Source organism: Pseudoalteromonas sp. 2CM37A, assembly GCF_023161885.1.
Classification (GTDB): domain Bacteria; phylum Pseudomonadota; class Gammaproteobacteria; order Enterobacterales; family Alteromonadaceae; genus Pseudoalteromonas; species Pseudoalteromonas atlantica.
The window spans coordinates 1-42,615 of the sequence record NZ_JALNTJ010000004.1 but is presented as its reverse complement, the minus strand read 5'-3'; the positions used below and the strand labels follow the sequence as shown (position 1 = coordinate 42,615).

Genomic DNA, 42,615 nt, shown 5'->3' with positions numbered 1-42,615 from the left:
GGAGTGGTAGTTCAGTTGGTTAGAATACCGGCCTGTCACGCCGGGGGTCGCGGGTTCGAGTCCCGTCCACTCCGCCACTTGTTATTTCCTCAATAGCAAGCAATAAATAATTTCCTTATTAACTAATCCAAATATAATTTTTTATCTGCTATCAGCCATAATTTACACGTAAACCGTAGTAGATTTGAATTAAAAACACATAGCTTAATTTTTAGTTTAGTTCATAGCTTTACGTGTTATCAAAATTCAAATTGTCCTTTAAAGTAGTTTATATGGCTTGAGGCTAAGTCATAGCTCCGCAGATGTAAAAAGCTTATCTTTATAGTGAAGTGTTAGAGAGGAACGCTGTTGATGTCACAAGCTATTTCAGAGCTTCTGATACTGTTTCACTTTGCTAAAGATTTATCGCTATTAGAAAGCGAAGTTACTTTCCCGTTAGTGTTGTTTTAAAGCTGTGGTGATGGGTTTTGTTTCTCATAAAAGTTTATTTATAATATCACGCTTACTTATAGGGATATTTTATGATTGAAGTGACTGGCTTAAATAAGCAGTTTGTTACCAACGTGGTTTATCGTGATTACAATAAAGTGTTTAGCAGCCAAAAGTGTGCATCGAAGCACCTAATGGCCAAGGGAAAACAACTCTATTGATGATGTTAGCGGGGCTTGAAACTTACGAAAGTGGTGAGCTTTTGTTTTCTGGAAACGCATTAACCGAACCACATAAGCAAGTTGCTATAGCCTCTGACAGTATTGCTTTACCCGACTTTTTAACAGCAAAGCAAATAATTAACTTATCCTCAAATACATTTGGCTGTTGTTGGCCAACAGCTATAGTCGATGGGTTTAATTTTAATGAATTTCTAAATACGCGCTTTGACGCTCTATCATCAGGAAACCAAAAGAAGTGTCAGTTAATTTTAGCGCTTATGCGCGATGCACCGTATTTACTGTTAGATGAACCCAGTGCAGCACTTGATCAAGCGAGTATTGAGTATTTACTAATTTTACTTGATGAATATTTAGTAAATAAGCCACAAGGTCAAATAATTATTACCTGTCACGAGCCCGAGCCTTTTTTACTGCATGGCTTTGAGTGTATTCCTTTATGATTGCAAATTTAAAACAATCAATTGGCCAATACCGCTTTTTTATGGATTATCGTTTTCAGGCATACAAGACTGAACTTACACAATTATTATTACAACTGAAAAGCTTTGGGGTGTTATTTTTAGTGGTGTTAGGCTCGTCAGTGTTGGGTTTGATATTGCTACTTTTTTTAGGGCTTGGAAAAATTATTGATAGTAGTGATGCACCTCAATATGGTGCGAAAATGGCTTGGCTGTATTTGCTGCTACAAAGTGTAATGTTGAGCGCAATGAAGTCTGCAATAAAAAACTCAGCCCAACGAGCGTTTCAACAGACATTGGTAAAGCGGTATTGGCTTGGTTTGGTGGATATAAAGCTTTTGCTGTTAAGTAATGGCTGGTTGATTGCAAGTCTTGTTATCGCGATTGACCTGAGCATAAACCAGTGGCTTAAGGTGCCGCATTTTTTGGTGTTTTTACTATTACAATTTACGCTCGGCATTTTATGCTTATACAAGCCAATAGCGCTTGTTTATGGATTTTTGTTATCTGCAATGTGGCTAATGTTACCGTTTGATGTAAGTCCACTGACTTATCAGTGTGTCTTTGTGCTGTTATTTGCCTTAAGCACCTTAATGGTACCTTTTAATTTTGCAGCTAAGTTAGAGCTAAGCTCACTTACAGGCTTTTGGCTAATGTTTTTTATACACAACAGCTGGGCTTTGATTTGGCGAGGTGCTTTATTGTTGTGCGTATTTATGGCATTTGAGGTACTACTACAAGAGCGCGCTAATTTAGCTGATATATTCAGTATTTTGTCACTTGCTTTTGTGGTGTTGTTTAGTAGTTCATTACAATTTGATTGTAGTCATCTACATCAACAATATAGTGTGTTTTTTAAAATGCAGAATAAGCAAACAGCATTTTTTACTGGCCAATTTGCTCCTAGTTTAATTGTGGTCTTACTTTCGCTTATTGGTTTTTTTGCTTTATTCAACCAAGCAAGTGGCTTGTTGCTATTAACTGGCATTATTTGGTGCGCACTCCAACAAGCTATCGTGCAAAAAAAACCAGCGCATTACGCGCTGGTTTGGATGATCACAACAGGCGGACTGTTGGCTGCGTTAACCTAACGGGTTAAGCTGCATCTGCTTTGCTGTCTTCACTTTTACGTGCGGCTTTGCCTGCTAATAAATCAGCTGGGTCAAAGTCATCAACGTTAATCACATCTAAGCGGGCTTTTTCAACAGCGGCTAATTTATCAGCTTCTGCTTGGCTTAATATGCCAGCTTCAAGGCCCATTTGCGCTACTTTATCAAGTTGGAAGAATGGCAGTTTAAGGCCTTTTTCTTTACATACTCGTTCAAATAACGGCTCTACAGCCAGTACGTCTTTAAGTGTTTGCTCTTGACGGCCAACTAGGTTTAGTGGCTCATCTTTTAAGTAAACATAGCTTGCTAAACGGTTACGCGTTTCGCTAGGTACTTGAAGTAGTTGTGCTAGTTTATGCTCAAGTTTGTCGGTAGGTTTACGAACCGGGCGACCAAACGGGAACAACAATACTTTTAATACACCACGTAATGGGGCAGACGGCATGTTATTGATTAAATCAGCAAGGGCACGTTGGCAGTGGTAAAGATGATCCTGACAGCTCCATTTTACTAGGGCTAAATCTTCTTGTTTACGGCCTTCGTCGTTATAGCGTTTAAGCGTTGCAGACACTAAATATAAGTAACTTAGTAAGTCACCTAAACGTGCTGAAATACGTTCTTTACGTTTAAGCGAGCCACCAAATACCGCCATGCTAATGTCAGACATAAGCGCGAGCGATGCACTAAAGCGTGATGCTATACGGTAAAACTCTGCGGTGTCGTCTTTGTACGGTACGCTAGTAAAACGTGCACCACTAAGCGCAAGCCACTTAGTACGTACAAGGTTCGACATTGTAAAGCCAATGTGGCCCATTAGCGCTTTATCAAATACGTTAAGCGCTTCTTCGCGGTCTTCAATTTCACAAGCACCAAGCTCGGTTAGTACAAATGGATGACAGCGAATTGCACCTTGACCATAAATAATCATATTACGGGTCAAGATGTTGGCACCTTCTACTGTTATAGCAATAGGGGCACCTTGATAGCCACGACCTAAATAGTTATTTGGCCCAAGCATAATCCCTTTACCGCCAAGTACGTCCATTGCATGAATGGTCGACTCGCGCATTTGCTCGGTAAGGTGATATTTAATAATAGCTGAAACAACCGAAGGCTTTTCACCTAAATCTACCGCACCCGTTGACATACTAACCGCTGCATCTGAGCTGTAAGCGTAACCTGCAAGTTTAGCCAGTGACTCTTCAACACCTTCCATTTTACCAATAGGTAAACGGAACTGACGACGAATACGGCTGTATGCACCTGTGGCTACGGCAATTGTTTTAATGCCACCGGCAGAGTTTGACGGCAATGTAATTGCACGGCCAACCGATAAACATTCAACCAGCATACGCCAGCCTTGGCCAGCCATTTCTGGGCCACCAATAATGTAATCAAGGGGTACAAAAATATCTTTACCGCGAGTCGGGCCATTTTGAAATGGTACGTTAAGTGGGAAGTGACGACGACCAATTTCAACACCTGGCGTGTTAGTTGGAATAAGTGCACAGGTAATGCCTGGCTCTTTGTTGTCGCTTAGTAAACCATCTGGATCTTGTAGTTTAAAGGCAAGACCAAGTACTGTAGCCACTGGTGCAAGAGTAATGTAACGCTTGTTCCAGGTAAGGCTGATACCTACTACTTCTTCACCGTTCCATTGCCCTTTACACACAACACCATAGTCTGGAATTGAGCTCGCGTCAGAGCCTGCTTCTGGCGAAGTTAATGCAAAACATGGAATTTCTTGGCCTTGGGCTAAGCGCGGTAAATAATGATTTTTTTGATCTTCTGTACCGTAGTGCTGTAGTAATTCACCTGGGCCTAACGAGTTAGGTACACCTACAATTGACGATAGTAAGGTCGATTTACTGGTTAACTTTTGCAGAACACATGATTGTGCAAACGCAGAAAACTCTAAACCGCCGTATTCTTTTTTGATGATCATGGCAAAGAATTTATTATCTTTTAGATATTGCCATACATCTTGCGGTAAATCGGTAAGCTCGTGTGTTGCTTCCCAATCATCTAGCATGCTACATACTACTTCTACAGGGCCATCAATAAAGGCTTGCTCTTCAATAGTCAGCTTTGGTACTGGGTATTGGTGTAGCTTTTTCCAATCTGGGTTACCACAAAATAAATCAGCTTCCCACCACGTAGTACCGGCATCGATTGCTGACTTTTCAGTGTCAGACATGCTTGGCGTTACTTTTTTAAAGGTAGTAAAAATCGGCTTGATTATGTATTGCTGACGAATGCCAGTAACAGAAAGAGGAACTGCGATGATCAAAAAGATCAACCAGCTAATTAAACCAAAAGCACCTGCAAAGGTACCAATTAATAATGTTGCGGCAGAAACACCAAGTGCTGTGTTCCAACTCGCTCTGTGGTAAACCGCGATGCTGAGCAGTGCGATTAAACCGAGTGTAAATATGAGTGTCATTGCTTATTCCTTAATAGAGGTCAGACCACCTCAGTTAGAGTAGCGCTAGTGAGCGTAAGTTTCAAGTACATTACAGCGTTAAATTAACGACAAACTAGCCATTATGCTTATCCTTATTCCCTTTATAAGGAACAAGCATGCACCACTGCTGTGTTTAATTCAATCACAGCGATTATTTAAGCGCTAAAAATCAGTAAATCAGCTAGCCAAAAAAGTTTTTTTAAGTAAGTATGTCTGTTGTAGCGCACAGTAAAGTACAGCGCTATTTATACGTATTTTTTAAGGGTTAGTTTATTAATGTGTGAATTACTTGGCATGTCAGCCAACGTACCTACGGATATTTGTTTTAGTTTTTCAGGTTTATTAGAGCGCGGTGGTAATACTGGCCCGCATAAAGATGGCTGGGGTATTACGTTTTACGAGGGTAAAGGGTGTAGAACCTTTAAAGATCCTGAGCCAAGCTATCAATCAGAAATCGCCAAGCTAGTAAAAGCCTACCCTATTAAAAGTGTGTCGGTAATTAGCCATATTCGCCAAGGCAACCGTGGCCGAGTGTGCCTTGAAAATACCCATCCGTTTACCCGTGAGCTTTGGGGACGCGAAATTACCTATGCACATAATGGCCAGTTATCTAACTATCACGATTTGAAACCACAATATTATCGCCCTGTGGGTAACACCGACAGTGAGCTGGCGTTTTGTTGGTTGCTAGATAAAATTCGTGAAAAATACCCAAAACGCCCCTCTAATATGGCCTCTGTATTTAGATATGCGGCTAAGCTTTCACATACGTTACGTGAAAAGGGCGTATTTAATATGTTATTGACCGATGGCGTATTTGTATTGGCGTATTGCACTAATAACTTACACTACATAACGCGCCGTGCGCCATTTGGTAAAGCAACGTTAATTGATGCCGATATGGTGGTTGATTTTAACGAAGAAACCACCCCAAACGATGTAGTAACAGTAATAGCTACACGGCCATTAACCAACGACGAACGCTGGCAAAAAATGCAGCCAGGGGAGTTTGCGTTATTTAAAATGGGCGAATTAATTTAGTTAAATAGCCTAAAAGCAAACACAAAAAAACGCGATATAAAATCGCGTTTTTTTGTGTTTGCTATCACCGTGTTTACGGCGCTTCTGATCTTACTTCGCTGCTCTCGCTTACTGGAGTAGGAACAGGCTGGGTAACGGTAAATGAATTCATTTGTACTTCAAACTGCTCCATGCCTTTTTCTCCTTTCCACATACGTACTAGCATGTAGTCCATTTCGGGTACAAACCAGGCAAGGGCTTGGCGTTTATCGTTATCGTATAAACGTTTTACTTTTATAGCTTCTACGTTACCAATTGGCAGCGAAATCATTTCTTTGCCAACCACTTCAAAGTTGTAGTCGCGGCGATTGCCTTTTTTATCAATAAGCGGAAACGAAAAATAAGTTTCGCCTTTTTTTAAGCCTTCGCGTACTTGTACTTGATACGAAATAGCATCTTGAAATTCGTCAGTCCATTCGCACTTTAGCGGGTATTCGCTAGTGCTGCTGGTGACCACTTTATTTTGTGTATCAAAGTCTATTTTATAATCTTTATCTGGACCGGTGCCGGTACGCACCATATTGTAATGATGAGGAGTGACTTTGTTATCTAAAAAAGTAAATACTGAGGTTTCTTCTCGCTTGTCAGAGAAAATCATCCACTCAATATTGCTGTGATAAGTAAGTTGATATGTTTGCTCGCCAACTTTTTTAAGTTCGCGTACTGCCTCGCCATGATTTTTACCTTTGCGTAAAATATCGTAGCTGGCTTGATACTCTGTTAGTTCGCCTGCAATTAGGCTAGTAGGAAGTAAAGCGCCCACACATAACAGCAGGGCACTTATTTTTTTATTGTGGGTAGTGCGCGCCGTGTGCAGGAAGTTGTTTTTCGTCAAGAACTGCATAATCTGCTTCCATAGTAAGTCTGTGTTCACTGAACCACTTGACCACCAAAGGATAAATTATATGCTCTTGTTCGTGCACGCGTTTAGCTAATGTTTCTGCTGTATCATCCTTGAGTACAGGTATTTGCGCCTGAAGAATAACGGGACCGCCGTCTAACTCTTCAGTTACAAAATGAACACTTACGCCATGAACATCGTCTTTTGCATCAATTGCTCTTTGGTGGGTATTCAGCCCCTGATACTTAGGCAACAAAGATGGATGAATGTTCAACATTTTTCCAACATATTTTTGCACTAAGCTAGGAGTAAGAATACGCATAAACCCAGCTAATACAACTAGATTTGGCATAAAAGAGTCAATAACGTTCATTAATTGCGCATCATAGGCCTCGCGCGAGTCAAAATCTTTGTGACTGAGCACTTTTGTAGCAATACCTGCTTGTTTTGCACGCTCAAGGCCGTAAGCGTCTGCTTTGTTACTTATAACAGCCGCTATGTGTCCGTTTATTTCGCCGCGCTCGCAGGCATCAATAATGGCTTGTAAATTAGAACCACTACCCGATATTAATACCACTAAGCGAATGGGTGCCATTACTTAGCACCACCTACAATTTCTACTTGCTCTTCGCCGGCAACAGCATCTTGAATTTCACCAAGGTGCCATGCGTTTTCGCCAAGCTCTTTTAAAATGCTTAAGCTTTGCTCTAGCGCATCGCCTGGTACTACTAATACCATGCCTACACCACAGTTAAATGTACGGTACATTTCGTGCGTAGTAATATTGCCGTTTTCTTGTAACCAGTTAAAAACGGTTGGCCACTCCCAGCTATCGCCTTTAACTACTGCTTTTGCAGAATCAGGTAATACACGCGGAATGTTTTCCCAAAAGCCGCCGCCAGTAATATGCGATAGGGCATGCACGTCTACTTGCTTAAATAACTCAAGTAAAGGCTTAACGTAAATACGGGTTGGCTCTAGTAAGTGCTCGCCTAGTGTTTTGCCGTCAATAACTTGGTTCGTATCGGCGTTTGATACTTCAAGCACTTTACGAATTAAAGAAAAGCCGTTTGAGTGCGGACCGCTAGAGGCAAGGGCAATAAGTTGATCGCCGGCTGCTACTTTTGTGCCATCAATAATTTTAGATTTTTCTACTACGCCGGTACAAAAACCGGCCATGTCGTAGTCTTCACCATCGTACATACCTGGCATTTCAGCTGTTTCGCCGCCAATCAGGGCACAGCCAGAAATCTCACAGCCTTTACCAATACCGGTTACTACATCGGCCGCTGTGTCTACATCTAGTTTACCTGTTGCATAGTAATCTAGAAAAAACAGGGGTTCAGCGCCTTGTACTATTAAATCGTTTACACACATTGCAACTAAATCAATACCTACAGTGTCGTGTTTTTTTAAGTCGATAGCTAAACGTAGTTTAGTACCTACACCGTCAGTACCTGCCACTAGTACTGGCTGTTTGTAACCTTCTGGAATTTCGCAAAGAGCGCCAAAACCACCAATTCCGCCCATTACTTCTGGACGACGCGTTTTTTTAACTACGCCTTTAATACGCTCAACAAGTGCATTACCAGCGTCGATATCTACGCCCGCGTCTTTATAGCTTAATGACTGTTTTTGTTCGCTCACAGGTTTTCCTCAAATAATTGCTTGGGGTTGCTTTTCGATAGCTTAGAAACGCGCGTATTTTACAACAATTGCAACTGCGCGGCTAGCTCAAATATAGTTTTGAAATAATTAACAAGGACACTTGTCCGCTATTAGTTTGTTAATTGCACAAAAAAAGCACCCTAGGGCGTGTTGACCTTTGCGGATTGGAATTTGTTCAATCTAGGGGCGTTCAAATCGCGGCGCGAGGTTTGTAACCTAGTGGGCTCGATAACTGCTCCTGCGTTATTCTAATGACTTACATCCCTGTAAGAATAAGTAAAAACCGAGCAAAGCTTCCGCGTCCTGCTCACGCCCCTTACCTACATCCATGTAGGCAACAAAGAGTTTATCGTCCCTAGAAAGAACCCGAAGGGCAGCGCATGTTTGGCATTTATGCTGCGTTATCGCCTATTTATGTGGAATAACCACACTTCATAGGCTCTGTCTTGCCTAAAAACCATACACACTGCTGCAAATTCAACCATCAAAGAACAACACGCCCTCGGTGCTTTTTAGTTATTTATGCTTTGGCAGTTAGTATTGCTCTAAGTGGAGCAGGGTAACCTTCAATGGTTTTACTGGTATCGTTTGGGTCTAAAAAATCAACTAACGATTCGTTTTCCATCCAGTCGGTCCTGCGTTGCTCATCAAGCGTGGTAATTGCGCAATCTTTTATTTGCACATCTTTAAAGCCAACGCGTTCCATCCACAGTTTTAGTGCAGCAGTACTTGGAATAAACCAAACGTTGCGCATTTTTGCGTAGCGGTCGGTAGGTACCAGTACGGTGTTTTCATCGCCTTCAATTACTAACGTTTCTAGTACGAGTTCGCCACCTGGGCGAAGCTGCGCTTTTAACTGCGCTAAAAAATCGATAGGCGAGCGGCGGTGATACAGCACCCCCATAGAAAACACCGTATCAAACGCTTTAAGCTCGGGGAGTGCTTCTACACCTAATGGTAATAAATGCACGTTTTCGTCTGGGTTGTAATGTTTAATGGCCTGAAATTGACACAAAAATAAATCAGAAGGGTCAATACCCACTACAAATTCAGCGCCTTCACCACGCATACGCCATAAGTGGTAGCCAGAGCCACAGCCTATATCTAATACTGTACGGCCTTTTAATGGCTCAATATGGGGAAGCAGGCGGTCCCACTTCCAATCGCTGCGCCACTCAGTGTTTATTTCAATACCGTGTACAGTAAAGGGGCCTTTGCGCCATGGCATCATGCGTTTTAATAAATGCGTGGCTTGTTTTTGCTCGCCATCACTCATCTCCCCCGGTGCGCCAATTTCTACTTTAGTGGCGATATCAACGTGGGTTGTTTTTACTTCTGGCAGATTTTTAAGTACTTTTTGCCATTTTGGTAAATCGCCATGGCTTGCCTCGTTTTGCCAATGCTTTAATTGAGCGGGCAGGGTTTCTAGCCAGTGGCTAAGCGGGCTTTGTGCAATTGCTGCGTAAAATTGGTTAAACCATTGAGACATAAGTCACTCTCTTTATTTAATTGCTACCATTGAGCAAAAATTAAAACATTGATACCACACCTGCGTTTGGCTAAAACCAATGTCGCTTAAACGATTAAAGTGAGTGCTTAGCGTATCGGGGCGCATCACGTTTTCAATGGCAGTACGTTTTTGGCTTATTTCAAGCTCTGAGTAGCCATTGTGGCGTTTAAAGTCGTGGTGCAAATCAATTAATAAATTATCGCACTGCTCGTTTTCGGCTTTAATTTTTTCGCTAAGTAGCAGTACGCCACCGGGTTTTAAGTTAGCGTAAATTTTTTCAAGCACGGCTTGTCGCTGTAATGGCGGAATAAATTGCAAGGTAAAATTCATGGCCACTACCGACGCATTTTGAATCTCAAGCTCGTTAATATCGCCTAAAGTTACTGTAACAGGCACGTCTGACTTAAAGCCTTGTAAATGAACCTTACAACGCTCAACCATAGCTTGTGAGTTATCTACAGCAATAATGTGGCAGTTATCGGTGCGAATATTACGGCGCATACTTAGGGTAACCGCACCAAGCGAGCAGCCTAAATCGTAAAGGTTTGAATTACTTTGCGCATATTCACCGGCCAATTTACCCATAGTGCTTACAATGGTGGCGTACCCAGGCACAGAGCGCTGGATCATATCCGGAAAAACCTCAACCACATTTTGGTCAAAGCTAAAATCTTTTACTTGTTGCTCAGAGGCGTAAATACTGTCTTTTATACTCACTAAGGCAGTCTCTTTAAAAATAATGGCACTATTTTAACATTTTATACTGGATAGTCAGTGATAAATTCAGTAGCTTGGCTAGAATTATGAATAATAAGTATAAAAGAGAACGTTAAATGAGCAAAAGTAAGGTAATTAGCACAGACGATATATTAGCAACCCTATGTCATTCAGTGACGGGTGTTCTGTCATCAGCCAGTGGTAACGAAATTAGCTACTCGGCTATGGTGCAAAAAATAACGCGCACCTGTATGCGTCCAGACATTGGCTGTTTTGTATTATTTGATGGTGGCTTTACAGGGCTTGTAGTCACTAATTTTACAGCGCAAGCGGCAATGGAAATTTACGGCGATTACATGCGCAATATGGGCATGCCTGAAGAAGAAATTGCCCACAGTCATTTATCAGATGACGTTTCAAATGTAATGGGCGAGCTGATGAACCAAATTGTTGGTGACTTCACTTCTAAAGTGCGTGAGCAGTTACATACCTCTATTACGCAAAACCAGCCAAAAATGATGGCGATTAATAAACAAGTGCAAATATCGGTTGATACCACTATGGATCGCCCACAAGCACGCCGCGTAACCTTTACTACGCGCAACCAAAATATCTTTTACCTAGAGCTGGCAATGGATAAAACAGAGTTTATTAAACTACATGACTTTGACATTGTAGAAGCGATAGACCCTGATGACATTATCGAAAACGAAGCTAAGCAAAAGGCCGAAAAAGCAAAAGCTAAGTCAAAAGAAGCAGAACAAGATGATGCCGATGATGACTTTATGGCTGAGCTAGGGCTGTAATGTAGGTTGGGTTGAGCGAAGCGAAACCCAACGTGCTTTTGAGCTGTCAGTTTTAAGCTATCAGCGGTCAGTAGAAAAGTTACCAAAGAGAACGCGATTTTAAATCGCGTTTTTTATTGAGAACTTTGATTACGAGTTAGGTTGTATTTATTTTTCGCTGACCGCTGACCGCTGACCGCTGACCGCTGACCGCTGACCGTTCATGAATAAGGATTCTCTCCCATCGCAACCACCACACAAAAAATTCGTAAATCTAACTCTAACTGATGGTATTGCGGCTCCATGTGGCAGCACAGTTTATAAAAGCTTTTGTTGTGATCTTTTTCTTTAAAGTGGGCGAGTTCGTGTACGACTAGCGCTTTTAACAGTGGCTCGGGTGCGCGCAGTAAGTCACTGTTTATGGCTAAATCGTGCTTACGGGTTTTACCCTGCATGCGGTAGGTGTGAGTACCGAGTGCGTTGGTAACCATATCACCTTGTTTTTTAAATGCAGCGCGGCCAAACGGTGGGGCGTTTTTTAAATACTGTTTTTTTAAATCAGTGGCGTAGCTATAAAGTAGTTTATCGGTGGTTATAGTATGCGGTTGCGGGTACTTTTTAAGTAAGTAGTTACATACCTTATTGTTATTTATAAGGCTCAATACTTGCTCAACAATGTTAGCTGGGTAGCCGCTAAAGTAACGTGCGTATTCACTCATTTTTATTCTCTATTTAAAAAAGCGTTGGCTGGTGGGCTTCTTTTTCGCCGTTGAATGGATTTAATACTGGGTGATTATACCCTAGGTCTTCACAAAACTGCCTAGCGAGTAGTGGAGATTCACGGTTATCAGCAGTATGAAAAAACACATACGGGGATTTACCTTCATCAAGCCATTGTTTTACTTTATTGAGCCACGGTTTATAAAAGGGTTTATAGTCGTTTTGTAAATCGGCTATTACAAAGCGTGCCATCGGCTGCGAGCCAGTAGCTATTGCATGTACCGGTAAGTGGGGCTTTTTTTGTTGTGCATCTATTAAAGCCTCGGTGGTGGGCTTTACTGCAAAAAGCGCACGGGTATCCATAGAAATACGGTTTATATTATTTGCCATTAATAGCTGATTAAGGGCAATTTCGGCCTCACCTTTTTTAAAAAAACCACTATGGCGTACTTCTACGCCGTAATTTAGCTCTTTGGGGAGCAAGCTAATAAATTGCGTTAATTTAGGTAAATCGCTTGGACCAAACGCTTTGGGTAATTGCAGCATTATTTGCCCTGTTTTTTCAAGTATTGGGGCAAATAACGTAAGCCAGTCATTAAGTTCTGTTTGAACATTACTAAGCGCAAGCTCGTGGCTAAAGCGACGATGAAACTTAAACGTAAATTTAAAGTCCTCGGGTACGCTTTGAGCCCAGCGTAAAACAGTGCTTGGCGCTGGGTCTGCGTAAAAGCTGGTATTGCCTTCAACTGAATTAAAATGCTGGGCATATTGGCTTAGCATATCGGCATTTTTACATTGGCGGGTAAATAAGTTGCCTTTCCAGGCGCTGCTCGACCACTGAGGGCATCCAATATATAACATAAAAAGGGTGGCTAAATGACTTCGTGGCGTAAGTGTACCAAATACATACGGTGCTTGCTGCAAATTAACATTACAAAGCTAAACACACGGCCTAGGGCGTGTTGATCTTTGTAGATTGAAATTTGTTCAATCTAGGGGCGATTAAATCGCGGCGCGAGGTTTGTAACCTAGTGGGCTCGATAACTGCTCCTGCGTTATTCTAATGACTTACATCCCTGTAAGAATAAGTAAAAATCGAGCAAAGCTTCCGCGTCCTGCTCACGCCCCTTACCTACATCCATGTAGGCAACAAAGAGTTAATCGTCCCTAGAAAGAACCCAAAGGGCAGCGCATGTTTGGCATTTATGCTGCGTTATCGCCTTTTTATGGGGAATAACCACACTACATAGACTCTGTCTTGCCTAAAAGCCAAACATACTGCTGCAAATTCAACCACCAACGTTCAACACGCCCTAGCATCTTGATACTACTTGGGTATAATGCAGGGCTTAATTTGATTATTTTTAGATTGCTAGCGGCTTTATTTGTATTGTGGTGACCAGTTTTTTAAATCACACGCCTTAAAACAAATAAATATAACCGTTTAAGCCTTTTATCTGACAGGAAAACTATGCGCTCTATATATTGCGGACAGCTAAATAAAACTCACGTAGATCAAGAAGTTGAACTATGTGGCTGGATCAACAAACGACGTGACCTTGGTGGACTTATCTTTGTCGATTTACGCGATAGAGAAGGGTTAGTACAAGTTGTATTCGATCCAGAGGTTGAAGGACTAATGGATAACGCTAACAAACTTCGCCAAGAGTTTTGTGTGCAGTTAAAAGGGGTTGTTCGTGCGCGCCCAGAAAGCCAAGTAAATAAAGACATGGCAACAGGCGAAGTAGAAATTTTAGGTACTGAGCTAACTATTATTAACCGCTCTGAGCCGCTTCCGCTTGATTTTAATCAAACCAACTCTGAAGAGCGCCGTTTAAAGTACCGCTACTTAGATTTACGTCGCCTTGAAATGAGCGACCGTATTAAACTGCGCGCTAAAGCAAGCAGCTTTGTTCGTCGCTTTTTAGATGACAATGGCTTTTTAGACATTGAAACACCTGTACTTACAAAAGCAACACCAGAAGGTGCACGCGATTACTTAGTACCGAGTCGTGTTCATAAAGGTAGCTTTTACGCATTACCGCAGTCGCCACAGTTGTTTAAGCAATTGTTGATGATGTCGGGTTTTGACCGTTACTACCAAATTGTTAAATGTTTCCGTGACGAAGATTTACGTGCCGATCGTCAACCTGAATTTACCCAAATAGATTTAGAAACCTCGTTCATGAGCTCTGATCAAGTACGTGGTATGACTGAAAAAATGATCCGTGAAATGTGGCAATCATTACTAAACGTTGATTTAGGCGATTTCCCAATTATGCCTTACAGCGAAGCAATGAGCCTTTACGGTTCTGATAAGCCAGACTTACGTAACCCAATGAAGCTTGTTGATGTAGCTGATTTAGTAAAAGACGTAGAGTTTAACGTATTTTCAGGCCCAGCTAATGACGAAAAAGGCCGCGTTGCTGTATTAACAGTACCGGGTGGCGCTAAGCTTTCGCGTAAGCAACTTGACGATTACACTAAGTTTATTGGCATTTACGGCGCTAAAGGTATGGCGTGGATGAAAGTAAACGACCGTGATGCAGGCGCTGAAGGCGTTCAATCTCCAGTTGCTAAGTTTTTAAACGAAGAGGTAATTACCCAGTTACTTGAGCGTACTAACGCACAAACGGGCGACATTATTTTATTTGGTGCCGATAAACGCAACGTTGTAAACGAAGCAATGGGCGCGCTTCGCTTGAAGATTGGTGTTGATTTAGAAATCACTAACCTTGATAGCTGGGCGCCACTTTGGGTTGTTGACTTCCCAATGTTTGAAGAAGATGACGAAGGCACGTTACATGCTGTGCATCATCCATTCACAGCACCAAAAGATATTAGCGCAGAAGAGCTTGAAGCAAACCCTGCCGCGGCTATTTCAGATGCTTACGACATGGTATTAAACGGCTACGAAGTAGGTGGCGGTTCGGTACGTATTCATAATGCTGATATGCAAGAAGCAGCATTTAGAATTTTAGGTATTGATGCGCAAGAGCAACAAGACAAGTTTGGCTTTTTACTTGATGCCCTTAAATACGGCACACCACCACATGCTGGTTTAGCCTTTGGTCTTGACCGTTTAGTTATGCTTTTATGTGGTACCGATAACATTCGTGACGTTATTGCGTTCCCTAAAACCACTCAAGCATCGTGCTTATTAACCGATGCACCTAGCAAAGCTAATAGCGACTCGTTAACTGAGCTTGCAATCAGTGTGGTAGAAAAAGCAATTCCTAGCGAAGAGTAATACCGCGCGCAACAAATGCGCTTAGCTAGATTTAAAAACCCTTAGGAGTATGCCTAGGGGTTTTTTTATGGTTAAATTTAAACCAGTTCATACTAATCGTGTTAAGTTATTAGTCTATTTAGCACGCTAGAATAGTTAAATATTTAAGTTGCTTGGTATCAAATATTTTTCAATAGAGAGGGAGTTCTTATGTCGTTTAGTCTCACATTATTTGGTGAATTTTTAGCTTTTTTTATTTTGTTTTGCATTCCAATTTTTGCGCTGATTAGCTACAAAATAGGTAAACGCAAAAGCACCATGCCGGGCGTTTTAGCTTTTGTGGGCGGATGCTTAGCGGTATTTCCGCTCTTTGGCTTAATTTTTATCGCCTTATTAGCGCTTAAACAAGATTTGCCAAAAACCAGCCCTTATGCCCATTAAACAACCCTAAATACGGACACGTAGGCACAGTGCCAATTTCTAATAATAACTATTATTGCGATCAGCAATTTAGTGCCTTACAGCTAGCAAAACACACACTCGAAAACACAGAATTTGAAGCATGTACGTTTATAAATTGCGACTTATCTCAGGGGCAATTTAAAACGTGTCGATTTATAGAGTGCAGCTTTGAGCATTGCAATTTATCGAGCATTGATTGGGGATACAGCTCGCTTGAAAATGTAAGCTTTAGCCATTGTAAGTTAAACAGCGTGCAATGGAGCAATGCTTATTGGGGAGCGCTAAGTATTGATGCGCCGGTGAGCTTTAATAGCTGTGAGCTTAGTAACAGCTCTTTTTATGAATTAACTTTAAAATCACTAAAATTAATTCACTGCTTTGCAAAATATGTTGATTTTAGACATGCCAATTTAAAGCAAAGTACATTTACAGGAAGTAATTTTCGCGATAGTGAGTTTTTTCAAACCACTTTAACTGATTGTGACTTTGTAGGGGCTACAGAATTTAATATAGATTTAAACAGTAATACGTTAGCGGGGGCTAAGTTTGAGCGCTTTGAAGCCCTTAATTTACTGACAAGCCTTAATATTGAGCTTTGCGATTAATATGTGAGGAGCGTTTAGAAGCTGCATATTGCAAGCCTCTAAACAATGAATAACCTTTAATAAGATTAAACAGTGGCCTGTAGCTTGGTATTAACAGCTAGGGCCATTTTTATTACGAGCGTTTGCCAATGTGCGGGCAATTTCAAGCAGTGCAGGGGTGATGTCATCAGCGCCGTCTTTGATTAATTTGGTTACATCGCCTGATGAATATAAGCTATCGCGCGGCGACTTAATACCAAGTTCGCGCACAAAGTCTTTTGTTTTACCTGTGCTGCCTGTTTCAATAAATTTAAAAATAATACGCTCGTTGTTACTTTTTGGCTCGGCCTGTAACACGGCAATTTCTTCTTTATAGGCTTCTATTCGACTTTGCAAAATGTCGATACGTTGTTCAATAGTGCTGTATGATTTCATGGGGTACTTTTCTAAATTAACTAAAAATAATACCCGTATTATCGCATACATTAGCAATGGCGCGCGCTAACCTTTATAGTAAAAGTTATTTTTATTTAAAAACAATAATTTATATAAGTTAAAACATGCATAAAACAATAAAAAAGTTACTAACATTAAGTGCATTTAGCCTAAGCGTGAGTTTAATATCACCATTAAGCTTTGCTGATGATGATTTAATAGTGGATCAAAGCCGCAATCGCACCATCCCTATAAATATCACACTTCCAAATAACAGTAATACATGCAGCGCGCAGATAAAGTGCCCTGTAGCTTTTATTAATGCGGGCTACGGCATTAGCCACAATGAATACACGTTTGCGAGTAAGCTATTTAATGCACAGGGTTATTTAAGCATCGCAGTCGCGCATGAGCTTAAAACCGACCCTGCACTTAATCGTATACAGCCATATTTAACTACCCGCATGGAAAACTGGCATCGCGGTGTGGTTACCCTTAAATTTTTAGTTAATCAGCTAAGTGCTCAATACCCTGAGTATAACTTTTCTCAGCTCACGTTATTTGGCCACTCTAACGGCGGCGATATATCTGCTTTATATGCTTCAATATACCCAAATGAAGTAAGCCAACTAATTACCCTCGATCATCGCCGCATGTTGATCCCACGTAATAAAAACATACGCGTGCTTACACTGCGTGGTAGTGATTACCCAGCCGATGCGAATGTTTTATTAAATGAAACAGAGCTAAAAAACTTCCCTGTTAGCCAAGTAATGATTGAAAAATCGCGCCACAACGATATGCACGACGGCGGGCCAAAATGGCTGGTACAGAGAATGAGTAAAGAAGTAGGGGCGTTTTTAGATAATTAGCCAAGATATATAATCAAGCCAACTTTAAGCTGGCTTGATATATAAAGGTTTAAGCTGACGCAGAATTTTGAGTGGCATTAAACAAAGTATGTATATTATTGCAGGTTACCCTTGCGGCGTAGCAAACTGTTTTATTGGCCGTTCCTTTATTTCCATATCTTTTGTAGGAATAGCTAGGAGTGAATATTTCGTTCTTATGGTAATGATATCAACAAACTTACCGTTAATGTACAAGTTGACGAACGGTGTAATTGTACTCACTAAGTATTTTTTTTCGGGGTTTAAAGCAAACCTCTCTTCCATGCCTTTTAGCTCAATAAACTTTACTTCAAGCGGTTCGAACTCTATCGAGGATAATTTTTTGTGTGCACGCCGGCGCCCTTGTATAGGTTGTTCAGGGACCTTTGCATTGGGGTTTTCTGCTCTTATTGAGAAGTATTCATCCACTTCATATATGAACATTGAGTTTAAGTCGATACCTTGTTCATTGAAAGCAAGAGAGCTTAATTTAACTTGATAAGGCGAAGTATTTGCCAACCTTATACTAGTTATACATTTAGTATCTATATGACAAAATGTATAAGAAGATGCAGCAATAGGACCTTCGATAACTTCTTCAGAGTTGGCAAAAGTAGAGTAACTAATTAAAAAAAGTATAATATTCACTAAAATTTTCATTAGGCTGCTTGCACTGCATTTTCAAAAAAGATATGGTCGGAATAACAAATTTGTTCTGCCACTATCATCCTAACTCACTTCAAATCCACTAAACAGAGCTAGTGGATTATTACTACTGATTACCCGTGTGGCGTAGCAAACTGCTTTATTGGACGTTCTTTTATTTCCATATCTTCTGTAGGAATTGTTAACAGTGAATAGTTTGTTCTAATTGTGATGATATCGGCAAATTTACCATTAATGTACAAGTTTACAAATGGAGTAAGTGTTCCTACCATATACCTTTTCCCAGGCTCTAATGCAAACCTCTCTTCTATGCCCTTTAGCTCTATAAACTTGACTTCTAGTGGCTCGAATTCTAATGATGATAATTGCTTGTAGGCACGTCTGCGTCCCTGTATGGGTTGCTCTGAAATACCTGTATCTAAATTATTCTCTTTTAAATCGTAGTATCTACTTTCTTCAAATACATACATCGAATTTAAATCGATTCCTTGTTCATTAAAAGCGAGAGAGCTTATCTTAACTTGATACGGTGTTGTGTTAGCTAGTCTAATATTCGTTGTACACTTAGTATCTAGATGACAAAAAGTGAAAGAGGAGGTAGTGATAGGGCTTTCTTTAACTTCTTCAGACTTAACAAGAGATGAGTAACTTATTAAACAAACGATGGGAATAATAATTTTTTTCATTGGGCTGCTCGTACTGCATTTTCAAATGCGTATGAAGAGGATAGAATTTCTTTCCTATATTGGGCGTTTTGATTTATTCGTGCGTTTCGCGCGATTATATTAAGCTCTTTCATAGCTGTTCTAGCATTATATGCCGTATCTTCAGAAGTCCATACCGCATGACTAAACTCGTGAACGATAGTATCAACTTTTCTGTCAGTTCCTACTTCGAAAAAGCTCTTACCAAACCCTATAATTCCATATCTCTCATAATAGGTAGCATCGCCAAACTCAGCACATTTATACAATTTTTGTGGGGTCAAATACATAGAACCAATAAGGTTAATTACTTTACGCGCTTGGCGGATTAAAAATGTTCGTGTTGTTTCAAAATTAATTGAATTAACAAAACCATATTGTTTCATAATTGATTCGAATTTTTCTTTTTTCTTTTCATCTAAGTTAGCAGGGTTGTGCAATATATTAATAAAAGTTGTTAATGCTTTTGGGGTAATTAGCATAGCCAATTCAATTTGTTTTAGCTCAGATAAAGTTAACTCGATACCTGTTTTGTTTGTTACTTCGTAAATTGAAAAGTTGTTGCGCTCATAGTAAGTATTTTTATTCATACTATTCATACCTATCCTTGGTTGTATAATTTTTACTAACAAACTACTAGAATTGTACCTGTTATTCAACCTCTATATTTTATCTCAGATTGTGAGATTGCTTTATTGAACATCTAAAATAGTGCAGCCACAGCTGCGCTATTTTTGTTTTAGTTACTCAACTAATTCACTTACTACAATTGGGCTGTTATGCAGGGTTTTATGCACGGGGCATTTGTCGGCTATTTCTAGCAGACGCTGGCGCTGTGCTTCGGTTAAGTCGCCGCGTAGGGTAATTTTACGGGTAATGGCCTCTAGGTTTTGGGTACATTCGCCGTTGTCGCAATCTTTGTAATAGTCGCGGGTGTGTTCAAGCTCTACTTTTACATGATCAAGCGGCAACTTTTTTAAGGTTGCATACATACGCAGTGTCATTGAGGTACACGCGCCTAGGCCTGCGAGTATATGGTCGTAAGGATCGGGGCCTAAATTACTGCCACCTACTTTTAATGGCTCATCGGCAAGCCATGTATGATCTTTAGTACTTACGTGCTGAGTAAATATATGATCTTTTTCTTCAACCAGTACTTTGCCGTTTTCTAATTTTGCGCTGTAGTTGCTTTGCTCATATTTAACGTAGCGGTTTGCCCAATTAGCAATTAGCGTAGCAGCGTACTCGGCATCGTTTTTATTACTTAGTAAGTGGTCGGCGTTATCGAGGCTAATAAAGCTTTTTGGGTGTTTGGCTGATGCGTAAATTTTCTCGGCTTCTGAAATATTAACCGTGGCATCAACAGGGGAGTGCATAACTAAAAGTGCGCGTTTTAATTTGCCTATATGGCTACGGTCGTACTTTGCTATGTCCTCTACAAATTGTTTTTTTATGGTAAATTCGCGCCCAGCTAAGCTAACTTTAGCTTCACCTGCGGCGTTTATTTCGTCTAAATGGGCTTCAAAGTTATGTGCAACGTGTTGTGCATCTGAAGGAGCGCCAATTGTTGTAATAGCCGATACCTCAGGAATATGCTCTGCAGCAGCCAGTACGGCAGCGCCGCCTAAGCTGTGGCCAATTAATAACTGCGGCGCATCAAAGTGCGTACGCAGGTGATCGGCTGCGGCCACTAAATCTTGAATATTTGATGAGAAGTTACTGTTTGCAAAGTCGCCGTCGCTATTGCCAAGGCCGGTAAAGTCAAAGCGCAGTACGGCAATACCCTGTTGGGTAAGGGCGCGGCTTATGCGCGTAGCGGCAGCAATATCTTTACCACAGGTAAAGCAGTGTGCAAATAAAGCATAAAACTTTACATCGCCGGCTGGGCGTTCAAGCTGGCCTGCAAGTTCTAAATCGCCGCTTTTAAAAGATACTTTTTGTCGCATAGAAGAGCCTTAGTGTTTCATTAAAATACGTTACAATAATAGATAAGATATAAGCACTAACTAGTGTAATTTCAATGTTCATTATGCTTTGATCTTGATCAAGTAAACTGCTTACTATTTCATCGAGAGGACATTTGTCCTTATGTTTTTTGGGTGGTTTGTCTATCCTCGCACAGCGCTATAATGAAGGTTTTGCTACTTTATATTGGCTAATTAGCTATATTTTAAAGCAGCTCACTTCTAACAACCTATTCACTGGAACGTACAATGCAATTACCTACTGTTGATTATAAAGCTCCCGATGCGGCTGCTCACTTTGTTGAATCGTTAAGAAACACCGGTTTTGGTGTATTAAAAAATCACCCAATCCCGCAATCTTTAGTTGAGTCTATTTACGAAAAATGGCAAGACTTTTTTAATTCAGAGCAAAAGCACGACTTTTTATTTTCTAAAGAAACGCAAGACGGTTATTTCCCGCCTTCTGTATCTGAGGTAGCTAAAGGCTTTACAGTAAAAGACATTAAAGAGTACTTTCATGTTTACCCTAAAGGTCGCGTGCCTGCAGAGCTTGAAGCCGACGTGCGTGAGTACTACCGCTTAGCTAACGAATTTGCAGCAACGCTTTTAAGCTGGGTTCAAGCAGAGGCACCAGCCGATGTACGTGCTAAGTTTTCTATCGATTTAAAAGACATGATTGCTGATTCTGAGCAAACATTGTTACGCATTTTACATTACCCGCCAATGACAGGTGATGAAGAGCCAGGTGCAATTCGCGCTGCAGCACATGGTGACATTAACTTATTAACTGTGTTACCTGCATCGAACGAGCCAGGCCTGCAAGTTCAAAAAACAGATGGCGGTTGGTTAGATGTGCCATGTGACTTTGGTAGCTTAATTATTAATATTGGTGACATGTTACAAGAAGCGTCGGGCGGGTACTTCCCATCGACTATTCACCGTGTAATAAACCCAACAGGTAAAGCGTCGACTAAGTCGCGTATTTCTTTACCGCTGTTTTTACACCCACGTCCTGATGTAGTGCTTTCTGAGCGCTACACTGCAGACAGCTACCTACAAGAGCGTTTACGCGAGCTAGGTGTTAAATAATAGTTGCTTTTTAAATAGCATCTATTCAAAAGCGGCTTTTTAGCCGCTTTTGTTGTTTTACATAGCCCATTGGGTTATATCCCCCGCGCTGCGATTTAATCGCCCTTAGGTAGTACATATTTTAATTCACAAAAACGTATCTGCTTTAATGGCATAGTGCTGTTTTGTATTGCTATTCGCTATTTTTGCGCTGAGTGCTTATTTGGCAAAGTGAATATTTCCATGCATTTCTAAGTTAGTTGCGTATAATGCGCCCTTGGCCGGTTTGGCCTTTATTTTATTGAGAGATTTTATGAGTTTTGATGGTTTAGGTTTATCACAGTCTTTAGTTAACGCGGTTTTAGAAAAGGGCTATGAAACGCCAACGCCTATTCAGGCTCAAGCAATTCCTGCAATTATTGAACGTCGCGATGTGATGGCGGCTGCACAAACAGGCACAGGTAAAACCGCTGGTTTTACGTTACCGCTAATTGAGCTGTTATCTAAAGGCAGTAAAGCAAAAAGTAACCACGTACGTGCCCTTATTTTAGCGCCTACGCGTGAGCTGGCTTTGCAGGTAAGCGAAAACGTTGAAGAATACGCTAAGCACTCTGATGTAAGTTCGTTTGTAGTGTACGGCGGCGTAAAAATAAACCCACAAATGCAGCGCCTTCGTAAAGGGGTTGATATTTTAGTGGCCACGCCTGGGCGTTTAATCGATTTACACAATCAAAACGCTGTTAAGTTTGATAATGTTGAAGTGCTGGTACTTGATGAAGCGGACCGCATGCTTGATATGGGCTTTATTCACGACATTAAACGCCTGATTGCTAAAATGCCGCCTAAACGCCAAAACTTAATGTTTTCGGCAACGTTTTCAGATGATATACGTGCATTGGCAAAAGGGTTAATTAACGACCCTGTTGAAATATCAGTTGCGGCAAAAAACACCACTGCTAAAAGCGTAACGCAAAGCGTTTACGCTGTTGATAAATCGCGTAAAACCGCATTACTTAGCCATTTAATTCGTAGCAACGATTGGCAACAAGTATTAGTGTTTAGCCGTACCAAGCACGGAGCAAACCGTTTAGTTAAACAGCTTGAGCGCGACGACATAGTAGGCGCCGCTATTCATGGTAATAAATCACAAGGCGCTCGTGTTAAAGCATTAGATGGCTTTAAAAGTGGTGAAGTACGCGTACTAGTAGCGACTGATATTGTGGCACGTGGTCTTGATATTGTTGAGCTTCCGCATGTGGTTAACTACGACTTACCAAACGTATACGAAGATTACGTTCACCGTATTGGCCGTACCGGTCGTGCTGGTGCATCAGGGCATGCTATTTCGTTTGTAACAGCCGATGACGCCGCTGATTTATACGGTATTGAACGTTTTATTGGTGAGCTAATCCCTCGCGCTGAAGAGCCTGGATTTGAACCAACTAGCCCAGTACCTGAGCGCGCATTAGATGCTCGCCCAATTAAACCTAAAAAGCCTAAAAAAGCAAAGCAGCCGTTTAACAAGCCTAAGTCTGATAAGCCGAACAGCAAAAAACCAAACAATGGGGGAAGCGGTACCGGCCCACGTCGTGGTGGCTCTAAAAAACCAGCTGCCAAAACCGATGACAACGCACAAAGCCCATGGGCAAAGCGCCAATCGGTAGGTGGTAATGGCCAGCGCCGTCGTCGCCCAAATAACGATTAATCATTATTAAATATTGTATTGGCCTTTAATTAAACGCCAATACAAAAAAACGCGCTACCTTTTTAATAGAAGTAGCGCGTTTTTTATTATCTGAAATTTACACTTACCTAATCAACGAATTAACGCCTAATCCTACAAACAAGGTAACGCTAACGCTTAGTAAGGTGCCTAGCATAACGTACTCGGTGAGCTTTTTATCTTTACTGGCACTTAAATCGCCAAACCTAAATACCGACTTGGCAGCTAGCAAAAAGCCAAGCCCAGCAAATTGATCAAGTAATATAAAGCTCAGCATAAGTACTCGCTCTATCATGCCAATGCTTTGTCCGGCCAACGGTAAGCTGCCCTCACTTGAAAAGTTAGCGGTAAGCCTTTCAAGCATCATTCTTATAAATACGGCACTTGGGCTTAATATAATTAAATATCCGCATACAACCCAAAGCACTTTAGGATTTGTGACAAGTGCGCTTACGTACGCGATTAAACTTTGGTTATCAGTTATATAAATACACAGCGCTGTTATTACGGCTATATGCGCTATTTGGTCGAGTAAAAAGGGCACAACCCCTTTGTTAGAATACGACTTAGCAATATCTATTAGGTAGTGGCTAAGCATAATTGCAGCTGTTGAAAGTAACACGGTGCTTAGTTGTTGCCAGCCATAGCTATATTCCCAAAGCGCTAAAATAACGGCGCTAACCACACCGTGTACTAATACATGCAGGTAGAGCTTTTTAGCTTTAAAGTGGTGGGTGTTTCTATCGTTTACCCAGCTCATTGGTTGTAAAAAAAAGTCACTGACTAGGTGGCCTATAATTAATGCCGCTAATAATAACGAAAACCCCATTACTCACTTCCTTTTACAATCGTTGTTATGACCTGTTTAGCGTGTACTATAAATCGCTCTATAAGCTGATAATTTGCTAAATTAAGCAATTTAGTGACATTTTCGCGACTGGTGTTAAGCTCTTTTGCCAGTGCTGCATGGCTGTTATCGGCCTGGGTTAAATACACGTAAAGCGCATTGGCTTGTTTTTGCGTTATTTTGCTAAGCAAGGTATCAACAAAGGCAAGGTTAAGACTAAAGCCTTCATCTAGGGTGTGCTTTGCTATCTGTAAGGTAAAGCGCTGATTGGCTATTTTATCAAGGCCTTGCCCTGAGAGCACAAAGGCAGAGCCTGTAGCTGTTTTTATATCGCTGCGTGGGTTGTCTACCTCACCTAAGGCCATACTTTGGCGCAGCTCGTAACCTGCCGACTTTAAATGCAAATAAATGATAATAGCGGTTTTAATTAACTGCTCGCTTTGATTTATTTGTAACTGAAAAGCATCACCTCGGTATATGGTCCACAGGGATGTTTTATCACTAATTGCACGCAAACTTTGCTCTAGCTGATAAAGCATGGCATCGTATTGCTGCTTAGGTATTTTTTGCGATTTAATTATATCGCCGCTGATCACACCAATCATAAAAATCCAAAAAGTAACTTAATGCAGTTACATAGAATCAGGTAACCAAATTTGGTTACATTTAATTAAGTAACCAATTTAGGTTACTTAAAACAAAATTGCAAGGTTCACTCGTTAATGGCGTTTTATTTCAGCTGCGCTGAGCTGTGAGCACTTAAGGAAACAAATGACTTTACAAAACGATCAGCAAATCAGTAAGCCACGTGTCGGTATTTTTGTTGATGTACAAAACATTTATTACACGTGCCGCGAAAGTTACCGTAAAAACTTTGACTACAATGCATTTTGGGCGCACATGAAGCAACAGTATTCTATAGATTGTGCATTTGCGTATGCCATTCACCGCGGTGATGAAAAACAAAACCAGTTTCAAAATATTTTGCGTGCTATTGGCTTTGAGGTAAAACTAAAGCCGTTTATTCAGCGCCGTGACGGCAGCGCAAAAGGGGATTGGGATGTAGGCATAACGATAGATATGCTAGAGCAAGGCAAAAACCTCGATAAAGTTATTTTGCTCTCTGGTGATGGCGACTTTGCGTTATTGCTAGGGCATTTAAAAAATCAATACAATGTACCGTGCGATGTTTACGGCGCCGATAAGTTAACCGCTGAGGTGCTTAAGCAAAGTGCAGAACAGTTTCATTTAATTGATGATAGCTTACTACTCTAAAGCATAAAATATAGCGGCTAAGTGCCTGCAACATGAGAGTTTTTAATAAAGAGCCTATATAGCTAATATAGGCTTTTTTTATTGCTGTAATAAATTGGGTTTACTCAGCGGTTATGGTAATTTTACGCCATACCATGTTATTGAGGACTCACATGCTTTATTACAGCGACATGCCATTAGACCGCGGGTCTAATTTTCGTAAAAACGCGGCGTGGTTAAACTCGCAAATGTCGGCACAAAGTAAGTGGCTTTTGGTGAATAATAACCACACTTTGTTTTATAAAAACGCAGCTCAAGTGTGCTACTTAACGTATCAGCAAATTGCCCATTTAGATTTATCAAACGCTATTTATTTAGGCTCAAATACCGAGCAACAGGGTGTGTTTGCGTTAGATGTTTCAGCCATACACGATGACGAACTCAAGTGCGTTATAGGCGACGCACAGTTTTTTGATATACGCCAATATGGCCCTCACGTTGATATACAAGATGGCTCTATAGCCGCTCTTGCACGTGGCTTATGTTATTGGCATGCAACGCATAGTTTTTGTGGGCGTTGTGGCAGTAAAAATACATTAGTAGAGGCAGGGCATTCACGCCTATGTGAAAACGAGCACTGCAAGCACCCTACATTTCCACGCACTGACCCTGCAGTAATTATGGTGGTTACTAAAGTATTTGAAGATGGAATAGAGCGTTGTTTATTGGGTCGCCAAGCAATATGGCAACAAGGTATGTATTCGTCATTGGCAGGCTTTGTAGACCCAGGTGAAACACTAGAGCAAGCTGTAGCGCGCGAAGTTAAAGAAGAAGCAGGCATTGACGTTGATAATGTACGTTATATTGCCTCGCAACCTTGGCCATTTCCTTCCTCTATTATGTTGGGCTTTATTGCTCAGGCTAAAACTGAGCAAATAAACGTAGACAAAGACGAATTAGACGATGCCAAATGGTTTACGCGCGAAGAAGTTAAGGCGTTTGGCAATATGGGCGATGAAGGCGATCATTATAAACTCCCTCGGGTCGATTCAATTTCGCGTTTTTTAATTGAACAATGGCTTTCAAATAAGGCTTAAGGATTGGTAATGTCGACAAGCAAAAATAAAAATACCCAGTTAGTATCAACGGGGCGTAAAAAAGCCTACACCCATGGTGTGGTAAACCCCGTAGTACAGCGTGCTTCTACAATTGTATTTGACAGCGTGGCCGAATTAAAAGAGGCCGCTAAAACCCGCGGTGATAAAACATTATTTTATGGCCGCCGTGGCACAACTACACATTTTGCACTGCAAGAGGCAATAACCGAGCTTGAAGGCGGCGAAGGCTGCGCACTTTACCCATGCGGCGCTGCGGCAATAAGCCAAGCGTTATTGTCGTTTGTAAAGGCAGGCGATCATATTTTAATGGTTGATAACGTGTATGAACCTACGCGTGATTTTTGCGATAAAATTTTAGCGGGGCTAGGTGTTACCACCACCTATTACCCACCTACAATTGGCGCAGGTATTGAGGCGTATATTCAGCCAAACACAAAAGTGCTGTTTTTAGAATCGCCTGGCTCTATAACCATGGAAATACAAGATGTACCTGCCATGGTAAAAGTAGCCAATGAGCATAATATTATGACCATGCTTGATAACACCTACGGCAATGGCTTGCATTACCGCCCACTTGAACACGGTGTAGATATTAGTATTCAAGCAGCAACTAAGTACATTGTTGGCCACTCTGATGTAATGATGGGTGTAGCAGTGGCAAATAAAAAGTACTGGCCAACCCTACGTGAGCAGTCGTACTTATTAGGGCAATGCACCAGCGCAGATGATGCCTATTTAGCGCTTAGAGGCTTACGTACTATGGCAGTGCGTTTAAATCAGCACGAAAAGGCGGCTATAGAGGTGGCAAAATGGCTTGAGCAACATGAGTTAGTTGATCATATTCGCCATCCTGCATTTGAAAGCTGCCCTGGACATGAATTTTTTAAGCGCGACTTTGATGGCAGCAATGGGTTGTTTTCATTTGTAATGAAAACCGGTAACCAAAAAGCCATTGATGCGTTTTTAGATAGCCTTGAGCACATTAAAATGGGCTTTTCGTGGGGCGGCTTTGAAAGTTTAGTCACCGCCAATTTGACCATGAAAGGTTTACGTTCGAACACGGGTTGGGATTTAGGCCCTGTTATTCGCTTGCATATTGGCCTTGAAGACATTGATGATTTAATTAACGACTTAAGCCAAGCACTTGAGGTATACCAACAGCATTTATAAAAATAGGCTAAATAAACAAAGTTTGGCCTGTTACATTTAAACGGTTTGTTACAAAGCTCACTTATGGTGAGCTTTTTTTTGCTGGTAATTCAAGGTGTTTACACTTACTGTTGTTACATTACGCTTTATTTTAAAGCATGAGCAACGTCATTAAGGAAAGCCAATGGCAACATCATCATTAGTGAACATAGGGCGATTAACCCAAATAGCGGGTTTTGAGCTAGTACGTATGTTTTTAACCAAACGCGGCTTAATTGCAATGGCCGCCTTTGCCCTTGTTTGGTTACTTATTTTACGCTACCCGATAGGCCAAGCCGTCAGCATTATTAGTGCCCCCAATTTTGAACAAATGGCACGCGATATTTCAGGCAGTATTGGTTTAAGTAAGTTGCTTGATTGGCCTGAGGCCGAATTTGCTATGTACTGGCTAGTCGCTTTGTATAGCTTTCCGCTGTTTGCTATTTTTATATCAAGCGATCAAACCGTTGGCGATAGAGAACGCGGCACATTACGGTTTTTATCATTGCGCTCTACACGGTTTGAAATTTTATTTGGCCGTTTTTTAGGTCAGCTTGGCGTGTTAGCGTGTTTATTAGCTATTACCCTAGTGGCAACCCTTGGTGTACTTGGTTACAGAGAGCCTAGCCTATTAATGGGTGGGTTAAGCCGTGCGGTTTCTATATTTATAATAATGGTGGTGGTACTTAGCCCGTTTGTGGCATTAATGAGTTTGATTAACACGTTTGCTCGCTCGTCGCGTTTAGCAATTGTATTAGCCATTTTATATTTTGCTGGTGGCGGCATTATTGTGGGTATATTGGCGTGGCAAGTACCGGCTTTAAATGCGCTCGATTACCTTTTCCCTGGGGTTAATTCTGAGCTTTTAGCTGGGCAAAACCTACCTTTATTGAGTGCCTTAGGTGTGCCGCTTATTCAAAGCGCTGTATTTATAGCGATTGCGCATCGAATATTTACAAGGAGTTCGCTATGAGCGTATTAATAAAAGCCAGCGGATTGAGTAAATCGTATGGCGCAAAGCAAGCACTTAACAACGTAAGCTTTGAAATTCAAAAAGGCGCACCTGTGGCGTTAGTGGGCCCAAATGGCGCCGGTAAAACCACATTATTTAGTTTATTGTGCGGCTATATTAACCCAAGCCACGGTGAGCTCAGTATTTTAGGGCATAAGCCTGGTAGTGCCGCGTTGTTCAACCAAGTGAGTGCATTACCGCAAGATGCGCAGTTAGATCCGCGTTTTAATATAGATAAGCAACTGGCGTTTTATGGCAAGCTTCAAGGCATGGGCGCTAAACAAAGCCACAATGAAGCGCTGCGCGTACTTAATTTGGTTGGCTTAAAAGAAGTCGCTAAACAGCGTGCAGGCGATTTATCTCACGGTATGCGCAAACGGGTAACGATAGCGCAAGCGCTGATTGGCTCGCCGAAAATAGTGATGCTTGATGAAGCCACAGCAGGGCTTGACCCTATTCATGCCAGAGAGGTGCGAGAGCTGGTATCGAGCTTAAGCGATGAAGCCACCTTTATTTTAAGTTCGCACGATTTAACCGAACTTGAGCGATTATGCTCCCAAGTGCTCCACCTAGATAAGGGCATTTTGAGCGAGCACCAAACAAAAGACAACAATACGCATACTCACTTTTATACCTTAATGCTCAACGAGGCGTATCAAAATGTGGAGCAACAACTGCAGGCGTTAGCAGGTGTAAGCCGTGTGTATATGAGCCAACATAAAGAATACGTGATTGAGTACCAGCCAACCGGTGAGCCACTTGATATTGCTTTATTAAACTTTTGCCATCAACAAAACTGGCAATATAGGCAGTTAGTAAATGGTCACACCTTAGAAAATCAAATATTTACACAGGAGAAAGCATAATGGGACTACTCAGTGGTTTAATGGGAAATGCAAGCGAAGTAGATGATTCTGATTTAGAAAAAGTACTTGCTAATACCCTAATAGATGGCGAACAAGTAGAAAAAGCCTATAAGGTGATTCGCGATATGTTTATTTTTACTAATAAGCGTTTAATTTTAATTGATAAGCAAGGTATGACCGGCTCTAAAATGGAAATGGTGAGTATTGCTTATTCTAAAATTACTAAGTTTAGTAAAGAAAGTGCAGGGCACTTTGATTTAGATGCCGAGCTTAAAATTTGGATTGGTTCAGACCCAACGCCTATTAGTAAAGAGTTTAAATCGGGCGATAATATTAACGAAGTTTATCGTGTAATAAGTCAGCATGCGCTTTAATTTGCTGAACATGTTTTAAGTAGTTGTTGACTATATGTTGCAACTACTTTAAATTTACAGTTTCTTACACCTACTTACAATTAACTTAATAAATACAACTGCTTAATTAAGTTTTCATTCAGTTTCTCAGCGTTAGCATGTCCCCACTTTAGTCAATGAGCTAAAGCATAAAAAGCAATGCACAAAGGGAAGTCTTACAATGAAAAAATTAGCAGTTATTATTTCAAGCATTTTATTATCTAGCACTGCGGCTGCTGCAGACAGCTACAATTCAATCAGTAATTTAAGCTACAAAGATAGCGATAACAACGACACCGTTGCTGTAGACTCTATTTATTACCTATCTCCTAAAAAAACATTAGGTCCGTACGATCAGTTTGAGTACATTAATAAACAAACTAACGTTTACGGCGGTTATGCTGATGACGACTTTGGCGATGTTACTAATATTGGTGGCGAATACTTTATTAATGAATTTGTTGTTGGCGCATCTTACGAAAACCTTGACCCAGATTCGGGCTCTAACGGTGAGCTTTACAAGCTAACTGGTGGCTACTTCTTTAACCCTGATTTATTAGCAAAAGTAACGCTTGTTGAAAACAAAGACGGCGATGACTTTGCTTTGTTTGATTTAGCATACAATCACATGCTAAACAGCACAGACTACGTAGGTGTAACACTTACATCTGATGACGACTTTGATTACCGCGCTGTTGCAGCTAAGTACTTTATTGACTTACAGCAAGGTAACTTTTTAACGTTTGAAGGTAAATACGAGAGCATTGAAGATGCAGAAAACCAGTGGGTAGCAGAAACTAACTACTACTTCTCAAAAGCAACCTCGGTATTTGCTAACTACAACAAGCAAGATACATACAGCTTTGGTGCTCAGCACTTCATCAATAAAAACATTGGTCTTAAAGTAGGTTACGAGAACAATGCAGATGACTCTGATAACGATGCATACTTTGCAAACATGCGTTTTCAGTTTTAATTAAGCCCTGTACTTAATTAAAAGCATAAAAGCCCGCTATTTTAGCGGGCTTTGTTATTTTTAACTTAAATTAACCGTGGTAAAAGTTTTACCAGCCGCAATTACGGTCTTTGTTCTGCTCATCTAAATAGCGTTGCAGCGGTGCAAAGTAATCAAGCATAGCGGTTGCATCCATTTGCGGCTTGCCAGTGATGGTTTCAAGAGCTTCTTGCCATGGACGAGAAGAGCCCATTTCTAGCATTGCGTTTAGCTTATCCCCTGCTTCTTTTGAATTATAAATAGAGCAGCGGTGAATGGCTTTATCGTTACCGGCTATTTCACATAAACTACGGTGAAATTCAAACTGTAAAATATGCGCTAAAAAGTAACGTGTATAAGGAGTGTTGCCTGGTACGTGGTATTTAGCACCTGGATCAAAGTCATCTTCGCTACGTGCAATAGGCGCTTTCACACCTTGGTATTTTTCACGTAGCTCCCACCACGCTTTATTATAATCTTGTGGCTTTACTTGGCCCGAAAATACCTGCCAGCGCCATTGATCAACCATTAAGCTAAAGGGCACAAAGGCGACTTTATCTAGCGCCATTTTCATTAGTAAGCCAATGTCTTTTGACTCATCAGGTACTTGCTCAAGTAAACCAATCTCTTTTAAGTAACCGGGTGTAACCGATAAAGCAATGGTGTCGCCAATGGCTTCGTGGAAACCATCGTTGGCACTTTCTTGATAAAATAAAGGCTGTTTATTATAAGCGCGCTGATAAAAGTTGTGGCCTAGCTCATGGTGAATAACAGAAAATTCTTCGCCGGTGCGTTGAATACACATTTTAATGCGTAAATCGTCTTTGCTATCTATATTCCAAGCCGAGGCATGACACTGTACGTCTCTGTCTTTTGGTTTTACAAATAACGAACGCTCGTAAAAAGTCTCTGGCAGTGGCTCAAACCCCATTGAGGTAAAAAAGGTTTCAGCACCTTTAACCATTTTTAGCTCGTCGTAATTATTTTTAGCTAAAAGCTCGGTAACATCGTAACCCGGATCGGCGTTTTCTGGCGCGACCACATCGTAAATGTTACCCCACGCTTGTGCCCACATGTTTCCTAATAAATGCGCAGGAATAGGCTCATCTTGGGCTACTTTGTCGGTGCCGTATTTTTCGCCTAATTTAGCGCGTACATGGCAATGCAGTGAGTTATAAAGTGGCTTTACTTGCCCCCAAATGCGGTCAAGCTCGGTTGTAAAGTCATCGGCTGGCATATCGTACTTGCTGCGCCACATTGCGCCGGTATCAGCATAACCTAGCTCTTTAGCCCCTTTGTTTGTAAGGGTTACTTGCTGCTCGTAAAGTGGGCGCATTGGCTTTGAAATTTGACGCCACCCTTGCCATAAATCAAGTAGCTCGTTGTAATCACGGCTGGTGGCCATCTTTGCGGTCATATCACCTAGGCTTAAACAGCTGCCATCGTCTTTACAGTATTTACCTTTACCGTATAAACCACCTAGTTCTGCCACAATAGTTGAAAGTTGGGCTGTTTTTTCGGCGTCCTGAGGAGCGGGTAAAGTAAGCGCAAGTTTAAGTTTATTAAGCTTGCGGCGTGCATCGTAATCAAGCGCTAAGTCGTCAAATTGTGCTGCCTGATTGGCTAAACGTACGACCGACTCGGTCATTTTACGATTAACTTCGGCAGATAACGCCGAGGTGTCGTGTGTTATAAAGTTTGCGTAAATCCACTCAGCGCGGCTCGACTCTAGGTAAAGCTCACTTAGCTCTTGCTCGGCTTTGGCAATAAATGCATTGGCATCTTGTTTTGTAAGAGGCTTTTCGGTCTGTGCTGAATCACTAGTGTCTATGGCTATTTCTGCTTCGCAGGCGGCTAGTGCTAATGTACTTGCGACTATGAGGGCGCTCATACTTAGTTTAAAGCGTGGCGTGTTCATTGTATTCCTTTGGTTTATTGTTATTAAGAAAGTGATAATAGCAGCGATGTTTAAAACAATAAAATTAATACGTTAAGGCGTGTGGTGCATCGCGCAATGATTGTATTTAAACTAAGATGGGTCATAATTAAGTTACTATTTTCATTCAATGTAAAAGGAATGTGCTCATGTCAGTATTTATAATATTGCTGGTCGTGGTGGTGGTTATTTTTGCAGTCAAAGATATTCGCCTTAACCTGATCAGCCGTCCTACGTTTAAAATGTTTAAAAAGGTACTTCCGCCGCTCTCGCAAACTGAGCGAGAGGCAATGGAAGCCGGCGATGTATGGTGGGATGGTGAGCTATTTAGTGGTAATCCAGATTGGCAAAAACTGCATAACTTTCCAAGGCCTGAGCTTAGCGATAAAGAAAATGACTTTATGGATAATCAGGTTAACATGCTACTGGCGATGCTAGATGATTACCAAATTGTACAAAAAGACAAAGACCTGCCAAAAGAAGTCTGGGATTACTTAAAAACAGAGGGCTTTTTTGCGCTGATCATTCCTGAAAAATTTGGTGGACGTGAGTTCTCTGCCATTGCTAATTCAACCATAGTGTCAAAAATTGCCACAAAAAGCTTAACTGCGGCGGTTACTGTTATGGTGCCTAATAGCTTAGGCCCAGGCGAGCTGTTACTGCATTATGGCACAAAAGAGCAACAAGACCGTTGGCTACCAAGCCTTGCAAGTGGTAAAGATGTGCCGTGTTTTGCACTTACCGGCCCAGAAGCTGGCTCTGATGCGGGCAGTATTCCCGACTCTGGCGTAGTGTGTAAAGGGCAGCATAATGGTGAAGAAGTTATAGGCCTGCGTTTAAATTGGTCTAAGCGTTATATTACACTCGCGCCAGTTGCAACTGTACTTGGCCTTGCCTTTAAAATGTATGACCCAGATGGGTTATTAGGCGATGAAAAAGAGCTAGGTATTACCTGTGCGCTAATTCCTACAGATCACGAAGGGGTAGAAACGGGTGAGCGCCATTATCCATTAAACATGGCATTTATGAACGGGACTACCTACGGTAAAGATGTTTTTATTCCGCTAGAGTGGATTATTGGCGGTGAGCAGGGCGCAGGACGAGGCTGGCGCATGTTGGTTGAGTGTTTAAGTGCTGGGCGCGGTATTTCTTTACCTGCACTAAGCACCGCAACAGGACATTTAGCCTCTAAAATGACTTCTGCTTACTCTGTGGTACGCCAACAGTTTGGTGTATCAATCGGCCAATTTGAAGGTGTACAAGAAGCCTTAGCGCGTATTGGCGGGTTAACGTATACATTAGAGTCTGCGCGTTTAATGACCGCAGGTGCAATAGATTTAAAACTTAGCCCATCGGTTGTTACCGCCATTGCAAAATACCATATGACCGAAATGGGGCGTACGGTAATGAACGATGCAATGGACATTCACTCTGGTAAAGGTATTCAAGTTGGGCCTAATAACTATTTAGCCCATGGTTATATGGGGATCCCGGTATCGATTACCGTTGAAGGGGCAAACATTTTAACCCGCAACTTAATGATTTTTGGCCAAGGTGCCACCCGTTGTCATCCGTTTGTGTTAAAGGAAATGGAAGCTGCCGCAATGGAAGACGACGATGCAGCACTTGATCAATTTGATAGTTTATTGATGAAGCACATTTTATTTGCTGCCAGTAATGCCGGCATGGCTTTTGTGCATGGTCTTACGCGAAGCTGTTTGGCAAAAGCACCCGTGTGCGGCGCAACCGCTGTGTATTACAAACAGCTAAGCAGAATGAGCCGAGGGCTTGCTTTTACTACAGATGTAGCCATGTTGGTACTTGGCGGCGAGCTAAAGCGTAAAGAAATGATTTCGGCGCGTTTAGGTGATGTGCTTAGCCATTTATATTTAGCGTCTACGGTATTAAAGCGCTTTGAAGATGAAGGGCGCCAACAGGCTGATTTACCTTTTGTGAAATACGCTATTGAAAATTCTCTTTATGAGATAGGCCAAGCGTTTGATGGTTTTTTCAAAAACTTTTCAAATCCGGTGGTTAACTTTTTACTTAAACGCATTGTGTTTCCGCTGGGGAATCACTACCACAGGCCAAGTGATGAAACAGCCCAAAGTATTTGCGAGCATATGACGCAACCTGGGGTGTTTAGAAACCGTTTAACGCACTTATGTTATGTAGATGAAAATGCGGGCACGGGCGTGATGGAAAATGCATTTTTAGCTATGCACGATATGCAAACACAGTTTAAAGAATTAAAACACTGGCAACGCAGTGGTAAGGTCCCTGCAACACTCGACATAGAAGGCGCAATAAATTACGCACTAGAGAATGAGCTCCTTGCGCAAGCAGATGCCGATGCAATGCACCATACCAATAAACTAAGAAAACAAGCAATTGCCGTTGATAACTTTAAACCCGGTGAATTATAACGCTTAAGATAAGCGCTAAACGCAAAAAGGCCTTACATGTGTAAGGCCTTTTTTGTGGTGTATAAGTTAGCGTGCGTAAGGATCTGCAACTATTTTATCTATATACCATTTCCCTTTTTTACGAAGCATTTTAACGCTGCGCATATCATCGACTTTATCGCCATTAAAGTAGCCTGTAAAAATGAGGTTTATTTTGGCGTTATCGCCATATTGTTCGCGTACGCTCATGTTGGTCATATCGACTTCAATTACTACTTCATCGTATTGCAGGTTTACTAAGTTGCGGGCAAATTGCTTAGCGGTGCCATAGGATTTCATAATCCGGCTTAGGTTAGGGGTGGCCATTGTGCTGGCTTTTTGTAAATCTTTTTGATTATACAATGCATCAAAGTAAGCGGTGGCTGTATCGCCCGGTGAGTCGCCCAGCGTTTGTACGCTATCGCCACAGGCGGCTAAAAATAAGCATACGATAAAACTTAAATAAGCTGTTATTTTTTTCATGTTGAATGTTTTTAATTAGTTTTTTTAAAGTGTGTGGTTAATTAAACAAGATGTAAAGCAGCACTGGGGAATAAATAGAAAATTGAATCATAAATAATAAAAAAGGATGCCATAAGCATCCTTTTAAGTATCTCAAGGAGAGAAGTTTACTGTACTAATTCTTGCTCGCTAAATTCTTCAGCAAACATTGGGCTAGACAGGTAACGCTCTGTGGCACTTGGTAAAATCACCACAATATTTTTATCAGCGTTTTCTGGCTTTTCAGCAAGGCGTTTAGCGGCAACAACAGCTGCGCCTGATGAAATACCCACTAAAATACCTTCTTTTTTCATTAGCTCATGAGCCATTGCAATAGCATCTTCGTTTGATACTTGCTCAGCACCATCAATCACACTTAAATCAAGGTTTCCAGGAATAAAGCCTGCGCCAATACCTTGAATTTTATGTGGTCCTGGTTTTACTTCTTCGCCTGCAAGCGTTTGGCTAATAACAGGTGAGTTAGTTGGCTCAACTGCAATCGCTTTAACATCTAGGCCTTTTTCGTTTTTAAGGTAACGGCTAACACCTGTAATAGTACCGCCAGTGCCTACGCCTGCTACAAAAAAGTCTACTTTACCATCAAGCGCTTCAAAAATTTCTGGGCCGGTTGTTTCAAAGTGAATTTTAGGGTTAGCTGGGTTTTCAAACTGTTGTAATAAAATGTATTTTTCTGGATCTGTTGCTTGAATTTCTTTTGCTTTTTCAATTGCGCCATTCATACCTTTAGCGCCATCTGTAAGCACTAAGTTAGCGCCTAATGCTTTTAATAGTTTGCGGCGCTCTAGGCTCATTGTATTTGGCATGGTAAGTGTTAATTTGTAACCACGTGCTGCTGCAACAAATGCAAGGGCAATACCTGTATTACCCGATGTAGGTTCAATTAGTTCTTTACCTTCAACAAGCTGACCTGATTTTTCAGCTTCCCAAATCATTGATGCACCAATACGACATTTAATACTAAAGCTAGGATTACGCGATTCTACTTTAGCGTAAACGTTTCCGCCTGTTACGCGATTAAGTTTTACCAGTGGTGTATTACCAATGCTTAGTGAGTTATCTTCAAAAATAGTAGACATAATGTTCCTTTGGATACAATCTGATCAATGTGTTAATAGCCTTTGCTATTAACTATATAAATACACTTTACTGCGAGTTTAAAAAAACTAAAGTAAAGTTTGGCTATAACATATATCTATTGGGCTTATAACCAGCCGAAATAAAAATTAGTTATTATTGTTGCTTTAGTTATTAAAGATGCGGGCTCATTTTTAAATTTAAAGAGTAAATTTCGCCACGTAGTTAAAAAATGCTCAGAGTAGGCTAATTATTGCGATGTTTTTGTGTGTTATTTGCGCACATGAATATAACTTGAATACTTTTATCACACAATGCGCCTAAAACATGTTAAAAACACTCTATCTATATTCAACTAAGCAATCACAATGAAGTTAATCTTAAAATTAATTGCCGGTATTGTGGCCGGTATTTTGGTCGGGCTTTATGTGCCTCTTACAGGTGTTGAGCTTTTATTTACTGTTAAAGAACTTATTGGCCAACTCATTTCTTTTACCATTCCATTAATTATTTTATTTTTTATTGCTTCTGGCATTGCGGGCTTGCCTAAAGGGTCTGGCCATTTATTAGGTAAAACCGTTGGCTTTGCTTATAGCTCTACAGTAATTGCAGGTACGCTTGCCTTTTTACTAGTAAGTGCGGTTATTCCACTGCTAAGTGGCAATATTACGTTTGAAGCCGAAGTTGCCACTGAAATTGGCAGTTTTATTGATTTAGAAATTCCACCGCTGATGGGTGTAATGACAGCGCTTGTGACTGCATTTGTGTTTGGTATTGGCATGAGCCAACTTGAATTAGAAACACTTAAAAAAGTGTCTGATCAGGGTCGCGATGTAATCGATGCTTTATTATCTAAAGTAATTATTCCGGCATTACCATTTTACATTGCGGGTGTATTTGCAGAAATGACCGTAGCAGGGACCGTGGTCGATACACTGCAAACCTTTGGTGTTGTGCTTATTGCTGCACTTGTTATGCACTGGCTGTGGCTAACCGTATTATATGTTTCTACGGGGATATTACTTAAACGTAACCCGTTGGAGCTCGTTAAAAATATGCTTCCTGCTTATTTTACAGCGCTGGGGACAATGTCGAGCGCGGCAACCATTCCGGTGTCTTTGCAATCAAGCAAAGCAAATAACGTAAAAGAAGATGTAGCAAACTTTACAGTGCCACTGTGCGCTACTATCCATTTATCGGGTTCTACCATTACGATTGTGACGTGTGCAATGGCCGTTATGTTTTTATCGCCAAGCATGGAAGTACCTTCTTTAATGGGGATGCTGCCGTTTATTATGATGTTAGGGGTAGTAATGATTGCAGCGCCAGGAGCACCTGGTGGAGCAGTAATGTCGGCGCTCGGTTTATTAACCAGTATGCTTGGCTTTAACGAAGGCGCTGTTGCACTTATGATTGCACTTTACCTTGCGCAAGACAGCTTTGGTACTGCGTGTAATGTAACAGGCGATGGTATTATTGCCCTATGGGTAGACCGTTTTAGCGAAAAAGCAGCGTCATAAAAAACTAAAGTACTGGTATTTAGCAGTAGTAAAATAATGCTAAAAGATGAGTACACCTAAAGCGAAGCAATAATATTAGTTATTGTTTCGCTTTAACTGTGGTAATGTGGCAAATTAGATTGTTTGTTGCGTATTGTTAGGTTAATGAGGGTATTACATTGATTAATGTGCTTTTAGTTGATGACCATGAGCTGGTACGAACTGGTATAAAACGTATATTAGATGATGTACGTGGTTTTAAAGTGGTAGGCGAAGCTAAAGATGGAGAGGCTGCGGTACAGTTTTGTCGCCAGCACGCACCTAATATTGTATTAATGGATATGAACATGCCTGGCATGGGTGGCTTAGAGGCCACAAAAAAGATTTGTCGCTATTGCCCAGATGTAAAAATTATTGTGCTTACGGTTAATTGCGAAGACCCGTTTCCATCAAAAGTGATGCAAATTGGCGCGCATGGCTTTTTAACCAAAGGTGCAGGCTCTGATGAAATGGTTCGTGCTATACGGTCTGTTCATGCAGGTCAGCGTTATATCGCCCCAGAAATTGCACAACAAATAGCCCTTGCACAAGTAACAGGGCGTACCGATGAAAACCCTTTTCAAAGCTTATCTGAGCGCGAGCTACAAATTATGCTAATGATCACCAAAGGTGAAAAAGCTCAAGATATTGCCGAGCGCTTAAATTTAAGCTCAAAAACAGTGAACAGCTACCGTTACCGTATGTTTGAAAAATTAAACGTAGGGGGCGACGTTGAGCTTACTCATTTGGCTATTCGCCATAAAATGATTGATATAGACGTATCTCATTAATTTTTTAATTTATGTCTGAATTCGATCACGCCCAATTTTTAAAAACGCTATCAAGTGAACCGGGTGTATACCGTATGCTTGATAGTGAACAACAAGTTATTTATGTCGGTAAAGCAAAAAACTTAAAAAAACGGGTAAGTAGCTACTTTAGATCTAATCTAACCGACAGTAAAACCCGTGTGCTAGTGAGTAATATTTGCGATATTGAAGTTACGCTCACAAACACCGAAACCGAAGCCCTGCTGCTTGAAAACAACCTTATAAAAAAATATCAGCCGCGTTATAACATTTTATTACGTGATGATAAGTCATACCCCTATATATTACTTACCAGTCATAAACATCCGCGTTTAGCCTTTCATAGAGGCAGCCGCAAGGTAAAAGGCGAGTACTTTGGGCCTTTCCCAAGCGCTGGCGCAGTGTCGGAAAGTTTGCGTTTAATGCAAAAAATATTTCCTGTACGTCAGTGCGAAGATGCCTATTACCGTGCCAGAAGCCGCCCGTGTTTACAGTATCAGCTAAAGCGCTGCTCAGCACCGTGTGTTAATAAAGTGACAGAGCAAGAGTACGGCGAACAAGTTGATTATGTACGTAAGTTTTTAACAGGTAAGTCGCACGAAGTAATAGCCGATTTAATAAAAAAAATGGAAGCGGCGAGTAAAGACCTTAACTTTGAGCTCGCAGCTAAAGTGCGTGACCAAATTATGCTACTGCGCAAAATGCAGGAGCAGCAGTCTATTTCAGGTAATTTTGCTGAAATGGATGTGGTAGGTTTTGCGCACTTAAATGGATTAAACGGGATTCATTTATTAATGATCCGTGATCATAAAGTGCTAGGCAGTAAAACCTATTTTCCAAAAGTGCCTAAAGATTCGGGACAAGAGGAAATACTCACTTCGTTTTTAGGGCAATATTATTTAGCGCCTGGTGCGACAGGGCGCATAGCAAAAGAGATTATTTTACCGTTCGAGATTGAAGAAAGTAGCGCATTGAGTGAAGCGCTTACGCAAATTAGTGAGCGTAAAGTATCGCTTAAAGTGGTCACCCGCGGAGAGCGAGCACAATATCTTCAGCTTGCTAATAAAAACGCATTAAACAGCATTACCGTTAAACAAAGTACGCAAGACTCTATAAATAAACGTTATGCACAATTAAAAGCGACCCTAGGCTTAGATGATATAAACAGAATGGAATGTTTTGATATCAGCCATACCATGGGGGAGAACACAGTAGCCAGTTGTGTAGTATTTGATTCGCAAGGGCCAAATAACAAAGAGTACAGACGCTACAACGTAACGGGTATAACCGGCGGTGATGATTACGCGGCAATGGAGTTTGCACTGAACAAACGCTACAACAAAGTGGTAGATGAAGACAAAATCCCTGACGTTATATTCATTGACGGTGGTAAAGGGCAACTAGGCCGTGCAGAGCAGTATTTTGCCACGTGGCCACATGCTAAAATGCCGCTGTTAGTAGGTGTAGCAAAAGGCACAAGCAGAAAGCCAGGCCTTGAAACCTTATTAATTGATGGCGGGCGAAAAACGATTCCTATGGATTCGGATGCGCCAGCACTTCATTTAATCCAGCATATTCGCGATGAGTCGCACCGATTTGCCATTGCAGGGCACCGTAATAAGCGCCAAAAACAGCGCACGCAATCATTATTAGAAGAGATCAACGGAGTAGGTTCTAAGCGCCGCCAAACATTATTAAAATATTTAGGGGGCATGCAAGGGGTAAAAGCTGCTAATATAGAACAGTTAAAGAAAGTTCCTGGGATCAGTCCTGACATGGCTGAGAAGATATTTAACCATTTGCATGACAAGGGCTAGCCCTTCATGCGAATATAGAAAAAAAGACATATCCAAGTAGTTATGTGGAATATTCCAAACACACTCACAACCTTTAGACTTTTTCTTATCCCCATATTTTTGGTGATATTTTACTTGCCTTATAGCTGGGCGTTTTTTGCTGCCGCTTTTATTTTTTGGCTTGCATCAATCACCGATATACTTGATGGCTATTTAGCACGAAAGCTAGAGCAATCTACGCCTTTTGGTGCGTTTTTAGACCCTGTAGCCGATAAGGTTATGGTGTGTGCTGCACTTGTTGCGCTCTCTGATCATTATCAGTCTATGTATATGACGATTCCGGCCCTTATTATTATTAGCCGTGAAATAGTGATATCTGCATTACGCGAGTGGATGGCAGAACAAGGCAAACGTGGAAACGTTGCAGTATCAAATATGGGCAAAATAAAAACCGCGGCGCAAATGCTGGCGATTATTGGCCTAATTTGGCAATACGATACGTGGATGATCTATTTAAGTTTTGCTTTATTGTATATAGCCACCTATTTAACACTGAGCTCTATGGTGCAATATTTAATGGCTGCATGGAGTGAATTGACCAAAAATTGATTGTAAACGTCTAATAACGCACCGTTTTAGATAAAAAATAATCAAACAGTTCAAAAGTGGCATTTTTTGTGTTGACGCGTTTAATAATCTCTGTAGAATGCGTCCGTGTTGAGAGGGCATAGCCCCTAAGATAAAGAAAACCAAAGTTACTTAGTTAGCAGCGTAAACATCGCAAGATGTTGAATAACGCAGATAATTAAATAATAATGCGGCACTAGCTCAGTTGGTAGAGCGCGACCTTGCCAAGGTCGAGGTCACGAGTTCGAGCCTCGTGTGCCGCTCCAAGTTTTCATTAGGTTGTCCAACGGTTTGGCGGAATGGCAGAGTGGCCATGCAGCGGATTGCAAATCCGTCCACCTCGGTTCGACTCCGGGTTCCGCCTCCATTCAACACTCCACATGCTTTAAATAGCAAACTCGATGCCCGAGTGGTGGAATTGGTAGACACAAGGGATTTAAAATCCCTCGA

General features: G+C 41.2%; 39 protein-coding genes, 3 tRNA genes and 1 pseudogene. 25 read left to right on the top strand and 18 right to left on the bottom strand.

Going from position 1 to position 42,615, the window contains the following annotated elements:
- The 3 genes and pseudogenes from MTF68_RS10295 (at nt 1) to MTF68_RS10285 (ending at nt 2,220) form a co-directional block, all read left to right on the top strand.
- Nucleotides 1–77, top strand: a tRNA-Asp gene (locus tag MTF68_RS10295).
- Nucleotides 78–521: 444 nt separating this feature from the next.
- Nucleotides 522–1,111 (top strand): annotated as a pseudogene (locus MTF68_RS10290) (ATP-binding cassette domain-containing protein).
- On the top strand, nt 1,108–2,220 hold the full coding sequence (locus tag MTF68_RS10285) for a DUF6136 family protein (protein ID WP_248462418.1): 1,113 nt from the start codon (nt 1,108–1,110) through the stop codon (nt 2,218–2,220). Before MTF68_RS10290 ends, MTF68_RS10285 begins: the two are co-directional and overlap by 4 nt.
- 4 nt (nt 2,221–2,224) lie before the next feature.
- On the opposite strand, the gene fadE is transcribed toward MTF68_RS10285, so the two are convergent.
- Nucleotides 2,225–4,681 (bottom strand): acyl-CoA dehydrogenase FadE, encoded by a 2,457-nt coding sequence (fadE, locus tag MTF68_RS10280; protein WP_029772579.1) that lies wholly within the window; start codon nt 4,679–4,681, stop codon nt 2,225–2,227.
- Nucleotides 4,682–4,978: 297 nt separating this feature from the next.
- Here fadE and MTF68_RS10275 point away from each other — a divergent pair, with 297 nt between their 5' ends.
- Nucleotides 4,979–5,743, top strand: a complete 765-nt coding sequence (locus MTF68_RS10275; protein WP_004587229.1) for a class II glutamine amidotransferase — start codon at nt 4,979–4,981, stop codon at nt 5,741–5,743.
- A gap of 73 nt (nt 5,744–5,816) precedes the next feature.
- Here the strand turns inward: MTF68_RS10275 and MTF68_RS10270 are convergent, their stop codons facing one another.
- The 5 genes from MTF68_RS10270 to cmoA all read right to left on the bottom strand — a co-directional run bounded on the left by MTF68_RS10270 (nt 5,817) and on the right by cmoA (nt 10,518).
- Nucleotides 5,817–6,554 carry a DUF3108 domain-containing protein gene (locus tag MTF68_RS10270; protein WP_248462684.1) on the bottom strand — a complete coding sequence of 246 codons (738 nt, stop codon included), beginning with the start codon at nt 6,552–6,554 and terminating at the stop codon, nt 5,817–5,819.
- Between the two features lie 16 nt (nt 6,555–6,570).
- The gene (gene purN, locus MTF68_RS10265; RefSeq protein ID WP_004588939.1) at nt 6,571–7,218 is read right to left on the bottom strand and encodes a phosphoribosylglycinamide formyltransferase; all 648 of its coding nucleotides are present in this window, start codon (nt 7,216–7,218) and stop codon (nt 6,571–6,573) included.
- Nucleotides 7,218–8,270 carry a phosphoribosylformylglycinamidine cyclo-ligase gene (gene purM / locus MTF68_RS10260; protein ID WP_138579437.1) on the bottom strand — a complete coding sequence of 351 codons (1,053 nt, stop codon included), beginning with the start codon at nt 8,268–8,270 and terminating at the stop codon, nt 7,218–7,220. The genes purN and purM overlap by 1 nt, the downstream gene beginning before the upstream one ends.
- Nucleotides 8,271–8,811: 541 nt before the next feature.
- Entirely contained in the window at nt 8,812–9,780 is a 969-nt protein-coding gene (gene cmoB, locus MTF68_RS10255; protein ID WP_248462416.1) for a tRNA 5-methoxyuridine(34)/uridine 5-oxyacetic acid(34) synthase CmoB, read from the bottom strand.
- A 12-nt stretch (nt 9,781–9,792) separates the two neighbouring features.
- Nucleotides 9,793–10,518 carry a carboxy-S-adenosyl-L-methionine synthase CmoA gene (cmoA, locus tag MTF68_RS10250; RefSeq protein ID WP_004588942.1) on the bottom strand — a complete coding sequence of 242 codons (726 nt, stop codon included), beginning with the start codon at nt 10,516–10,518 and terminating at the stop codon, nt 9,793–9,795.
- Between the two features lie 116 nt (nt 10,519–10,634).
- On the opposite strand from cmoA, the gene MTF68_RS10245 reads away from it, so the two are divergent.
- Complete coding sequence (locus tag MTF68_RS10245; RefSeq protein ID WP_004588943.1) at nt 10,635–11,324, top strand: DUF3334 family protein; 690 nt, start codon at nt 10,635–10,637, stop codon at nt 11,322–11,324.
- 200 nt (nt 11,325–11,524) lie between these two features.
- Here the strand turns inward: MTF68_RS10245 and MTF68_RS10240 are convergent, their stop codons facing one another.
- Entirely contained in the window at nt 11,525–12,022 is a 498-nt protein-coding gene (locus MTF68_RS10240) for a YgjP-like metallopeptidase domain-containing protein (protein ID WP_248462415.1), read from the bottom strand.
- 13 nt (nt 12,023–12,035) lie between these two features.
- Nucleotides 12,036–12,884, bottom strand: a complete 849-nt coding sequence (locus MTF68_RS10235; protein WP_248462413.1) for a DUF72 domain-containing protein — start codon at nt 12,882–12,884, stop codon at nt 12,036–12,038.
- A 610-nt stretch (nt 12,885–13,494) separates the two neighbouring features.
- Here MTF68_RS10235 and aspS point away from each other — a divergent pair.
- From aspS to MTF68_RS10220, 3 genes are all read left to right on the top strand, one after another.
- The gene (gene aspS, locus MTF68_RS10230; protein WP_029772588.1) at nt 13,495–15,273 is read left to right on the top strand and encodes an aspartate--tRNA ligase; all 1,779 of its coding nucleotides are present in this window, start codon (nt 13,495–13,497) and stop codon (nt 15,271–15,273) included.
- Between the two features lie 189 nt (nt 15,274–15,462).
- Nucleotides 15,463–15,693, top strand: coding sequence for a hypothetical protein (locus MTF68_RS10225; protein WP_054983881.1), 231 nt, complete (start codon nt 15,463–15,465; stop codon nt 15,691–15,693).
- A gap of 29 nt (nt 15,694–15,722) precedes the next feature.
- Nucleotides 15,723–16,319, top strand: coding sequence for a pentapeptide repeat-containing protein (locus MTF68_RS10220; RefSeq protein ID WP_248462411.1), 597 nt, complete (start codon nt 15,723–15,725; stop codon nt 16,317–16,319).
- A 90-nt stretch (nt 16,320–16,409) separates the two neighbouring features.
- On the opposite strand, the gene MTF68_RS10215 is transcribed toward MTF68_RS10220, so the two are convergent.
- Nucleotides 16,410–16,733, bottom strand: coding sequence for a hypothetical protein (locus MTF68_RS10215; RefSeq protein ID WP_004588950.1), 324 nt, complete (start codon nt 16,731–16,733; stop codon nt 16,410–16,412).
- Between the two features lie 125 nt (nt 16,734–16,858).
- On the opposite strand from MTF68_RS10215, the gene MTF68_RS10210 reads away from it, so the two are divergent.
- Nucleotides 16,859–17,605 (top strand): alpha/beta hydrolase, encoded by a 747-nt coding sequence (locus tag MTF68_RS10210; RefSeq protein ID WP_248462409.1) that lies wholly within the window; start codon nt 16,859–16,861, stop codon nt 17,603–17,605.
- Between the two features lie 105 nt (nt 17,606–17,710).
- Here MTF68_RS10210 and MTF68_RS10205 read toward each other — a convergent pair whose 3' ends face one another.
- From MTF68_RS10205 to MTF68_RS10190, 4 genes are all read right to left on the bottom strand, one after another.
- Nucleotides 17,711–18,283, bottom strand: a complete 573-nt coding sequence (locus MTF68_RS10205; protein WP_248462407.1) for a hypothetical protein — start codon at nt 18,281–18,283, stop codon at nt 17,711–17,713.
- A gap of 119 nt (nt 18,284–18,402) precedes the next feature.
- Nucleotides 18,403–18,975: a hypothetical protein gene (locus MTF68_RS10200; protein ID WP_248462405.1), complete on the bottom strand. Its 573-nt coding sequence runs from the start codon at nt 18,973–18,975 to the stop codon at nt 18,403–18,405.
- Nucleotides 18,972–19,592: a hypothetical protein gene (locus MTF68_RS10195; RefSeq protein WP_248462403.1), complete on the bottom strand. Its 621-nt coding sequence runs from the start codon at nt 19,590–19,592 to the stop codon at nt 18,972–18,974. The genes MTF68_RS10200 and MTF68_RS10195 overlap by 4 nt, the downstream gene beginning before the upstream one ends.
- A 144-nt stretch (nt 19,593–19,736) precedes the next feature.
- Nucleotides 19,737–20,939: a bifunctional alpha/beta hydrolase/OsmC family protein gene (locus MTF68_RS10190; RefSeq protein WP_096041952.1), complete on the bottom strand. Its 1,203-nt coding sequence runs from the start codon at nt 20,937–20,939 to the stop codon at nt 19,737–19,739.
- A gap of 267 nt (nt 20,940–21,206) precedes the next feature.
- Here MTF68_RS10190 and MTF68_RS10185 point away from each other — a divergent pair, with 267 nt between their 5' ends.
- The gene (locus MTF68_RS10185) at nt 21,207–22,046 is read left to right on the top strand and encodes a 2OG-Fe(II) oxygenase family protein (protein WP_004589526.1); all 840 of its coding nucleotides are present in this window, start codon (nt 21,207–21,209) and stop codon (nt 22,044–22,046) included.
- 292 nt (nt 22,047–22,338) lie between these two features.
- Complete coding sequence (locus MTF68_RS10180; RefSeq protein WP_004589525.1) at nt 22,339–23,730, top strand: DEAD/DEAH box helicase; 1,392 nt, start codon at nt 22,339–22,341, stop codon at nt 23,728–23,730.
- Between the two features lie 103 nt (nt 23,731–23,833).
- On the opposite strand, the gene MTF68_RS10175 is transcribed toward MTF68_RS10180, so the two are convergent.
- On the bottom strand, nt 23,834–24,577 hold the full coding sequence (locus MTF68_RS10175; protein ID WP_248462401.1) for a DUF3307 domain-containing protein: 744 nt from the start codon (nt 24,575–24,577) through the stop codon (nt 23,834–23,836).
- A complete protein-coding gene (locus tag MTF68_RS10170; RefSeq protein WP_248462399.1) occupies nt 24,577–25,200 on the bottom strand; it encodes a hypothetical protein in 624 nt (207 codons plus the stop codon). The genes MTF68_RS10175 and MTF68_RS10170 overlap by 1 nt, the downstream gene beginning before the upstream one ends.
- 166 nt (nt 25,201–25,366) lie before the next feature.
- Here MTF68_RS10170 and MTF68_RS10165 point away from each other — a divergent pair, with 166 nt between their 5' ends.
- The 7 genes from MTF68_RS10165 (at nt 25,367) to MTF68_RS10135 (ending at nt 31,401) form a co-directional block, all read left to right on the top strand.
- A complete protein-coding gene (locus tag MTF68_RS10165; RefSeq protein ID WP_004589523.1) occupies nt 25,367–25,870 on the top strand; it encodes an NYN domain-containing protein in 504 nt (167 codons plus the stop codon).
- 152 nt (nt 25,871–26,022) lie between these two features.
- Nucleotides 26,023–26,946: an NAD(+) diphosphatase gene (gene nudC / locus MTF68_RS10160; protein WP_248462398.1), complete on the top strand. Its 924-nt coding sequence runs from the start codon at nt 26,023–26,025 to the stop codon at nt 26,944–26,946.
- A gap of 9 nt (nt 26,947–26,955) precedes the next feature.
- On the top strand, nt 26,956–28,137 hold the full coding sequence (locus MTF68_RS10155; RefSeq protein ID WP_138686097.1) for a cystathionine beta-lyase: 1,182 nt from the start codon (nt 26,956–26,958) through the stop codon (nt 28,135–28,137).
- Between the two features lie 163 nt (nt 28,138–28,300).
- Nucleotides 28,301–29,128 (top strand): ABC transporter permease subunit, encoded by an 828-nt coding sequence (locus tag MTF68_RS10150; protein WP_054983890.1) that lies wholly within the window; start codon nt 28,301–28,303, stop codon nt 29,126–29,128.
- A complete protein-coding gene (locus MTF68_RS10145) occupies nt 29,125–30,033 on the top strand; it encodes an ABC transporter ATP-binding protein (RefSeq protein WP_248462396.1) in 909 nt (302 codons plus the stop codon). The genes MTF68_RS10150 and MTF68_RS10145 overlap by 4 nt, the downstream gene beginning before the upstream one ends.
- Entirely contained in the window at nt 30,033–30,407 is a 375-nt protein-coding gene (locus MTF68_RS10140) for a PH domain-containing protein (RefSeq protein ID WP_004589518.1), read from the top strand. The genes MTF68_RS10145 and MTF68_RS10140 overlap by 1 nt, the downstream gene beginning before the upstream one ends.
- Before the next feature lie 199 nt (nt 30,408–30,606).
- Entirely contained in the window at nt 30,607–31,401 is a 795-nt protein-coding gene (locus MTF68_RS10135) for a putative porin (protein WP_004589517.1), read from the top strand.
- 88 nt (nt 31,402–31,489) lie between these two features.
- Here the strand turns inward: MTF68_RS10135 and MTF68_RS10130 are convergent, their stop codons facing one another.
- Entirely contained in the window at nt 31,490–33,337 is a 1,848-nt protein-coding gene (locus MTF68_RS10130; protein WP_248462394.1) for a M2 family metallopeptidase, read from the bottom strand.
- 167 nt (nt 33,338–33,504) lie between these two features.
- On the opposite strand from MTF68_RS10130, the gene MTF68_RS10125 reads away from it, so the two are divergent.
- Nucleotides 33,505–35,781 (top strand): acyl-CoA dehydrogenase, encoded by a 2,277-nt coding sequence (locus MTF68_RS10125; RefSeq protein ID WP_248462392.1) that lies wholly within the window; start codon nt 33,505–33,507, stop codon nt 35,779–35,781.
- 66 nt (nt 35,782–35,847) lie between these two features.
- Here the strand turns inward: MTF68_RS10125 and MTF68_RS10120 are convergent, their stop codons facing one another.
- Both MTF68_RS10120 and cysK read right to left on the bottom strand, forming a co-directional pair.
- Entirely contained in the window at nt 35,848–36,282 is a 435-nt protein-coding gene (locus MTF68_RS10120) for a hypothetical protein (protein ID WP_029773124.1), read from the bottom strand.
- A 146-nt stretch (nt 36,283–36,428) separates the two neighbouring features.
- Nucleotides 36,429–37,397, bottom strand: a complete 969-nt coding sequence (gene cysK / locus MTF68_RS10115; protein ID WP_004589513.1) for a cysteine synthase A — start codon at nt 37,395–37,397, stop codon at nt 36,429–36,431.
- A gap of 366 nt (nt 37,398–37,763) precedes the next feature.
- On the opposite strand from cysK, the gene MTF68_RS10110 reads away from it, so the two are divergent.
- The 6 genes from MTF68_RS10110 to MTF68_RS10085 all read left to right on the top strand — a co-directional run bounded on the left by MTF68_RS10110 (nt 37,764) and on the right by MTF68_RS10085 (nt 42,532).
- A complete protein-coding gene (locus MTF68_RS10110; protein WP_024033649.1) occupies nt 37,764–38,915 on the top strand; it encodes a dicarboxylate/amino acid:cation symporter in 1,152 nt (383 codons plus the stop codon).
- A gap of 158 nt (nt 38,916–39,073) precedes the next feature.
- The gene (gene uvrY, locus MTF68_RS10105; protein WP_004589511.1) at nt 39,074–39,724 is read left to right on the top strand and encodes a UvrY/SirA/GacA family response regulator transcription factor; all 651 of its coding nucleotides are present in this window, start codon (nt 39,074–39,076) and stop codon (nt 39,722–39,724) included.
- Nucleotides 39,725–39,735: 11 nt separating this feature from the next.
- Nucleotides 39,736–41,559: an excinuclease ABC subunit UvrC gene (uvrC, locus tag MTF68_RS10100; protein ID WP_004589510.1), complete on the top strand. Its 1,824-nt coding sequence runs from the start codon at nt 39,736–39,738 to the stop codon at nt 41,557–41,559.
- A 42-nt stretch (nt 41,560–41,601) separates the two neighbouring features.
- On the top strand, nt 41,602–42,147 hold the full coding sequence (gene pgsA, locus MTF68_RS10095) for a CDP-diacylglycerol--glycerol-3-phosphate 3-phosphatidyltransferase (protein ID WP_024033647.1): 546 nt from the start codon (nt 41,602–41,604) through the stop codon (nt 42,145–42,147).
- Between the two features lie 208 nt (nt 42,148–42,355).
- Nucleotides 42,356–42,431, top strand: a tRNA-Gly gene (locus MTF68_RS10090).
- 27 nt (nt 42,432–42,458) lie between these two features.
- Nucleotides 42,459–42,532: transfer RNA gene (locus tag MTF68_RS10085), tRNA-Cys, on the top strand.
- Nucleotides 42,533–42,615 lie beyond the last annotated feature (83 nt).

Excerpts from the sequence above, each read along its gene's own strand:
- MTF68_RS10110 (WP_024033649.1), top strand. The coding sequence starts at position 37,764 with ATGAAGTTAATCTTAAAATTAATTGCCGGTATTGTGGCCGGTATTTTG.
- MTF68_RS10140 (WP_004589518.1), top strand. The coding sequence starts at position 30,033 with ATGGGACTACTCAGTGGTTTAATGGGAAATGCAAGCGAAGTAGATGAT.
- MTF68_RS10185 (WP_004589526.1), top strand. The coding sequence starts at position 21,207 with ATGCAATTACCTACTGTTGATTATAAAGCTCCCGATGCGGCTGCTCAC.
- MTF68_RS10130 (WP_248462394.1), bottom strand. The coding sequence starts at position 33,337 with ATGAACACGCCACGCTTTAAACTAAGTATGAGCGCCCTCATAGTCGCA.
- MTF68_RS10145 (WP_248462396.1), top strand. The coding sequence starts at position 29,125 with ATGAGCGTATTAATAAAAGCCAGCGGATTGAGTAAATCGTATGGCGCA.
- MTF68_RS10155 (WP_138686097.1), top strand. The coding sequence starts at position 26,956 with ATGTCGACAAGCAAAAATAAAAATACCCAGTTAGTATCAACGGGGCGT.
- uvrC (WP_004589510.1), top strand. The coding sequence starts at position 39,736 with ATGTCTGAATTCGATCACGCCCAATTTTTAAAAACGCTATCAAGTGAA.
- MTF68_RS10125 (WP_248462392.1), top strand. The coding sequence starts at position 33,505 with ATGTCAGTATTTATAATATTGCTGGTCGTGGTGGTGGTTATTTTTGCA.
- MTF68_RS10165 (WP_004589523.1), top strand. The coding sequence starts at position 25,367 with ATGACTTTACAAAACGATCAGCAAATCAGTAAGCCACGTGTCGGTATT.
- MTF68_RS10135 (WP_004589517.1), top strand. The coding sequence starts at position 30,607 with ATGAAAAAATTAGCAGTTATTATTTCAAGCATTTTATTATCTAGCACT.
- MTF68_RS10245 (WP_004588943.1), top strand. The coding sequence starts at position 10,635 with ATGAGCAAAAGTAAGGTAATTAGCACAGACGATATATTAGCAACCCTA.
- MTF68_RS10285 (WP_248462418.1), top strand. The coding sequence starts at position 1,108 with ATGATTGCAAATTTAAAACAATCAATTGGCCAATACCGCTTTTTTATG.
- fadE (WP_029772579.1), bottom strand. The coding sequence starts at position 4,681 with ATGACACTCATATTTACACTCGGTTTAATCGCACTGCTCAGCATCGCG.
- purN (WP_004588939.1), bottom strand. The coding sequence starts at position 7,218 with ATGGCACCCATTCGCTTAGTGGTATTAATATCGGGTAGTGGTTCTAAT.
- MTF68_RS10210 (WP_248462409.1), top strand. The coding sequence starts at position 16,859 with ATGCATAAAACAATAAAAAAGTTACTAACATTAAGTGCATTTAGCCTA.
- MTF68_RS10180 (WP_004589525.1), top strand. The coding sequence starts at position 22,339 with ATGAGTTTTGATGGTTTAGGTTTATCACAGTCTTTAGTTAACGCGGTT.
- MTF68_RS10170 (WP_248462399.1), bottom strand. The coding sequence starts at position 25,200 with ATGATTGGTGTGATCAGCGGCGATATAATTAAATCGCAAAAAATACCT.
- cmoB (WP_248462416.1), bottom strand. The coding sequence starts at position 9,780 with ATGTCTCAATGGTTTAACCAATTTTACGCAGCAATTGCACAAAGCCCG.
- MTF68_RS10215 (WP_004588950.1), bottom strand. The coding sequence starts at position 16,733 with ATGAAATCATACAGCACTATTGAACAACGTATCGACATTTTGCAAAGT.
- MTF68_RS10120 (WP_029773124.1), bottom strand. The coding sequence starts at position 36,282 with ATGAAAAAAATAACAGCTTATTTAAGTTTTATCGTATGCTTATTTTTA.
- nudC (WP_248462398.1), top strand. The coding sequence starts at position 26,023 with ATGCTTTATTACAGCGACATGCCATTAGACCGCGGGTCTAATTTTCGT.
- MTF68_RS10205 (WP_248462407.1), bottom strand. The coding sequence starts at position 18,283 with ATGAAAATTTTAGTGAATATTATACTTTTTTTAATTAGTTACTCTACT.
- MTF68_RS10240 (WP_248462415.1), bottom strand. The coding sequence starts at position 12,022 with ATGAGTGAATACGCACGTTACTTTAGCGGCTACCCAGCTAACATTGTT.
- MTF68_RS10225 (WP_054983881.1), top strand. The coding sequence starts at position 15,463 with ATGTCGTTTAGTCTCACATTATTTGGTGAATTTTTAGCTTTTTTTATT.
- MTF68_RS10235 (WP_248462413.1), bottom strand. The coding sequence starts at position 12,884 with ATGTTATATATTGGATGCCCTCAGTGGTCGAGCAGCGCCTGGAAAGGC.
- MTF68_RS10190 (WP_096041952.1), bottom strand. The coding sequence starts at position 20,939 with ATGCGACAAAAAGTATCTTTTAAAAGCGGCGATTTAGAACTTGCAGGC.
- MTF68_RS10195 (WP_248462403.1), bottom strand. The coding sequence starts at position 19,592 with ATGAATAGTATGAATAAAAATACTTACTATGAGCGCAACAACTTTTCA.
- MTF68_RS10175 (WP_248462401.1), bottom strand. The coding sequence starts at position 24,577 with ATGGGGTTTTCGTTATTATTAGCGGCATTAATTATAGGCCACCTAGTC.
- aspS (WP_029772588.1), top strand. The coding sequence starts at position 13,495 with ATGCGCTCTATATATTGCGGACAGCTAAATAAAACTCACGTAGATCAA.
- MTF68_RS10150 (WP_054983890.1), top strand. The coding sequence starts at position 28,301 with ATGGCAACATCATCATTAGTGAACATAGGGCGATTAACCCAAATAGCG.
- cysK (WP_004589513.1), bottom strand. The coding sequence starts at position 37,397 with ATGTCTACTATTTTTGAAGATAACTCACTAAGCATTGGTAATACACCA.
- pgsA (WP_024033647.1), top strand. The coding sequence starts at position 41,602 with ATGTGGAATATTCCAAACACACTCACAACCTTTAGACTTTTTCTTATC.
- MTF68_RS10275 (WP_004587229.1), top strand. The coding sequence starts at position 4,979 with ATGTGTGAATTACTTGGCATGTCAGCCAACGTACCTACGGATATTTGT.
- MTF68_RS10200 (WP_248462405.1), bottom strand. The coding sequence starts at position 18,975 with ATGAAAAAAATTATTATTCCCATCGTTTGTTTAATAAGTTACTCATCT.